Origin of the sequence: Solwaraspora sp. WMMD406 (assembly GCF_029626025.1) — a bacterium.
Lineage (GTDB): Bacteria > Actinomycetota > Actinomycetes > Mycobacteriales > Micromonosporaceae > Micromonospora_E.
Window position 1 is genome coordinate 1,148,020 of sequence record NZ_JARUBF010000001.1, and the last position, 57,671, is coordinate 1,205,690.

At 68.7% G+C, this 57,671-nt stretch carries 52 protein-coding genes, 2 pseudogenes and 1 riboswitch (2 of these 55 only partly in view); of the genes and pseudogenes, 40 read left to right on the top strand and 14 right to left on the bottom strand.

Annotated elements, in window-relative coordinates:
• The 3 genes from O7632_RS05140 to O7632_RS05150 all read right to left on the bottom strand — a co-directional run.
• A protein-coding gene (locus O7632_RS05140; RefSeq protein ID WP_278119847.1) for a nitroreductase family protein crosses the window boundary here: on the bottom strand, positions 1-74 show its 5' end (the start). 541 nt of this gene lie to the left of the window's left edge; 74 of the gene's 615 nt are visible here — the first part of the coding sequence; its start codon is at positions 72-74; its stop codon lies off the left edge, out of view.
• A gap of 127 nt (positions 75-201) precedes the next feature.
• The gene (locus O7632_RS05145) at positions 202-1,332 is read right to left on the bottom strand and encodes a glutamate--cysteine ligase (protein WP_278111844.1); all 1,131 of its coding nucleotides are present in this window, start codon (positions 1,330-1,332) and stop codon (positions 202-204) included.
• A 58-nt stretch (positions 1,333-1,390) separates the two neighbouring features.
• A complete protein-coding gene (locus tag O7632_RS05150) occupies positions 1,391-2,572 on the bottom strand; it encodes a M20 family metallopeptidase (RefSeq protein ID WP_278111846.1) in 1,182 nt (393 codons plus the stop codon).
• A 240-nt stretch (positions 2,573-2,812) separates the two neighbouring features.
• Here O7632_RS05150 and O7632_RS05155 point away from each other — a divergent pair, with 240 nt between their 5' ends.
• Positions 2,813-3,298, top strand: coding sequence for a hypothetical protein (locus O7632_RS05155; protein ID WP_278111848.1), 486 nt, complete (start codon positions 2,813-2,815; stop codon positions 3,296-3,298).
• On the opposite strand, the gene O7632_RS05160 is transcribed toward O7632_RS05155, so the two are convergent.
• Positions 3,278-4,147 carry an AraC family transcriptional regulator gene (locus O7632_RS05160; RefSeq protein WP_278111850.1) on the bottom strand — a complete coding sequence of 290 codons (870 nt, stop codon included), beginning with the start codon at positions 4,145-4,147 and terminating at the stop codon, positions 3,278-3,280. The genes O7632_RS05155 and O7632_RS05160 overlap by 21 nt on opposite strands.
• 226 nt (positions 4,148-4,373) lie before the next feature.
• On the opposite strand from O7632_RS05160, the gene rox reads away from it, so the two are divergent.
• Complete coding sequence (gene rox, locus O7632_RS05165) at positions 4,374-5,810, top strand: rifampin monooxygenase (RefSeq protein ID WP_278111852.1); 1,437 nt, start codon at positions 4,374-4,376, stop codon at positions 5,808-5,810.
• Here the strand turns inward: rox and O7632_RS05170 are convergent.
• Entirely contained in the window at positions 5,791-6,846 is a 1,056-nt protein-coding gene (locus O7632_RS05170) for a WYL domain-containing protein (protein ID WP_278111854.1), read from the bottom strand. The two genes, rox and O7632_RS05170, sit on opposite strands and share 20 nt — an antisense overlap.
• A gap of 135 nt (positions 6,847-6,981) precedes the next feature.
• Between O7632_RS05170 and O7632_RS05175 the strand changes: the two genes are divergently transcribed.
• Together O7632_RS05175 and O7632_RS05180 are read left to right on the top strand one after the other, a co-directional pair.
• Positions 6,982-7,404, top strand: coding sequence for a VOC family protein (locus O7632_RS05175; protein ID WP_278111856.1), 423 nt, complete (start codon positions 6,982-6,984; stop codon positions 7,402-7,404).
• 3 nt (positions 7,405-7,407) lie between these two features.
• Complete coding sequence (locus O7632_RS05180; protein WP_278111858.1) at positions 7,408-8,586, top strand: winged helix DNA-binding domain-containing protein; 1,179 nt, start codon at positions 7,408-7,410, stop codon at positions 8,584-8,586.
• 191 nt (positions 8,587-8,777) lie between these two features.
• Here the strand turns inward: O7632_RS05180 and O7632_RS05185 are convergent, their stop codons facing one another.
• The 3 genes from O7632_RS05185 to O7632_RS05195 form a co-directional block, all read right to left on the bottom strand.
• Complete coding sequence (locus O7632_RS05185) at positions 8,778-9,806, bottom strand: methyltransferase (protein WP_278111859.1); 1,029 nt, start codon at positions 9,804-9,806, stop codon at positions 8,778-8,780.
• Positions 9,807-9,889: 83 nt separating this feature from the next.
• Positions 9,890-10,735, bottom strand: coding sequence for a methyltransferase domain-containing protein (locus O7632_RS05190; protein WP_278111861.1), 846 nt, complete (start codon positions 10,733-10,735; stop codon positions 9,890-9,892).
• Between the two features lie 570 nt (positions 10,736-11,305).
• On the bottom strand, positions 11,306-11,620 hold the full coding sequence (locus O7632_RS05195; RefSeq protein ID WP_278110294.1) for a PH domain-containing protein: 315 nt from the start codon (positions 11,618-11,620) through the stop codon (positions 11,306-11,308).
• Between the two features lie 107 nt (positions 11,621-11,727).
• Here O7632_RS05195 and O7632_RS05200 point away from each other — a divergent pair, with 107 nt between their 5' ends.
• The 4 genes from O7632_RS05200 to O7632_RS05215 all read left to right on the top strand — a co-directional run bounded on the left by O7632_RS05200 (position 11,728) and on the right by O7632_RS05215 (position 18,751).
• The gene (locus O7632_RS05200; RefSeq protein ID WP_278110295.1) at positions 11,728-12,924 is read left to right on the top strand and encodes an IS630 family transposase; all 1,197 of its coding nucleotides are present in this window, start codon (positions 11,728-11,730) and stop codon (positions 12,922-12,924) included.
• A 329-nt stretch (positions 12,925-13,253) separates the two neighbouring features.
• On the top strand, positions 13,254-14,252 hold the full coding sequence (locus O7632_RS05205; RefSeq protein WP_278111862.1) for a methyltransferase: 999 nt from the start codon (positions 13,254-13,256) through the stop codon (positions 14,250-14,252).
• Between the two features lie 180 nt (positions 14,253-14,432).
• The gene (locus O7632_RS05210) at positions 14,433-15,875 is read left to right on the top strand and encodes an FAD-binding oxidoreductase (RefSeq protein ID WP_278111864.1); all 1,443 of its coding nucleotides are present in this window, start codon (positions 14,433-14,435) and stop codon (positions 15,873-15,875) included.
• Positions 15,876-15,949: 74 nt separating this feature from the next.
• Positions 15,950-18,751, top strand: coding sequence for a LuxR family transcriptional regulator (locus O7632_RS05215; protein WP_278111866.1), 2,802 nt, complete (start codon positions 15,950-15,952; stop codon positions 18,749-18,751).
• A 26-nt stretch (positions 18,752-18,777) separates the two neighbouring features.
• On the opposite strand, the gene O7632_RS05220 is transcribed toward O7632_RS05215, so the two are convergent.
• Positions 18,778-19,290: a MarR family transcriptional regulator gene (locus O7632_RS05220; protein ID WP_278111867.1), complete on the bottom strand. Its 513-nt coding sequence runs from the start codon at positions 19,288-19,290 to the stop codon at positions 18,778-18,780.
• Positions 19,291-19,391: 101 nt separating this feature from the next.
• Here O7632_RS05220 and O7632_RS05225 point away from each other — a divergent pair, with 101 nt between their 5' ends.
• The 24 genes and pseudogenes from O7632_RS05225 (at position 19,392) to O7632_RS05340 (ending at position 38,880) form a co-directional block, all read left to right on the top strand.
• A complete protein-coding gene (locus O7632_RS05225; RefSeq protein ID WP_278111869.1) occupies positions 19,392-20,057 on the top strand; it encodes an NAD(P)H-dependent oxidoreductase in 666 nt (221 codons plus the stop codon).
• A 79-nt stretch (positions 20,058-20,136) separates the two neighbouring features.
• A complete protein-coding gene (locus tag O7632_RS05230) occupies positions 20,137-20,916 on the top strand; it encodes an SDR family NAD(P)-dependent oxidoreductase (protein ID WP_278111870.1) in 780 nt (259 codons plus the stop codon).
• 237 nt (positions 20,917-21,153) lie between these two features.
• Positions 21,154-21,804, top strand: a complete 651-nt coding sequence (locus tag O7632_RS05235) for a flavodoxin family protein (RefSeq protein ID WP_278111872.1) — start codon at positions 21,154-21,156, stop codon at positions 21,802-21,804.
• 36 nt (positions 21,805-21,840) lie between these two features.
• Positions 21,841-22,200, top strand: a pseudogene (locus tag O7632_RS05240) (Gfo/Idh/MocA family oxidoreductase); the annotation flags it as partial.
• Entirely contained in the window at positions 22,183-22,962 is a 780-nt protein-coding gene (locus O7632_RS05245; protein WP_347403622.1) for a Gfo/Idh/MocA family oxidoreductase, read from the top strand. The pseudogene O7632_RS05240 and the gene O7632_RS05245, both read left to right, overlap by 18 nt.
• Positions 22,959-23,303, top strand: a complete 345-nt coding sequence (locus O7632_RS05250) for an antibiotic biosynthesis monooxygenase family protein (protein ID WP_278111873.1) — start codon at positions 22,959-22,961, stop codon at positions 23,301-23,303. Before O7632_RS05245 ends, O7632_RS05250 begins: the two co-directional genes overlap by 4 nt.
• The gene (locus tag O7632_RS05255) at positions 23,300-24,511 is read left to right on the top strand and encodes an FAD-dependent monooxygenase (RefSeq protein WP_278111875.1); all 1,212 of its coding nucleotides are present in this window, start codon (positions 23,300-23,302) and stop codon (positions 24,509-24,511) included. Before O7632_RS05250 ends, O7632_RS05255 begins: the two co-directional genes overlap by 4 nt.
• Positions 24,511-24,792 carry a SchA/CurD-like domain-containing protein gene (locus O7632_RS05260; RefSeq protein ID WP_278111876.1) on the top strand — a complete coding sequence of 94 codons (282 nt, stop codon included), beginning with the start codon at positions 24,511-24,513 and terminating at the stop codon, positions 24,790-24,792. The genes O7632_RS05255 and O7632_RS05260 overlap by 1 nt, the downstream gene beginning before the upstream one ends.
• 45 nt (positions 24,793-24,837) lie before the next feature.
• Positions 24,838-26,241, top strand: a complete 1,404-nt coding sequence (locus tag O7632_RS05265) for an IS66 family transposase (protein ID WP_278110308.1) — start codon at positions 24,838-24,840, stop codon at positions 26,239-26,241.
• A 14-nt stretch (positions 26,242-26,255) separates the two neighbouring features.
• Positions 26,256-26,507: a hypothetical protein gene (locus O7632_RS05270; protein ID WP_278111878.1), complete on the top strand. Its 252-nt coding sequence runs from the start codon at positions 26,256-26,258 to the stop codon at positions 26,505-26,507.
• Positions 26,501-26,770 (top strand): SchA/CurD-like domain-containing protein, encoded by a 270-nt coding sequence (locus O7632_RS05275; RefSeq protein WP_278111879.1) that lies wholly within the window; start codon positions 26,501-26,503, stop codon positions 26,768-26,770. The genes O7632_RS05270 and O7632_RS05275 overlap by 7 nt, the downstream gene beginning before the upstream one ends.
• Positions 26,767-27,645 carry an NAD(P)-dependent oxidoreductase gene (locus tag O7632_RS05280; protein WP_278111881.1) on the top strand — a complete coding sequence of 293 codons (879 nt, stop codon included), beginning with the start codon at positions 26,767-26,769 and terminating at the stop codon, positions 27,643-27,645. Before O7632_RS05275 ends, O7632_RS05280 begins: the two co-directional genes overlap by 4 nt.
• Positions 27,642-28,625: an amidohydrolase family protein gene (locus O7632_RS05285; protein ID WP_278111883.1), complete on the top strand. Its 984-nt coding sequence runs from the start codon at positions 27,642-27,644 to the stop codon at positions 28,623-28,625. The genes O7632_RS05280 and O7632_RS05285 overlap by 4 nt, the downstream gene beginning before the upstream one ends.
• A 42-nt stretch (positions 28,626-28,667) precedes the next feature.
• Positions 28,668-29,063 carry a cupin domain-containing protein gene (locus O7632_RS05290; RefSeq protein ID WP_278111885.1) on the top strand — a complete coding sequence of 132 codons (396 nt, stop codon included), beginning with the start codon at positions 28,668-28,670 and terminating at the stop codon, positions 29,061-29,063.
• Entirely contained in the window at positions 29,060-30,319 is a 1,260-nt protein-coding gene (locus O7632_RS05295; protein ID WP_278111887.1) for a beta-ketoacyl-[acyl-carrier-protein] synthase family protein, read from the top strand. The genes O7632_RS05290 and O7632_RS05295 overlap by 4 nt, the downstream gene beginning before the upstream one ends.
• The gene (locus tag O7632_RS05300; RefSeq protein WP_278111888.1) at positions 30,316-31,545 is read left to right on the top strand and encodes a beta-ketoacyl synthase N-terminal-like domain-containing protein; all 1,230 of its coding nucleotides are present in this window, start codon (positions 30,316-30,318) and stop codon (positions 31,543-31,545) included. Before O7632_RS05295 ends, O7632_RS05300 begins: the two co-directional genes overlap by 4 nt.
• Before the next feature lie 164 nt (positions 31,546-31,709).
• Positions 31,710-31,976 carry an acyl carrier protein gene (locus tag O7632_RS05305; protein ID WP_278111890.1) on the top strand — a complete coding sequence of 89 codons (267 nt, stop codon included), beginning with the start codon at positions 31,710-31,712 and terminating at the stop codon, positions 31,974-31,976.
• Positions 31,976-32,455, top strand: a pseudogene (locus O7632_RS05310) (SRPBCC family protein); the annotation flags it as partial. The gene O7632_RS05305 and the pseudogene O7632_RS05310, both read left to right, overlap by 1 nt.
• On the top strand, positions 32,452-33,657 hold the full coding sequence (locus O7632_RS05315; RefSeq protein ID WP_278111895.1) for an acyl-CoA dehydrogenase family protein: 1,206 nt from the start codon (positions 32,452-32,454) through the stop codon (positions 33,655-33,657). The pseudogene O7632_RS05310 and the gene O7632_RS05315, both read left to right, overlap by 4 nt.
• 46 nt (positions 33,658-33,703) lie before the next feature.
• Positions 33,704-34,834, top strand: a complete 1,131-nt coding sequence (locus tag O7632_RS05320) for an acyl-CoA dehydrogenase family protein (RefSeq protein WP_278111896.1) — start codon at positions 33,704-33,706, stop codon at positions 34,832-34,834.
• 43 nt (positions 34,835-34,877) lie between these two features.
• Positions 34,878-35,207 (top strand): TcmI family type II polyketide cyclase, encoded by a 330-nt coding sequence (locus tag O7632_RS05325; RefSeq protein WP_278111897.1) that lies wholly within the window; start codon positions 34,878-34,880, stop codon positions 35,205-35,207.
• Between the two features lie 203 nt (positions 35,208-35,410).
• On the top strand, positions 35,411-36,502 hold the full coding sequence (locus O7632_RS05330; protein ID WP_278111899.1) for a methyltransferase: 1,092 nt from the start codon (positions 35,411-35,413) through the stop codon (positions 36,500-36,502).
• Positions 36,499-37,743 (top strand): methionine adenosyltransferase, encoded by a 1,245-nt coding sequence (gene metK / locus O7632_RS05335; protein ID WP_278111900.1) that lies wholly within the window; start codon positions 36,499-36,501, stop codon positions 37,741-37,743. Before O7632_RS05330 ends, metK begins: the two co-directional genes overlap by 4 nt.
• A 153-nt stretch (positions 37,744-37,896) precedes the next feature.
• The gene (locus tag O7632_RS05340; protein ID WP_278111902.1) at positions 37,897-38,880 is read left to right on the top strand and encodes an alpha/beta fold hydrolase; all 984 of its coding nucleotides are present in this window, start codon (positions 37,897-37,899) and stop codon (positions 38,878-38,880) included.
• A 127-nt stretch (positions 38,881-39,007) separates the two neighbouring features.
• On the opposite strand, the gene O7632_RS05345 is transcribed toward O7632_RS05340, so the two are convergent.
• The 4 genes from O7632_RS05345 to O7632_RS05360 form a co-directional block, all read right to left on the bottom strand.
• Positions 39,008-40,867, bottom strand: coding sequence for a S8 family serine peptidase (locus O7632_RS05345; protein ID WP_278111904.1), 1,860 nt, complete (start codon positions 40,865-40,867; stop codon positions 39,008-39,010).
• Between the two features lie 184 nt (positions 40,868-41,051).
• The gene (locus O7632_RS05350) at positions 41,052-42,023 is read right to left on the bottom strand and encodes a sensor histidine kinase (RefSeq protein WP_278111905.1); all 972 of its coding nucleotides are present in this window, start codon (positions 42,021-42,023) and stop codon (positions 41,052-41,054) included.
• Positions 42,020-42,904, bottom strand: coding sequence for an MEDS domain-containing protein (locus O7632_RS05355; protein ID WP_278111906.1), 885 nt, complete (start codon positions 42,902-42,904; stop codon positions 42,020-42,022). Before O7632_RS05355 ends, O7632_RS05350 begins: the two co-directional genes overlap by 4 nt.
• A 191-nt stretch (positions 42,905-43,095) precedes the next feature.
• Positions 43,096-44,586 carry a hypothetical protein gene (locus tag O7632_RS05360; protein ID WP_278111908.1) on the bottom strand — a complete coding sequence of 497 codons (1,491 nt, stop codon included), beginning with the start codon at positions 44,584-44,586 and terminating at the stop codon, positions 43,096-43,098.
• A 121-nt stretch (positions 44,587-44,707) separates the two neighbouring features.
• Between O7632_RS05360 and O7632_RS05365 the strand changes: the two genes are divergently transcribed.
• The 4 genes from O7632_RS05365 (at position 44,708) to O7632_RS05380 (ending at position 51,298) form a co-directional block, all read left to right on the top strand.
• Entirely contained in the window at positions 44,708-46,588 is a 1,881-nt protein-coding gene (locus O7632_RS05365; RefSeq protein ID WP_278111909.1) for a glycosyltransferase, read from the top strand.
• Between the two features lie 127 nt (positions 46,589-46,715).
• Positions 46,716-48,035: an ABC transporter ATP-binding protein gene (locus tag O7632_RS05370; RefSeq protein WP_278111910.1), complete on the top strand. Its 1,320-nt coding sequence runs from the start codon at positions 46,716-46,718 to the stop codon at positions 48,033-48,035.
• 147 nt (positions 48,036-48,182) lie between these two features.
• Complete coding sequence (locus O7632_RS05375) at positions 48,183-48,932, top strand: beta-phosphoglucomutase family hydrolase (RefSeq protein ID WP_278111911.1); 750 nt, start codon at positions 48,183-48,185, stop codon at positions 48,930-48,932.
• Positions 48,929-51,298 (top strand): glycoside hydrolase family 65 protein, encoded by a 2,370-nt coding sequence (locus O7632_RS05380; protein WP_278111912.1) that lies wholly within the window; start codon positions 48,929-48,931, stop codon positions 51,296-51,298. Before O7632_RS05375 ends, O7632_RS05380 begins: the two co-directional genes overlap by 4 nt.
• Before the next feature lie 110 nt (positions 51,299-51,408).
• On the opposite strand, the gene O7632_RS05385 is transcribed toward O7632_RS05380, so the two are convergent.
• Positions 51,409-52,434, bottom strand: coding sequence for a hypothetical protein (locus tag O7632_RS05385; protein WP_278111913.1), 1,026 nt, complete (start codon positions 52,432-52,434; stop codon positions 51,409-51,411).
• A gap of 2 nt (positions 52,435-52,436) precedes the next feature.
• Positions 52,437-52,573, bottom strand: a riboswitch (cyclic di-AMP (ydaO/yuaA leader).
• 353 nt (positions 52,574-52,926) lie between these two features.
• Here O7632_RS05385 and O7632_RS05390 point away from each other — a divergent pair.
• The 4 genes from O7632_RS05390 to O7632_RS05405 form a co-directional block, all read left to right on the top strand.
• Positions 52,927-53,550, top strand: coding sequence for a TrkA family potassium uptake protein (locus O7632_RS05390; RefSeq protein WP_278119849.1), 624 nt, complete (start codon positions 52,927-52,929; stop codon positions 53,548-53,550).
• Positions 53,551-54,451: 901 nt separating this feature from the next.
• Entirely contained in the window at positions 54,452-55,549 is a 1,098-nt protein-coding gene (locus O7632_RS05395) for a cellulose binding domain-containing protein (protein WP_278111915.1), read from the top strand.
• A 48-nt stretch (positions 55,550-55,597) separates the two neighbouring features.
• Positions 55,598-56,266, top strand: a complete 669-nt coding sequence (locus O7632_RS05400) for a response regulator transcription factor (protein ID WP_278111917.1) — start codon at positions 55,598-55,600, stop codon at positions 56,264-56,266.
• A protein-coding gene (locus O7632_RS05405; protein ID WP_278111919.1) for a HAMP domain-containing sensor histidine kinase crosses the window boundary here: on the top strand, positions 56,263-57,671 show its 5' portion. The gene runs 31 nt beyond the window's last position; 1,409 of the gene's 1,440 nt are visible here — the first part of the coding sequence; the start codon lies at positions 56,263-56,265; the stop codon falls past the right edge of the window. The genes O7632_RS05400 and O7632_RS05405 overlap by 4 nt, the downstream gene beginning before the upstream one ends.

Here is a 57,671-nt window from a genome sequence, read left to right on the forward strand (position 1 = left end):
TCCCGCACCGACCGTCGGGTCGCCATCCGTTCGGCGAACCGGTGCGCGGTCCGAACCATCGCCGGTTCGGGCATCCGATCGTCCGGTACGGGGACAGTCGGCAGAGCTGTCGGCTTCGCGGCGACCTGCTCCATGGGGGACCATCCTCTCCCGGCCCGCACGGGCGCCCCTCCAGAGTCGCCCGCCGCCCCCCGGAACCTCTTACGCGTACGTGCTCATTGGCTGCTGTCGCTGCGTCTGCTCGACCAGATGGTCGACGATCCCGGCCAACCCGTCCGGCCCGGTGGCGGCCCGGCGTTGCCGGCTGGCACCGTCAGCGTCGACCGCCAGCCGCCGCAGCCAGCTCTCCACCCGTACCAGGTCATCGAGCTCGACCAGGGCGGGCCGGGCGATCCGCAGGAGTCGGTCGGCGAGGGTCGCCGCCGGCACGAGCCGACCGGTGGTGACGTCGATCCCGCTGCCGGCGAACCCGTCGCGGGCGGCCCGCCAGTAGGCGGCCCGCATCAGCTCCGCTGAGATCTCCGGCCCGGGGTCGCCCCGGTCGACCGCCCGGTCGGCGACGATCACCAGCGCGCGGACCAGTGCGGCGAAGGCGGCCGACTCGTCGGCTGTCATCGGCACGTCGGCCACCCGGACCTCCAGGGTCGGTTGGTGGGCGCAGAGCCGGATGTCCCAGAACAGGGTGCCCACGTCGACCAGTGTCCCGGCGTCGAGCAGCGTGGCGACGAGCTGGTCGTAGTGCGCCGCGTCGCGCATTCGCGGCGGAGGCCCGGCCACCGGCCACTGTCCCCAGGTGACCGTCCGCCAACTGGCGTAACCGGTGTCCCGTCCGTCCCAGTAGGGCGAGTTGGCGGTGAGTGCGATGAGGACCGGAAGGTGCGGTCGCAGGTGATTGCTGACCAGCACCGCGCGGTCCCGATCCGGAAGTTCGACATGTACGTGGACGGCGCAGATGCCCAGATCATCGTGCAGGCCGCGAAACGTCGCGGTGCCTTGGTCCTGGCGGGGACCGGTGGTGATCGGTGGGGGAAAGACCTGACCGAGCACCGGGGAGCCGGTGGCGACGATCCGCAGCCTTTCGGCCGTCGCCGCCGTGGCGAGCGCCGATCGACCCTGAACGAGCTGGGTGTGCAGCGCGGCCGTGGTGTGACAGGGGAGAGTCCTGGCTTCGACCTGCAGCTTGGTGATCTCACCGCCGACGCGGGCACCGAGTTCGTCGACGGCCCGGCTGATCACCGGCGCGGCGAGGGGGACAACCGCCCGGGTCACCGGATCGACGACGAGGAACTCCTCTTCGACGCCGAACCGTACGTCAGAACTGTCGTCCGCCATGCCGGCACCGTCCCGCAGTCGCGTTACGACGGCCGCCAACGCGCGGCGTCACCCCATGCTAGGCGATCGACCGGATGCTCGGCGATCGACTGACGCCGGAAGGTGCCGTCGATGGGGCCGCCGCCAGGATCCGGTCGACGAGCCTCGCCAGCAACGCCGCCCGATCCGGCATCTGACTGATGTCGACGTACTCGCTGCGGGCGTGCGACCCGCCACCGACACCGCCGAGGCCGTCGAGAGTAGGCACGCCGAGCGCGGCGGTGAGGTTGGCGTCCGACACGCCGGCGGCGCGGGCGCCGCCGGGCGGCGGCAGGCCGAGGTCACGCGCGGCGGCCCGGGCCTGCTGGAACAGGCCCATCGCCCGCTGCGGCGCCATCGGGTATCGGCCGACTTCCTGACGCACGCTGAGCGTGGCATCCGACAAGTGCGGTTGCAGAGTACGGATCGCCCGGTCGATCCGGTCCAGTTCGGCGTCGGTCCAGGCCCGTACGTCGACGGCCAGGCTGGCCGCCGCCGGCACCGTGTTGGTGGTGGTGCCGGCGCTGATCACCGTCGGTGTGACCGTGGTGCCGGCGGCCGGATCGTTCATCGCGCGCAGGACCAGCACCTGGTGTGCCGCCTCGACGGTGGCGTTCACGCCAAGGTGTGGCTCGACCCCGGCATGGGCGGCGCGGCCGTCGACGGTCAGCCGGTACAACGCGCCGCCCTTGCGGGCGATCTTGAGCCGGCCGTCGGGGGTGCTCGGCTCGCCGACCAGGACCGTGCCGGAACGCCGCGCCTGGTCGACGATCAGATCCCGCGACGTCGCCGAACCGGTCTCCTCGTCGCAGGTGAGCAGCATTCCGACTCGCGCCGTGCTGGCCATCAGCTTCAGCGCGGTGAACATCTGGACGATGCCTGCCTTCATGTCGCAGACCCCGGGCCCGGTGGCGATGGTGCCGTTGACGCTGAACGGCCAGTCCGCCGTCGTGCCCGCCGGCCACACCGTGTCGAAATGGCCGAGCAGCAGGATCTGCTGGTCGTCTGCCTCCCACAACAGGTGCGGCGATCCGTCGCGGACCACTCGACGGGCCGGCCGCCCGAGCACCTCTTCGCCCCAGCGGGACAGCAGGTCCGCGCAGCGGGTGAGATGACGCAGCGAGCCGGGCGGTGATTCGTGCCCGACCAGCTCGCCGAGCATCTCCACCATCCTGGTGGACTGGTCCCGCGCTGCGCGCATCGGCGGTGTGGGTCGTGGCATCGGTGCCTCCCGGGCTCGGCCGGCAGGGGCTTCCGGCGCGGACGCTTCCCTCACGGTCGCATCGCGTCAGGCCGATGTCTTCCGTCATCCTGCCGTCGCGTTCCGTACCGGCGACGGGGCCGGGCGTCGGGCTGGCCATCGACAGCTATCCTCGACGACATGTCGAGCCCGACGCCAGCTACGACGAGCCCGACGCCGGGAACGAGTTTGGACCGCCGACTGGAGTGGGCCTCGCCCGAGGTGAGAGCCGACATCGTCCGACAGGTCCGGCCGCTGCGGACCCGGCAACGCAGCCGGTCCGTCGCCGTACGGGCGGTGGTGCTGGCCTACGCCTTCACCTGGCTGCCGGCCTTCCTCGTGTTCGCGGTCGCGACCGTCGTCGCGCCGTCCCTGACCGACGGGGCCAGCGTCGCGGCGACCGCCTTGTGGGCCCTGCAGTTCGCCACCCTGATCGCGATCTCCGCGATCGTCACGGCGTTGCGCAGCCTCCGCGCGGCCGAGCCCGACGAGGTCGACGCGGACACGTCGACTCGCCGGACTCTGCTGCGCCTCGTGGGCGGCCTGGCGCTCAGCGGCCTGTTCGCCGGACTGGTGCTGGCGGTTCAGGGGCTGTCGGTCGGCCAGATCGCGGTGCTGGCGGGGGTGCTCGCCGCCGTACTGCATCTGCTGCCGTTGATCGCGGCCCGGCTGCTGGCCAGGGCCGCGTCACGCCGGCTCGACCGGTAGCCACAGCTCGCAGGTGGCGGTGCTGAAGTCGGCGGCGCGGTCGAGCACGGCGACCATCGACGGACCGGGCCGCAGCCGCCACGGATTGGACGGGAACCACTCGGTCGCGGTCGCGGCCCAGGCGGCCTGCAGCGTCTGCGGGTGCGGTCCGGCGGTGCGGAAGACCGCCCACCGGCCGGCCGCCACCTCGATGACGTCCAAGTCGGCGGGGACCGGGGTGTCCGCGCTGATCGCCACCCCGTGCAGGTAGGTCAGCTCGCTGCCCTCGGCGCTGTCGGGGTCGACGTCGTCGCTGACCTGGAGCAGACCGGCCGGTTCGGTGTCGGCGAGAGCCTTGAGCCGGTCGTGCTCCTGGGCCGGCAGCGCGGCGACGTGCTGCTGGATGTGCGGGTTGACACCGTGGTGGATCAGCGGAACCCGGGCCGCGTGTCCGATGAGCCGGAACGCGGGGCGGTCGACGATACGGGTGTCCATGGAAATGCTCCCTTCGACGGTCAGGCGGAACCTGAGCTGCGGTTGACTGCGAAGGGGGCCACCGTCTCGCCGTACGTCGCTCGGACCGGCGCCGTGGACCGAGCGGAAGGCGCGACCGAACGCCTCCGTCGAGCCGTACCCGTGCCGGACCGCGATGCTGAGCAGGTCGTCCTCGCCGCGCACCACGGCGGCGGCGGCGATGGTCATCCGGCGGCGGCGGACGTACTCCGACAGCGGCATCCCGGCCAAGGACGAGAACATCCGGCGCAGGTGGTACGCGGTCGTGCCGACCGTGGCGGCCAACGTCTCGACGTCGAGTTCCGCCGTGAGGCGCTCCTCGACGAGGTCGACCAGCTGATTGAGTGCCGAGATCATGTGGCTTCCCTTCTGCTGTCGACCAGCCTGGCAGGAAGCGGTCTGCTCGCACCCGACCTCAGCGGTCCGATCCGATCATCCTGATCGCGGCGGTGGGGCGAAGAATGGCGGGAGTCAGCACCGCCATTCTTAATGTATAGCCGACCCGGGGCCTTGTGGCAAGACCCGGTCCGCCCCGCAGAATGTCCCAGTCGAAATCGGCGTCACACTCGACTGGGGGATTTCTGTGTACGACGTGATCATTGTCGGTGCCGGGCCGACCGGCGTCATGCTCGCCGGTGAACTGCGGCTGCACGGCGTACGCGTGCTGGTGCTGGAGAAGGAGACCGAGCCGACCCGGCAGGTCCGGTCGCTGGGACTGCACGTCCGCAGCATCGAGATAATGGACCAACGTGGGCTGCTGGAACGATTCCTCGCGCACGGCCAGCGATATCCGTACAGCGGTTTCGCCGGAATCGACACACCCGCGCCCGCCAACCTCGACACCGCCCACGGATACGTACTCGGCATTCCGCAGCCCGTCACCGAGCGCCTGTTGACCGAGCACGCCGTACAGGTGGGTGCCGAGATCCGGCGCGGCAGCCGACTGGTCGGGCTGACCCAGGACGCCGACCATGTGACCGCCGAACTCGCCGACGGGACCCGGATACGGGCGCGCTATCTCGTCGGCTGTGACGGCGGGCGCAGCACCGTACGCACGCTGCTCGGGGTCGAGTTTCCCGGCGAGCCCAGCAGGGTCGAGACGCTGCTCGGCGAGATGGAGATCGGCGTACCGCCGGAGAGCGTCGCCGCCGTGGTGGCCGAGGTCCGGGTGACGGAAAAACGGTTCGGGGTCGGACCCGTCGGCGGCGGGGTGTACCGGGTCGTGGTGCCCGCCGCCGGCGTGGCCACCGACCGTAGCGTCGCCCCGACCATCGAGGAGTTCGCCCGGCAGCTGCGGGCGATCGCCGGTACGGACTTCGGCGTGCACTCACCGCGTTGGCTGTCCCGCTTCGGCGACGCCACCCGGCTGGCGCGACGCTACCGGGTCGGTCGAGTGCTGCTGGCCGGCGACGCCGCGCACGTCCACCCGCCGCTCGGCGGCCAGGGCCTCAACCTCGGCATCCAGGACGCGGTCAACCTCGGCTGGAAGCTGGCCGCCGAGCTCGCCGGCTGGGCACCGGACGGCCTGCTGGACAGCTACCACTCCGAACGGCATCCGGTCGCCGCCGACGTGCTGGACAACACCCGCGCGCAACAGGAACTGCTGTCCACCGAGCCCGGGCCACAGGCGGTACGCCGGCTGCTCGCCGAACTGATGGACATCGAGGAGGTCAACCGTCGCCTGCTCGAGAAGGTCACCGCTATCGGGGTCCGCTACGACCTCGGCGCCGGCCACGACCTGCTGGGCCGGCGGCTGCGGGACGTGCGGCTGACCCGGGGCCGCCTGTACGAGACGATGCGCGGCGGCCGTGGTCTGCTGCTCGACCAGACCGGTCGGCTGTCGGTGGCCGGCTGGGCGGACCGGGTGGACCACCTCGTCGACGTCAGCGGGGAGCTGGATGTGCCCGCCGTACTGCTGCGGCCGGACGGCCACATGGCGTGGGTCGGGGACGACCAGCGGGAGTTGTTGCGGCACCTGCCCCGATGGTTCGGCACCGCGGTCAGCCCGCCCGCCCGGTAGCGGCGCCGGCTCCGGCGTCGTCAGCTTGGCCTGCGTCGCCAGCCTGGCCGGCGGCGGCCGCGTAGCGGCGGGCCAGCAGCGCGAAAGCGGCGGCGAGCTCGGGCGGCCCGACGACCTCGACGTCGGCGTCGAACAGGCCGACGGCCGCCGCCAGACCCGGCCACGACCACGAGCCGAGGGTCAGCCGGCAGCGGTCCGGGCCGAGCTCCTCCACGATCCCGTCGCGGGCGAACGGCGACACCTGGGCGGCGGGAAGGTGGAGGATCACCTCGCCCCGGCACGGCCACTCACGGCCGCCACGGAATCGGTCGGTGATGAACGCGGTGACGCTTCGGCCAGGCAGCTCACGTGGGGCGAAGCGCGGCCCGGTCGGGGTGCGTGGACGGATCCGGTCGATGCGGAAGGTACGCCAGTCGGCGCGGTCGAGATCCCAGGCGACCAGGTACCACCGTCCCGCCCAGGTGACCAGATGGTGCGGCTCGACCCGGCGGGGCGCGGCCGGCGTACCGCTGTGGGGTGCCGGCGTACCGCTGTCGGGTGCCGGCGGCGACTCGGACCGGTAGTCGAACCGGACGATCTCCCGGGCGTGCGTGGCCGCGCTCAACGCCAGTAACACGTCCCGGTCGACCTGCGCCGCCGCCGGCCGCTCGACGGCGGTGACCGCCACGGTGTCGATCCGGTGCCGCAGCCGGGCCGGCATCACCTGCCGTACGGTGTGCAGCGCCCGAGCCGCCGCCTCGTCGAAGCCGGCACCGGCACCTCCCGTGGCAGCGATCCGCAACGCGACGGCGAGCGCGACCGCCTGATCGTCGTCGAACAGCAACGGCGGCAGGTGCGCGCCGGCACCGAGCCGGTACCCGCCGTCCGGGCCTTTGACAGCGGTGATCGGGTAGCCGAGTTCGCGCAGGCGGTCGACGTCGCGGCGCACCGTACGCGGGCTGACCCGTAGGCGTTGCGCCAGCAGCGAGCCCGGCCAGTCCCGGCGGCTCTGCAGCAGTGACAGCAGCGCCAGCAGCCGTCCTGACGTCGTCGACATGTCGCCATCCTGTCTGCCGTACGGAAATCCCATCCTGCCGTAGTAGCGGACAGATCCTGTCCGCTTGCCTTGCGAGGGTTGCCAGCGCGTCCGACGACCGCGTCGCGACGACCCGTACAAGCGCAAGGAGCGATCATGTCCGTGACCACCACCACCCACCTGAACTTCCGTGGCGACGCCGGTGCCGCGCTGGAGTTCTACCACTCGGTCTTCGGCGGTCACCGCGCCGTGATCACCTACGCCGACGCCGGCAACGTCCAGGACGAGGCCGAGGCCGACCAGGTGATGTGGGGCCAGGTGCTGGCCGACGGCGGCTTTCACGTCATGGCGTACGACGTGCCGGCGCGGCTGCCGTACGACCGGGGTGTCAACTCCTTCTTCGTCTCGTTGCGGGGCGAGACGGTCGAGGAGGTGACCGGCTACTGGGACAAGCTCGCCGAGGGAGCGACCGTCGTGGTCCCGATCGGCCCGGCCGGCTGGGCACCCGCGTACGGGATGCTGCGGGACCGCTTCGGCGTCGTCTGGGTCGTCGACGCCGCCGAGCCAGCGGCGGCCTGACCGGTGACGGTGCTGGACACCCGGGCGCTCAACCGGGCGACGCTGGCCCGGCAGTTGCTGCTCGACCGCGCGGACCTGCCGGTACGGGACGCCGTGGCGCAGCTGTGCGGGCTGCAGGCGCAGGAGCCGCAGGAGCCGTTCGTCGGGCTCTGGTCCCGGCTACGCGCCTTTCGTCCGGTGACGCTGTCGGAGCTGCTGACCGGGCGGCAGGTGGTACGGACCCACCTGATGCGCCGTACCGTCCACCTGCTCACCACCGACGACGTGCTGGCCTGGCGGGCGCGCCACGACGCGATGTTGCGTCAACGGGTGCTCGGCGTCTACCGCCGCGAACTCGCCGGAGTGGACCTCGACGAGCTCGCGGCGGCCGGTCAGGCGGTGCTGGCCGATGGCGAAGCTCGCTCGATGGGTGAGCTCGCGCGGGCGGTCGCCGCCCGCTGGCCGCGTTCCGAGCCCCGCGCGCTGGGCGAGATGCTGATAGGTGCGCTGATCCCGGTGGTGCAAGTGCCGCCGCGTGGCCTGTGGCGGACCGGAGGGGGCGCACGCTACCTGCCGCTGGCCGCCTGGGCCGGCCGGGACATCGCCCCGCCGGCACCGGCTCGCGGCGAACCGGGCGGCGGCGATCCGGGCGGGGCCGATCCGGCCGGGGCCGATCCGGGCGGGGCCGATCCGGGCGGCGCTGATCCGGTCGGCCAGGTGCTGCTCCGCCGATACCTGGCCGCGTTCGGCCCGGCGGCCACCGCCGACCTGCGCGCCTGGTGCGGCCTGGCCGGACTGCCCACAGCGGTGGCCGCCAGCCGGGAACAGCTCGTCGCCTTCCGCGACGAGCGTGGCCGCGAGCTGCTGGACCTGCCCGACGCGCCGCGCCCCGACCCCGACACCCCGGCCCCGGTGCGGTTCCTGCCCGCGTTCGACAACGCGGTTCTCGGATACCACGACCGCGGTCGGATCATCGACGACGCCCATCGTGGACTGTCGGTCACCGGGGCGCGGTTCGTCCTGGTCGACGGCCGGGTCGCCGCGACCTGGGCGGCCAAGGACAGCGTGGTGACCGTCACCCCGCTGCGTCCACTGTCTGCCACGGACCGGTCCGCCGTCGTCGAGGAGGGACGCGACGTCGCGGCCTTCCTCTCCGACGGCGAGCATCGACGGGTACGGCTGACCGAGGTCGCCGCCGGGTAGCCGCCGGTCGCCGCGTCGACACCGCGTTCCGCTCGTGGCGCGGTGTCACGCTGCACCCTGTATGGCGAAACGCTGTCCTGCGCGGCCGCGCGGCCTGCTCGCGGTAACCCCGGCCGTGGCCTGTACCGATGGACTGGAGACGTCGCCCCGGGCCAGGTAGCTGAGACAGCGGCAGGCGAGGATGTCAGGCGTCACCGAGGGACCGCCTCGATGACGCTGTGCCCTCGGGTCGTCGCCATCCCTGGATCGTCCCGCACCCGCCGGATCTTGAATCCCGCCGCAACGAGGAGCTCCGTCCACTCGTCCTCCGTCCGTTCCTTGCCACCGAGGACGACCAGCATGAGGAGATCTGCCAGCACACTGCGTATGTCGCCCTCGGCAGGCCGCAGAACGCTCTCGACCAGCACGAGCCGTGCGTGTGCAGACATGGCTGCCCGGACCGTTTCGAGGATCTTCAGCGCATTCTCGTCGTTCCAGTCGTGCAGGACCCGAGAGAGGATGTAAACGTCACCCCCGGAGGGAACCGAGTCGAAAAAGCTCTCTCCGATCAACGTGCAGCGGTCGGCTACGCCGGCCCGCGCCAGGTTATCTTTTGCCTGCTGTACGGTCTCAGGTAGATCCTGGAGCACCCCAGACATCCTCGGATATCGCGCGAGAATCGAGGCAATGAGTCTACCGTCACCACCGCCAACGTCGATGACAGCTGCTTCTTCCTCAAACTGGTAGCGCTGAATGGCGGCGATCGCTGCGGGCATGGTGGCGCCCATCGCCCGGTTGAAGAGGTGCGCTTCTTCAGGGTGACTTTCCAGGAATTCGAAATAATTCAACCCGTACGCTTTGTCGAATGCCGGACGTCCGGACTTCACTGTGTGTATCACGTCCGCCCATGCGCGGAAAACCGCACCGCTCTGTAGGAGCACTCCGTCGCGGAACCCGTCTCCGGAGTCGGTTGCGAGCGCCTTTCCGGCTTGGCCAAGGGTGAAGGATTTCCCGGAGTGCTCGGCTAGCACGCCGAGCGCGGTGAGGGCTCGGCAGAATCGGTACAACGCGTCTTCGTCGCTGTCGGTTGCTCTGGCGATGTCCTTGATCGCCATGGGCACATCCCCGAGCAGATCAGCAAGTCCCAGGTAAGCGGCTACGTAGATCGTCTGGCCGATCCATGGACCGGAGGAATGGTATATCTCGTGGAGGTTCTTTGCTGCTTCAGACTCGGTGGACATGCTCCTCCATCGGGTTTCAAGATCTGTGCCGGGTACTGGCGTTCTCGTCCTGGACCGGCCGGCCGGTCGTTCGTGAACCCGGGTCAGGTGCCGTCCGCCGGCAGTTCAGCCACGACGAGAAGGTAGCCGAGCTCCCATACCTCGATCAGGTCCGAAAGGCTAAGATCGTCGGCCATGTCAGAGCCCAGCGAGGCATCGATGGTCTTCCGGTCGTTGGCGATCCGTTGGGCGATTCCTTCGAGAGTCCGCCGCATTACCTGACCGCTGATATCCGAAAGTTCAACCAGCCGTAGTCCGGCCTCGCGAACCAGGCGCGGATAATCATCTATTGTTACCATCGGGCCGATCACCCAGTTACTGCGGAACTTGTTGACCACAGCGCGTTTTTGCTCCGGGATCGGGGCGCGTTCGAAGAAGTCGGTGAGTACGACGCGGCCACCCGGCCGGATCACTCGCGCGATTTCCCGTAGCACTTGGAGGCGGTCTGGCATGTGAATGATCGACTCGAGTGCCCAAACTGCGTCGAACGATGCCGGCTCGAAAGGTAGATCGGCCGCGTCCGCGTACCGGAAGGAGACCCGACCCGACAGTCCTTCAGCGTCGGCTCGGGCGGTGGCGCGTTTTACCTGTTCGTGGCTTACTGTGATTCCGACGACCTCACCGCCGACGGAGTTGGCGATGCGGATAGCCGGAGTGCCCATTCCGCAGCCGATGTCGAGCACGCGATCGTTCGGCCTGGCCTGGAGCTTTTCGAGCATCAGTTCGGTAAGTCGCTCCTCGGCGCGTTCCAGTGGCCAGGTATCGTTCGCGGTGTCCCAGTAGCCGAAGTGCATGTTGTGGTCGCCGCTGAAGTTGTCGGACTCGAATCCTGCCATCTGGTCATAGAGTTGGCCTACTCGACTGGTGGTGGTTTCCTCTGCCTGAGACATGGGTTCCTCCGTTTTGTCCGAGCTAGCCGAAGTGCATTTTCGTGACTATTCCGAAACCAAACGGGCGGCTGAGACGGCTGTGGCAGCTTTCGTTGGTTACCGGAGTGTGTCACACGATGCAATGTGTACCGCCGCGAACGTTAGCAACTCGTTCGTGGCTGGGGCAAGAAAATCTCGCGCGGCGACATTGTTCGGAGTTTGTATCGGTAGCCCACTGACGACAGTTTTCCAGCATGACTTACTGGTGTTTCAGGGGTCGGGAGGGGCGGGGTCGGGTTGTTCCGCGCATCACCGTGCCTAGGGGGTCGTTCGTTGGGTCTGATGCTGTGGCTGCTACTAGCTGTACCTTCCGGATGCCACCTGACCTGCTGTTAGTTGTAGTCCGTTGGTGGCGCGACCGAACGGGTGCGGGTGAGGTTGCGGCTAGGTCGACTCAAGTGGTCGCGCCGTCGGCTGCTCGTACAGGCTTGACGATATGAGGAGCTTTCGATATCGTCTGGGTTCAGACCTAAGTGGTTCAGGTCGTAAGTCCTTCGGGGGTTGACGGTCCGGACCTGGCGCGGTTGGTGATCAAGAGGTCCTGGGGCTGAGCTTGAGGTCGCAGACCAGGTCGAAGGCTTCCTCGGTGGTGCCGGTGAACCAGACCTGGTTCTCGTAGTCGTTCGTGCTGGCGGTGTGGATGGCGGTACCCCACCGGTGGGCGGAACCGCCGTAACGCAGTCGCATCAGGGGGAGCCGTTCACCGTCGGTCAGCTCGACGGTGACGTAGGCGAACTGGCCGTGGTACCGCACGTGCACGCCCGCCACCTGTGGCCAGTTCCGGCGGGCGTGCCCGCTCAGCCGCTGGATCAAGGACGCCTTGGTCGACGCGGGGATCGTGGGCATGGCCTCATCCTCCCCGTTCGCGGCGTGTCACGTGCCGCTGTCGAGCCGTCATCCGGCAAGGATCGTGATCCGCCACGGGGGCCGTCGATCGACCGTGGAGTCCTCCAGTGCCCGCCTGCCACGCCCGCCAGATCACCGTGTCCGCCGCCGACCGGCACCGGCTCGAAACCCTGGCCCGCTCACATGCCGCCGGCTACCAGCAGGTCATCCGCGCCCGGATCGTCCGCGACGCCGCCCGTGGCCACTCCAACGCGGCGATCGCCCGCCGGCATCAGGTCACCGTCGACACGGTACGACGCTGGCGCGGTCGGTACGCCGACGAGGGCATGGCCGGGCTGACAGACCGACCCCGCAGCGGACGACCGCCCCGTCTCACCCCGGTCCAGATCGCCGAGGTCAAAGCCCTGGCCTGTCAACTACCGGCCGAGACCGGCACACCGCTGTCGAAGTGGAACTGCCCCGACCTCGCCAGAGAGGTCGCCGCCCGGGGAATCGCCGAGACGATCTCACCGGCCACGATCCGCAGAATCCTGGCCGCCGACACGATCAAACCCTGGCGACACCAGTCGTGGATCTTCATCCGGGACCCGGACTTCGCCACCCGCGCCACCCGCGTCCTGAACCTCTACCAGCGCGTCTTCGACGGTCGGCCACTGGGCGACGACGAGTACGTCATCAGCGCCGACGAGAAGACCTCCATCCAGGCCCGCTGCCGCTGCCACCCCACACTGCCCCCCGGCACCGGCCGCGCCATGCGGGTCAACCACGAGTACGACCGCGGCGGCGCCCTCGCCTACCTCGCCGCCTACGACGTGCACCGCGCCCACGTCATCGGACTCTGCCACGACACCACCGGCATCACCCCGTTCACCGACCTCGTCGACGAGGTCATGACCCGGGAACCGTACGCCTCCGCCCGCCGCGTGTTCTGGATCGTCGACAACGGCTCCTCCCACCGGGGCCAGACCGCGATCGACCGCCTGCGCAGGCGCTACCCCAACGCCGTCATGATCCACACCCCGGTCCACGCCTCCTGGCTCAACCAAATCGAGATCTACTTCTCCATCGTGCAACGCAAAGTCGTCACCCCCAACGACTTCACCAGCCTCGACCAGGTGCAATACCGCCTCGCCGCCTTCGAACAGCGCTACAACGCGACCGCCCGGCCCTTCAGATGGAAGTTCACCCCGACCGACCTCACCGACCTACTGGCCCGGATCGAACGACACGAACGGAAAGACCCACACCCCGAGCAACACGCCGACTGCCAACACCAGCCCGCCGCACACGCCCAGGCCGCGTAACCCCGAAGGACTTACGACCTGAACCACTAAGGGGACAGATGATCATGTCCGATGCGTACGCGGCGATTCAATTTTGATCTTGTTTTCAGGGATTGGATCTCGGAAGAGAGTCGCTCCGGAGGTACCGGGCATCGGTCCTGACTCCGGTTCGCCAATACCGGCTTACCTCCAGGATGCCCGGTGTAGCTGGCATATTTCAATGCGGGCGTTCTCTGCCCGCATCTCGGCTGCCCGTCATGAGGTCCTGTCAAAAATCGGAGTCCCGCCCTGAATCCTGCCCAAAGGAGGAGACCGTGCCCGCCCCATCTCCATCTGCGACCCGCGACCTGATGCAGCTCTATCACATGGGGGGACCCTGGATCGGGCAGACGTTCTATGTCGCTGCCGAACTCGGCCTCGCCGACTACCTGGGTTCAGACCCTGTTTCGGTTGCGGAACTCGCTACCCGTACCGAGGCGAACGAAGAGGCCTTGTACCGATTCTGCCGAGTCCTCGCCGCTCTGGGCGTGCTGGAGGCCCACCCCGACCGGCACTTTTCGCTCACCGAGGCAGGATACGCCCTGCGCAGTGATGCTCCCGGAGGGTTCCGTTACGGCGTCATGCTGCAGAGCGGAGCCTGCTTCCGCGCGTGGACCGAAGTGATGCACACCGTGCGCACGGGCAAGCCCGCCTTCGACAAGGTGCACGGGGCCGCGTACTACGACTACCTCGACGCCAACCCGGCGGAGAACGAGCTGTTCAACCGGGCGATGGGCGTCACCTCCCTGGCACCGGCCATCGCCGCACTCGAACGCTACGACTTCACAGGCATCAAACGCGTCGTCGACGTGGGTGGTGGCGTCGGGACCCTGCTCGCGGCCGTGCTGCGGATGAACCCGGGGATGTCGGGCGTCGTCCAAGACCTTGCGACCGTCGCTGCCGAAGCTCCGGCTCATCTCGCGGAGCAGGGTGTCCAGGATCGGGTGGACGTCGTCACCGGTAGCTTCTTCGACTCGGTGGTGCCCGGTGCGGACGCGTACGTACTCTCCCGGGTGCTGCACAACTGGAACGACGACGACTGCCTGAAGATCCTGCGGCGTGTGCACCAGGCGATGCCGCCGCACGGCAAGCTCATCGTGATCGACAGCGTCGTGCCCGAGTCCGGCGGCTTGCACCCCAGCATGCTCGCGGACCTTTTCATGATGGTCATTCTCGGCGGCAAGGAACGTACCGAAGCTGACTGGCAGCGGTTGCTCTTCGAAGCAGGCTTCCGCATGACACGCGCGGTCCAGGCCGACAACGTCGGTGACACGCTCGTCCACGCCCTCGTCGAAGCTGTGCCTCGCTGACCACGGTGTTCTTCCGACGTGGCGATACGGCCGATGTCGCTGCGGTTCAGACACCACGCTCACATGTCCGTACTAACACATCGAAGCGAGGCACAGCTCATGCTTTCCCGAAGAGCGTTCATCCGGGCGGGAGCTACCGCAACCCTGGCATTGGCTGGCGCGACCAGCGCGCTACCCGCAGTGTTCGCCGCGACTGCCAACCAGCCGGACTGGGCGCAGCTCCAGCAGCGTATGAAGGGCACTCTCGTGCTGCCCTCGGACGCGATATACGCCACCGCCAAACAAATCTCATGGAAAGAGTTCGACGGTATGCAGCCGGCGGCTGTCGCCTACTGCGAATCGGTCCTGGACGTCCGAGCCTGCCTGAAGTTCGCCCAAGCCAACGGGATCGCCGCGACAGCTCGTAGCGGCGGACACAGCTTCATGGGCTTCTCCCTGACCAGCGGTCTGGTGATCGACGTATCCCGGCTCAACAGCGTCAGGACCGTCGGCACAACCGCCATCGTGGGCGGTGGAGCGCTGCAGATCGACATACTCAGCCGGCTGGCCGGCACCGGACTGGCATTGCCCGGCGGGCTCTTCCCGACCGTCGGATCGGGCGGTTTCGTTCAGGGCGGCGGACTGGGCTGGCAGACGCGGTTCCTCGGCATGGCGTCGGACACGCTCGAATCGGCGGTCGTGGTGCTCGCGGATGGCTCGGTGGTGGTTGCCTCCGAGAACTGGAACTCCGATCTCTACTGGGCGCTGCGCGGCGGGGGCGGCGGCAACTTCGGCATCGTCACTTCCTATCGGATGCAAGCTACCGCGGTGCCGACCATCTCGCGCTTCAACCTCGCATGGAGCTGGGAGCAGGCCGCCGATGTCCTGACCGCCTGGCAACAGTGGGCCATCGCGTCGCCGCGGCGGCTCAGTTCGGGACCGGTCATCGCCCTCTTCGACGCAGCTGCGGGCAATGTGCCCACGGTCGCGGTGGCCGGCGTCTGGATGGGCGATCCGGCCGAGCTCCCGCCGTTGCTGGACTCCCTGGTCTCCGAGTCCGGCCACCAGCCGGCCACCCGCGTCGTCAGCGACGACACCTACACCGACGGGATGTTGGCCTGGTACAACTGCGGCAACCGGACGGTGCCGCAATGTCACCTCGAGGGCACCACCGACGAGGGCCAGATCCCCCGCTTCGGATGGTCGTTCGACCGCAGCCGCCTTTTCAGTCAGGCCATTCCAGCCACAGGCGTCGACGCCCTGCTCGCGGCCTTCGACGCGAACCGGGTCGCCGGCCACTCTCGATTCATCCGGGCCATCGTTCTCGGCGGCCAGGCCAACGACTTCAGCCGTACAGAAACGGCCTATGTGCATCGCGACTCCGAGTTCATCATGAGTATTGCCACCGGTTTGCCCACCGGTACGCCAAGCTCCTCCGACATGGCCGCCGCCCAGAGCTGGTCTAGCAACGTGTTCGATGTCGTCAATCCCTATTCTAACGGTGAGAGTTACGTCAACTATCTGGACCGAGTGCTGCCCGACTGGGCCGACGCGTATTACAAGGAGAATCTAAGTCGACTGAGGATCGTAAAGAATCACTACGACCCGGAGAACTTCTTTAGCTTTTCGCAGAGTATCGCCTGATGTCAGTTGGTGGCCGGCCGACCTGGGCCGGCCACCAACTAAGCTTGAGGCAATGATTAGCGAGCGGGGGAGCTGTGCGCCAGATCTTGATCGAACGCTGGGCTGAATCACTGGTTCTCAACCGTACCGTTGAGAACCTGTGCCAGGGGATCGGCGATCTTGTCGTGATCGAGGGGGGGTGCGGAATCGGCCGTACGGCTCTGCTGCTTGAGTTGCAGCGGATGGCCGAAGCGCGCCAGTTGGTGGTATGCGTCGCGCACTGTAGCTCTTCGGAGGCCGAATTTCCGTATGGCGTGATTCATCAACTCCTGGAACCACATCTGTCCCGCCTGGCCGCCGGGCGTACCGAGGATTCCCCGACCGCCGCCGAACTGCTCCAGGTGATGGATCCGGTCGCGCCGCCCAGCAGTGATGTGAGTGATATTCACGTGCTGAACGGCATGCTCTGGGCCATTCGCGGTCTTGCCGCTCAGGCGCCGGTCGTTCTGGCCGTCGATGACCTGAATTTTGGCGACGCGCACTCCCTGCATGTCCTTGCCTACGTGGCCCGGCGCCTGAAGGGGCAGCCGGTCGCGATCGTGGTGACCCGTAGGCTCGGCGAGCCGGTGACCTCCCCACCCATGCTGGCCGCACTGCACGCGGCTGGCGAGTGGACAGTGTTGCGTCCCGCCTTGCTGACCGCCGCCGGCACCGGGGAACTGGCCGACGGCTTCCTCGGCCCGACGCCCGCCCCGGTCGTCGACGAACTGCACCAGCTCACCGCGGGTAACCCGATGCTGCTGAGTGCGATGCTGATGGCCGCCGGCCCTTACAACGAACCGACCGGGCCGGTCTTGCCCATGAGCGTGGTCGAAAGGTTCGTGGGTAGCACCATGCGGACCAGGCTGGCCCACCTGCCCGCAGGTGTGCCCGGGGTCGCCGAGACGATCGCCATCCTGGAAGGAGAGGCGGACGCGGCGCTCATCGCCGAGGCAGCTGGCATGACAGAGGCAGAGGCGGCCACCGGGCTGGCCGTTCTCGGCGGTATGGGCTTGCTGACAGACCAGCCGCTTTCGACCTATGTCCACCCAGTGGTCGGCAAGGCACTGCGGCGGCTGCCGGAGGTCATCGTTCCAGACACGGTGCACCGGCTGATGTCCGAGGCGTTGCACCGACGGCAGGCCGCCCCGGCCGATATCGCCCGACACTTGCTGCGGGCCGGACCAGTCGGTGCCGAGTGGGTTCCCGATGTACTCAGAGCGGCGGCCAACAAGGCGCTGGCGGAGCGCCGGATGGCGGACGCCAGCGCACTTCTGCGAAGGGCGTTCGACGAACCGTTGGCGGCTGAGTTGCGCGACGAGGTTCAGGCGGCGCTGGACTGCATCGAGTTGATCACGGATCCGCAGGCGATCCTCGTCAGGCTGCGCACGCGTCTGGCGGCGGCGCGGACACCGCAGGCTCATGTGAGCACTGTCCTCGGCTATGCACAGGCGCTCATCCGTACCAACCGGGTGGACGAGGTAGGCGAAGCGTTGCAGGGGTGCCGCGTCAGCCTCGCCGCAGTGCCGCCATCACGCCAGCGGGACAACCTCATCCGCCAGATCAACGACGCGGAGGCAATGTCGGCTCTGCTCGGCTGTAGCGCGGCGGCGGACATCGCTGATCTGCTCGCCAAGCTCACCGATCTCGGCGCCGACGACGTGCTCCACGAGCGATCACTATGGGCCCTGCAAGCGGCTGTCGAGGGGCGGACCTCGGCCGCAGAGGTGGTAGGCGGAATCCGCCGGGCCGTCGCGACGCAGGTGCCCAGGGCCAGGGAGCCGCAACTGATGCCGTACGTGGTCTTCACCTTGCTGTGGGCAGACGAACTGGAACTGGTCTATCAGTGGTGCGATGCGGTACTGACCGGTCAGTCGGGCGCGGGTCGGTTGTCGACTATCGTTGTCGCACTTGCCCTGCGAGCGAGCGCACAGCTGGAGGCAGGGCGTCTGCACTCGGCCGAACATGACGCGCGGCAGGCGCTTGATCTGCTCGGTGAGCAGGAGATCATTGATCCGGTCGTGTCGCTGGTGCTCACTCCGTTGGTGCACACTCTCATCGAGCTGGACCGGACCGACGAGGCCTTCGCCTTGCTGAATAGGTGTGGCGGTGCCGGGACACTGCCGAAACTCTGGCCGCAGACGATGCTCCTCGCGGCCCGTGGTCGGCTCAGAGGAGCGTGCGGTGACACCAAAGGAGCCTTGGACGACCTGTCGGAGAGTGGCAGGCGGATGGAGCGCTGGGGTACGACCAACCCGGCCATCTCGCGCTGGCGTTCGGAGGCCGCGTTCATGCGCAATCAGCTGGGGGACGTCACGGGTGCCCTTCGGCTGGTGGAGGAGGAGCTACACGCGGCGCGTCGGTGGGGTTCCACACGGGCGGTCGGGGTAGCCCTGCGGGCCAAGGGATTGATCCATGGCAGTGAGGAAGGGCTTGCGGCCTTGACTGAGGCGGTACGAGTTCTACGGTCCGGTCCTGCCTGTCTCGAGACCGCCTACGCCGAGGCAAGTCTCGGCATCGTCCAACGGCGGGAAAACAACAGACGCGCGGCCCGCGAGACGCTTAGGCGAGCGCTGGCACTCGCTCAGCAGCTCGGTGCGGTGCGGCTGGCCGGGCGGGTGCACGCTGAGCTCCTCACCGCCGGTGGGCTACCGCGACGCTGTGAGCATTTCGGTACGAAGGCTCTCACCGCAAGTGAGTACCGGGTAGCGCTGCTGGCTGCTGTCGGCCGGACGAACGGGGCGATCGCCCGGGAGTTGTTCGTCACCCAGCGGACTGTCGAAACCCATCTGACCCGGGCCTACCGCAAACTTGGTATCCAGGGACGATCCGAACTCGGACGCGTCTTGCAGGTGTGAGTCCGGACGTCGCACCGCTACGGCCGTCAGTGCCGAGGCGGCGCGCAAGCGTTGTCTGCCTGCCGCCCGTCCTCGATCCGCGCCACGGGGGCACCGACAAGCTGGCGGAGCAGTACGCGCAGGTTCTCCTTCGTGTCGGCGTCCAGATCGGCGAGTAGGCGATCTTCGATCGCTTCGACGTCAGCGCGAGCGGCGTCGAGAGCGAGTCGGCCGTCGGTGGTCGCCTCGACGATGCGGGCCCTGCGGTCGGCCGGATCGGGACGACGCCGGACAAGTCCGGCGGACTCCAACTCGTCGAGAACCAGGACGAGTTTGCTTTTGTCGACCGAGACGGCCTGGGCCAATGAGAGCTGGCTCCGTCTGGGAGCTTCAACGACGGCCATCAGCACTGTGTAGCCCCACAGGCTCATGCGGTGCTTACCCACGACCGCGGCCTCCGCCGTGGCGAGCCCTTGCTTGAGCCGGGCGAACAGCCAGTGCAGGTCGCTGTTGAGCCGGCCGGCCGGCACATGGTCGCTGGCAGGAGTGGTGAGGGACATGTCAGAAGGATAGCAACGACAGCCGAGATAGTCTTGACTTGAAACTATCTTAGTCTAGTCTTGTCTCAAGTCTGGATCATCTTGTCTGGAAGGGAACCCCTGTGGCGCATCTGCTGCATCTAGACGCCAGTGCCCGGAGTGACTCGTTCTCCAGGGAACTCGGCGCAGCCTTCGTCGAACATTGGAAGGCGGCCCATCCAGGAAGTGCGTACACCTATCGGGACCTGGTCGCGGAGCCGGTGGCACCGATCGACGAGGCCCGGGTGAAACTGGCCACCCAGTCCTCGCGCAACGGCGTGCGGGACATCGCCGCGATGGACGAGATCGCCGCCGCACCAGAATTGGCCGATGCCTGGGCGCAGACCCGCCCATTGATCGAGCAGCTCCTCGCGGCGGACGTCCTGCTCCTCGGCACACCCATGTACAACTTTTCCATTCCCGCAGCCCTGAAGGCCTGGATCGACCGGGTGACCCTTCCCTGGTTGCCGCTGGAGGGCAAGTCCGCCGTGATCCTCAGCGCCCGAGGCGGCGCCTACGGCCCCGGCAGCCCTCGGCAGCCCTTCGACTTCCAGGAGCCCTACCTGCGTGCCTACTTCTCGGCACTTCGCCTGGAGGACGTGGAGTTCGTACACACCGAGCTGACCCATGCTCCGGTGATGCCGTTCCTTGAGCAGTTCCGTGACGCCCACCAGACGTCCCGGGCTGCCGCTCTGGAAGCAGTTCGGGCCCTCGCCGTTCGGGTGCCGGCCACCGTCCCGGCGAGCTGACCGGTTTCGGAACGCGGCGGATCCGCCGCACAAAGTACCTGTACGCCATGAGAGAGGAAATCCCCACACAATGGATACTGTGCTCAAGGACCGCGTGGTCCTGGTCACCGGCGCTTCCACTGGTATCGGTGCCGCGACCGCCCGCGCCTTCGGACAGGAAGGCGCCCGGGTCGCCCTCACCTATCGCAACAACCCCGAACGGGCCGAGAAGGTCGTTTCTGAGATCGAAGCCGTCGGCGGCCAGGCGTTCGCCGTCCGGCTGGACCTGGAGGATCTGTCGACCGTCGAGGTGGCTGTCAACACGGTCGTCGAGCGCTGGGGCGGGGTGGACGTGCTCGTCGCCAACGCCGTTCGCTGGGGCGGAGACGGCCCGCCGGACCCGAGCATCCGTTTCGAACACGTTCCGCTCGACGAGTGGCAGGCCATGATCAGCGCCAATCTGATCGGTGCCGCCGCTCAGGTTCGCGCGGTGCTGCCGGGTATGCGCTCTCGCGGGTGGGGGAGGATCGTGCTCATCTCCTCGAGCGTCGCCGAGGAGGGGGTTCCTGGCCCTGGGCCGTACGGAACGGCCAAATCCGGACTGTACGGTCTCGCCCGTAGTCTTGCCTGGGAGGCCGGCCGCGACGGGATCCTTGTCAACGTGGTGGCCCCGGGATTCACCCTGACGGACAGTCGTCCACCCATCCCCAAGGTCATCACCGACGCGCTCGCTGCCGGCACCCCGACCCGCCGTCTGTCCGACGCTGACGACGTCGCCAAGCTCATCGTCTTCCTCGGCTCGGGAGCCAATTGCAACCTTACCGGGGAAGTCGTCCGGGACGGTTCGTCCGCCGCCCGCGCCCCGCACGTAGGACCCTGACGCGGTCCGTCCCGGCCACGGCCCTGTCCGAATCGATCGGACGGGGCCGTGGTTTTTTGTGTCCAGACCCTGCGCTTTGCTTCTGCGTGGCGACCGTACGTGACGGAGATTGTCGGGGTGCTGCACTGACGCCCCGGAAGGGTGCCGCGCCGGACGATTACTCGTGTCATCGGCGGCAGAGGTGTCCCGACAGGGAAGCGCTGAGCTGTCCCGGCGGGGGAGAGAGGACAGCGGAACATGCCACCCCGAATCGCCATCGTCTACTACAGCTCGAGCGGAGTGATCTCCCAGGTTGCTGAGCACCTGGCCGAAGGGGCGGCGGCGCAACTGGCGGAGGTTCGCATACGAGCACTGAGCGGTACAGGCGGGACCATCACTCCAGGTGCCGACGAACCGATCGAGCCGACGCTCGACGATCTCGACTGGGCCGAAGGCATGCTGATCGGGACACCCAGTTGGTTCGGCAACATCGCGGCCCCGCTCAAGGCGTTCCTGGACACCTCCAGCCCGCTGGCGCTGCACGGGCAGCTGGCGGACAAGCCGGTCACCGGATTCACCAGCGCCTCGCTGCCCAACGGAGGGCAGGAAGCCACACTGCTGGCGCTCTACCACACCATGTTCCATTGGGGTTCGTTGATCGTCCCCACCGGATACACCCATCCGGTGCTGCGCAGGATCGGTGGCAACCCCTACGGCCTGTCGCTGACCGCTCCCACCTCGGGGGTGTTGACGGCCGAACAGATCGAGGCGGCACGCTTCGTCGGCGGTCGGCTGACGCGGATCACCCGGCAGCAGGGCTTCGCCGGCATCCGGCAGCTACGCGACTTCTGGCCAGCCGATGCGCCTCCCCGACCGCAGAAACACTCGCCGCCGCGGATTCCCGGCTGACGCGAGCAAGGCTTTGCTTCCCTCACCAGGCGAAAGGCTCCGATGAACGCGAGAACACGAGTTGCCGTAGTCGGCGCGGGCTGGGCCGGCGGCCTGCACCTGGAAGGCTTCCGGCGAGCGGGTGCCGAGCTGGTCGGCATCTACAGTCGCACCCGGAGTCGGGCCGAGACCCTGGCCGCCCGGTTCGGGGTCCCCGCCGTCGCAGACAGCCTCGACGAACTCCTGAGCCGGACACGGCCCGACGTGGTGTCCATCGCGTCACCGCCGCCGGCTCATCGAGCACAGGTTCTGGAGGTGGTAGACGCCGGCTGCCACGTCCTGTGTGACAAGCCATTGGCCATGACGGCCGCTGAGGCCGAGGAAATGCTCACAGCGGTGGTGAAGAAGGGAGTTCAGCACGCCACGGGCTTCATCTGGCGCGGTGATCCAGGGCTGGCCCGGATGCGCGACCTTCTGCGGGACGGATGCGTCGGCCGGATCCGGGAGGTCCACAGCACCTGCGCTCTCGGCGGGCCGCTGATGGCGATGAACTGGATCTACGACGAGTCGGCAGGCGGTGGCGGGCTCATGCAGCACGGCACCCACGTCATCGACCGGGTGCGGTGGCTCCTCGGCACCGAGTTCACCGCGCTGTGTGGGCGGCTGTCCCGCGACGTGCACACCGCGCCGATCGGCCCCGAGTTCCACAACACCCTCGATGCCTTCGCCTGGGCCCGCGACAACCGTGGTGGAGACCTGAGCTCCCTGCCCCAGGCCGAGGTCACCGCCGATGTCGGCTACGACATCCTCGCCGAACTCGGCAGCGGTGTACGGGCCCGGCTCTGGGAGTCCACCCACCTCACCGGCCCGGCAGAGGAGGAAGTCACCGTCCTCGGCGACGAGGGTGCCCTGACCTGGAGCGGATCGGAAGGGCTGACGTTGCGCAGGCCCGGCGGTCCCGCGCAATCCCTGACGGTGGACGGCCAAGCCGGCTCCGGAGCCAACACCCGCCGCGAAGTGGGGCTTCAACGGTGGGAACGGCTGACCGCCGCATTCCTCGCTGCCGTCCGTACCGGCGCCACCGGAGACCATCCGACTCTCGAGGACGGCTGGCACCTGGCGCGCATCGTCGACGCCGTCAAGCGTAGTCACCTGAGCCGACGCTGGGAGGAAGTGTGAAGGAGACCGCCGCCACGGTCGCCAGCGACCACCTGCGAGTGATGTTTTTCCTGACCGTTGAAGCGGAGGCACAGGCCCGCTTTCTCGCCGCCTACGACCGAATCTGCGCCGATGTGGCGGATGTGCCGGGCCACCTCATGGACCAGGTGTGCCAGTCGGTCGACGATCCCCGTGAATGGGTGATCACGAGCGAGTGGCGCAGCGCCGAGGACTTTGCCGCCTGGGAGTCCGGCGAGGGGCACCGCGAACTGGCGATGCCGCTCGTCGCGGAGACCACGAACCGTCGCTCGGTTCGTTTCCTGGTGCGGAGGGAAACCCGTCAGAAGGCCGAAACCCGATGAAGAGTCGAAACCGCGTCCTCATCGCCGGTGCCGGCATCGCGGGCCTCGCTACCGCCATCGCCCTGCGCGCCGCCGGATTCGAGGTGATCGTTTATGAACGGACCGACGACGCCGACACCGGGGGATCGGCACTGGGGCTGCACCCGGTTGCCGTACGCGCTCTGCGCTTGTTGGGGCTTGACGCCGAGGTGATCGCCGGCGGCATCGAGGTGCAGCGCTGGGAGCTGCTCAGCTGGAGCGGCGAACACATCGGAGGCTGGCCACAGACCAAGGTCTCGGAGGCGTTCGGGGCGCCGAGCATCACTGTGCCACGCGCCTGCCTCCACGAAGCTCTGCGCAGAGCCTTGCCGGACGGCGTGGTGCGTCATGGGTCTGCCGTGGCTGGATTTCACGAGACCGACGCCGGGGTCGAGGTCCTACTCGCAGACGGCACCCGCGAGCCCGGTCACCTCCTTGTCGGCGCGGACGGACTGCGCTCGGCCGTCCGGCGTCAGATGCGTGGCGATACCCCGCCGCGCTCGGCCCACTTCACGGCGTGGCGGGCGGTCAGCGATGAGCGACTCGAAACTCCCGGCATTGCGACCGCGCGGCAGGTCATCGGTGCCGGGGCTACGTTCGGGTGGTGGCCGCTGCCTGGAGGGCGGACCTACTGGGTCGCGACGCTCAGTGACGAGCAGCAGGAAACCGCCGGACTGCTTCGCCGGACCGGCTCCCATGTCCACAGTTCGTGGGACCACGCCAGGCTCGCGGACTCGTTCCGCAAGGCACCGATGCGGGCCGCCGAGCTGATCGAGGCGACCACTTCCGCGCAGGTCATCCGTACCCCGATTTTCGACCGTCCTCCTGACGCCGGCTGGTCGACCGCTCGCACCCTGCTCATCGGCGACGCCGCCCACCCGATGGTCCCCACCACCGGACAGGGCGGCGGACAGGCACTCCTGGACGCGGTGGCGGTGGCCGACGTGTTGCGCAGCGCTCAGCTGGGCGATCCGCACGACCTGGCCGCACGCCTACGGAACTTCGAAGAGCAGCGATTTCCGGTGACCAGCAGAGTCGCGCAGGCCGCATGGCACCTGGGACGGCTGCACCACGAGCGGGATCCCGATCAGGTCGCCAGCCGCGACCGTCGCTTCCAGGACACCACCGAGGCCGAATGGCTCAGCCGTATGGGCCTTCCGGTGCCCACCGCCCCACCCAGGAGCTTCTGATGAACCGGTACGCGCTCACCTTCACCATCAAACCAGGATGTGAGCCCGAGGTCTCCCGTGTCCTGTCCAGTTACGGACGTCCCGACGCGGGACGTGGCCCAGGCGGTCCCCCACTGCTTCGCCGCACATCGGTGTTCATGACCGGCAACAGAGTGATCCGAGTAATGGACATCGACGGCACGATTGGCGAAGCAATGCTGCATATCGCGAAGCAGCCCCAGGTCAAAGCGGTCGAAGAAGCCCTTGATCGCTACCTCGACGGTGACTGGATAGGTTCCTGATCCCGGTGGTGCTGTCTGCTGTGGAGGCTGGTAGGTTGACCAGCCATGCCCGCCGATCCGCCGCCGTCGTATGACGAGCTGCTGGCGTTGAACGCCGGGCTGGCAGCACGGCTGGAGCAGGCGCTGACGCGGATCGCTGAGCTTGAGGCCCGGTTGAAGCAGTCGTCTGCCAACTCGTCGAAACCGCCGTCGAGCGACGGGCTGGCCAAACCGGCGCCGAAGTCGCTGCGGGGCCGTTCGGGTCGCCGGCCGGGCCGTCCCACCGGCGGCGAGGGCACCACCCTGTCCCAGGTGGCGGATCCGGACGTGATCGTCCGGCATGTGCCGGACACCTGTGGCGGCTGCGGAGGCGGCCTGACCGACCCGGCCGAGGTGACGGTCACCCGCCGGCAGGTGTTCGACATCCCCCAGCCTCGGGTCGTGGTGACCGAGCACCAGATCGTCACCGTCGCCTGCCGGTGCGGGCACCACACCACCGCCGCGACACCCGTCGGGGCCACCGCGCCCGCCGTCTACGGACCACGGATCGCCGCGATCGGCGTCTACCTGCTCCACGGACAGTTCCTGTCCATCGGCCGCACCGCCGACGCGATCCGTGACCTGTTCGGCCTGCCCGTCGCGGCGGCCACCATCACCGCCTGGGTCACCCGCACCGCCCTCGGCGTCATCGACACGGTGCTCCCCGTCATCCGTGACCGCGTCCGACACGCCCCGGTCGCGCACTTCGACGAGACCGGCATGCGCGTCGACGGCCGCCTCGCCTGGCTGCACTCCGCCTCCACACCCACCGACGTGCTCCTCACCGTGCACCGCCGGCGCGGCACCGCCGGAATGGACGACGCCGGCGTGCTGCCCGCCTTCACCGGCACCGCCGTGCACGACGCGTGGGCCCCGTACGACACCTACACCGACGCGGTCCACGCCCTGTGCAACGCCCACGTGCTGCGGGAACTGGTCTACGTGGTCGACACCGCCACCGGACAGGTCGCCGACCTCGCCGGCCAGGCCGCCGCGGCCCTGCGGCAACTGAACCACCTGACGGTCACGGCCCGCGCCGACGGCGGTGAACCCGACCCGGCCGACCTCGCCGAACAGACCCACCTGCTGCGCTCGGCCGTCGTACTCGGCGCCGAGGCCACCGCCGACCGCACCGACAAGCTGCACCGCAAGTACCACGCCCTGTTCGTGCGGCTACGGGACCGACGCGCCGACTACCTGCGGTTCCTCACCGACCCGGCCGTCCCGTTCGACAACAACCCGGCCGAGCGGACCATCCGCATGCCGAAACTCCGGATCAAGGTCTCCGGCAGTATGCGCACCATGACCGGAGCCGAACACTTCGCCGCGATCCGCAGCTACACCGCCACCGCCACCCGACACGGCATCAACATGCTCGACGCACTCACCCGAGCCGCCGCCGGCAGCCCCTGGATTCCCACAACCACCTGACCCACCTCGCGCGCTTGCGGTATTCCAAGGTCCCACGCACCTATCCAGTCACCCTCGACGAGCCCCGCGACCTGTCCTGTCCAGACGGTATCAGCGCCTTCTTGGACCGAGCGCTGCTTCCGATCGTCGATGACCGGCACACCCCCGACCAGTTGCTACCTGCGGATCCCGCCGCCCGGCAGGGCAACCGGGTCGCCCTGCTCTATCCGGCGCGGGTGGGAAGCGGAGGTGAACTCGCCAATTCCTGGCGGCCACCCGGGTGCTGAGCCCGGACCGCCCGACCACGCTCGCCCGCACCACGGTCTTCCGGCGCGGTGATTTGGTCCTGCGATTGGCTGAAGTGCACGGTGATCCGGACGAGGCGTTGGACCGGGTGGCTGCGGCAGCCGTACGCGGGGGCGGTGCGGACACGTTGGCCGAGCTGGTCACGGCCGACGAAAACCTTCGGGACGCCGGCGGTTTTCGGGCCTTTCTCGAGCGGATTTCGGTGCCGGTGCTGACGGACCGGCGGATCGGAGGACCGCGATGATCAGCGTGTCGGTTCTCGGCTTGGGCGTGATGGGTGGCGGTATCGCCCGCCGTCTTCTCGATCGGGATGTACCGCTGACGGTCTGGAACCGATCCGCCGGGCCCGCCCGGGCACTCGCCGAACTGGGTGCGACGGTGGCGCGGACGCCGGCGCAGGCCGCCCGCCATGCCGACGTCATCCTCGTTTCCCTCGCCGATGGTGCTGCCACCGAGCAGGTGTTGCTCGGTCCCGACGGAGTCCTTGCCGACGGCCCTGCCGACGGTGTCCTCGCCTCGGCGAGCACGATCTCGCCCGACCTGTTGCGCGTTCTGCGTCGGCGTACGCCCAGCGTCATCGATCTGGGCCTACTCGGCAACGGCACCCACGCGAGGAACGGCGAACTGCGCGTCTACGTCGGTGGCGGGCGAGAGGACCTGGCACGGGCCCGGCCCGTCGTCGACATCATCGCCAAGCAGGTCCTGTACGTCGGCGGCCTTGGCGACGGTATGCGCCTCAAGCTGCTGATGAATTCACTGATGGGGATTCAGGTGCAGGCCATGGCCGAGGCCGCGGCACTCGGTGAGTCAGTCGGGCTCGATCGTCGTGTCGTCCTCGATGCCATCACCGCCAGCGGGTTCGCGACCCCTGTCATGGGCTTCAAGGCACGCAGACTGGCCGTCGATCACTACGAGCAGCCGGACTTTCGGCTCCGGCTCATGGCCAAGGATCTCGGCCTCGCCGCCGCCGAGGCCGACCGGAGCGGCCTGCGGCTGCCCCTCGTCCGGACCGCACTGGCGACACATCAGGAGTCCGTGCGACACGGCGACGGTGATCTCGACTGCGCCGCCGTCGCGCGTGTCGCTTCCTCGCGAGGTGCGAAAGGTGGGCGGCCATGACCATCGACGTGCACGGGCACCTTAGCCCGCCGGAGTCGATGCGGCGGTTTCCCATGCCGCGGTCGCTCGGCGACGCCGAGACGATGATCGAGACGAAACTCGCCGCCGGAGTCGACCTCACCATCATCGGCAGCCCGGTCGGAGCCGGAGCCATGGTGCCGCTACCCGGTGTGGACAACTACGCGCAGACGGAGGAGGAACTGGCCCGATTCCACGACTGGCTCGGCGAGCTCGTCGCCCGCTATCCGCGCCACCTGCGGGCGTACGTCTACGCCAACCCGTTCGGCGGGGACTCCCACCTCGAGGCTGTCCGGGAGCGGCTGGCGCAAGACGAGTTTGTCGGGCTCATCGCCAACTCCAGCGTCGCGGACCGGTATCTCGACCAGCCTGAAGCTGCCGACTTCTTCGCCCTCGCGGCCGAGATCGACGTACCGGTCCTGCTGCACGCCCCTGCCGCACCGGCGGCCGGCACCGGGCTCGCCGACCTGATGACCGTCGAACAGCTTGGCCGGTTCGCTGATGTCACGATCGGCCTCGCCTGCTGCATTCTCGGCGGTTGGCTGGAGCGCTACCCGGGCCTGCGGCTCATCGGCCAGGGCGCGGGCGGCGCGCTCGCCCTACTCACCGAGAAACTCGACCGGGCGTGGTCGCCAGAGCATTGGCAGGTCGGTGCCGACCGCCGGCCCTTGTCGACAAATCCCTCGCTGCCCAGACCACCCAGCAGCTACCTCAATGGCATCTGGGTGGATACCGCAACGCCGAGTACCGCTGCCGTGGAGCTCGCGGTACGCGTTTTCGGCCCGGACAAGATCCTCTATGGCAGTGATTCCCCGCCCCTGCCTGGCTCATCGGTCGACGAAGGGCTCCGGCTCGTCGAGCACCTCGACATTTCAGACACCGACCGGCAGGCCATACGTGAGACGAACGCTCGCGTTTTGTTCAAGTCCGCCCTACCGGACGCCGTTCCGACTGGCGCGTGACTGCCGACCGTACGCCAGCCCTCAGCCAGCTTGGAGCATTCTGTGACCACTAGCAAGCCGGTAATCAGGATCGTCGGTATCGACGATGTTCCCGCCAACCGTAAGCGTGGAGGTGACCTGCGCACCGTACTCAGTCCTGGCACGGTCGGTGCTACATCGGGTTTCATGGGGTTGGCGATTTTGCAACCTGGCGAGTACGTGGTGGAGCATTACCATCCGTACTCGGAGGAGTTTCTATATGTGATCGCCGGTACGGTAAACGTTGACCTGGACGGTAATCCGCATACCGCGCAGAGCGGGCAAGGGCTCCTCGTACCCATAGGTGTTCGCCATCGGGTGTGCAACACGGGAACTGAGGAAGCGCGCATCGTGTTCCATCTCAGCCCGCTCGCGCCTCGGCCCGAACTGGGCCATGTCGACACAGAGGTGCTGTCGTGACTCGACGTGCGGTCGTCACCGGGGTGGGCGTGATCGCCCCGGGTGGCGTGGGCACCAAAGCGTTCTGGGACCTGCTTTCCGCCGGCCGTACCGCGACCCGTGGTATCACGCTGTTCGATCCTGCCGGATTCCGCTCCCGGATCGCCGCCGAATGTGACTTCGAGGCGGAATCCATGCTGGCTCCGGAACAGATCGCGCGGATGGACCGCTACGTTCAGTTCGGTGTGGCGGCCGCCCGTGAGGCGCTCGTCGATGCCGGTCTGGCGGTCAACGAGGAGCAGTCCTGGCGTACCGCAGTGTCGATGGGCAGCGCGGTCGGTGGCACCACCCAACTGGAGGCCGAGTACGTCGTTGCCAGTGGGCGAGGCGCCTCGTGGACGATCGATCACCGCAAGGTGAGCCGTGACCTGTTCCGGGTGTTCTCCCCGGCGCCGCTCGCCGGGGAGGTCGCCGAGGTGGTGGGTGCCCGAGGCCCCGTCCACACCGTGTCCACCGGCTGCACCTCCGGGCTCGACGCGATTGGCTACGGGCTGCGACTCATCGAGGAAGGTACGTCTGATGTCGTGATTGCCGGTGCTGCGGACTCTCCTATCTCACCCATCACCGTTGCCTGCTTCGACGCTATCCGGGCCACCTCCACTCGCAACGACGACCCTGCCCGGGCGGCACGCCCGTTCGACCGCACTCGAGACGGGTTCGTACTGGGCGAAGGCGCGGCGGTGCTGGTCATCGAGGAGGCCGGCCACGCGGCGCGGCGCGGGGCGCGGGCCCGCTGCCAGGTCAGTGGCTTCGCCACCCGAGGCAACGCGTACCACATGACCGGCTTGACCCGAGAAGGACTTGAGATGGCCGAAGCCATCAGCCAGGCGATCGATCAGGCCCGCATCGACCCCTCCGACGTCGACTACGTCAACGCCCACGGCTCCGGAACCCAGCAGAACGACCGCCACGAGACCGCAGCGGTCAAACGAGCTCTCGGCGCGCACGCCTACGAGACACTCGTCAGCTCCATCAAATCCATGGTCGGACACTCGCTCGGTGCCATCGGCTCCATCGAACTCGCCGCCTGCGTGCTGGCCATGGACCATCAGACCGTTCCACCGACCGCCAACCTTGAAGTGCCAGACCCTGACTGCGATCTCGACTACGTACCGATCCAGGCACGCGCGGCACGCCTGCGACACGTCCTGTCGGTCGGCAGCGGGTTTGGTGGCTTTCAGTCCGCGGTCGTCCTCACCACGGCGAGGGATAGATGACACTGCGGCAATCCGTCATCACGGGTATGGGGGTGATCGCCCCCTCCGGTGTGGGGGTCGACGACTTCTGGCGCTCGGCACTGGAGAACAGGGGGGTTCTTGGTCGGCTCACCCGGTATCCCACCCAGGGGTACCCGCTGTCGGTCGCGGGCGAAGTACGTGACTACGACCCGGCCGAGGCGGTCGATTCCCGTATCAGAGTACAGACCGATCGATTCACCCAGTTCGCGCTGGCAGCCGCCGGTCTTGCCTTGGATCAGGCACAACTTCGGCCCGAGACCCTCCCGCCCTACTCCTTCGGCGCGGTCACCGCGAGTGCCGCAGGTGGAGTGGAGTTCGGTCAACGGGAAATCGAACGACTTTGGAGCAGAGGGCCTGGGCATGTCGGCCCGTACCAGTCCATTGCCTGGTTCTATGCCGCGAGCACGGGACAACTGTCGATCCGCTACGGCCTCAAAGGGCCCTGTGGGGTGCTGGTGGCGGACGAATCCGGCGGGCTGGACGCGATCGCTCACGCGGCCCGCGACATCCGCTACGGTGCCACCGCCATGCTCGCCGGTGGGGCCGAGGCACCGTTCGCTCCCTTCTCCATGGCCTGCCAGTACGGCCATGGCATGCTCAGCGAGGCGCACCATCCGGATGCCGCCTACCTGCCCTTCAGCCCACATGCCTGCGGGTTTGTCCCCGCAGAGGGCGGTGCCATGCTTGTCTTGGAGGAGGAGCGAGCAGCTCGGGCCCGGGCGGCCGAGCCACTGGTCCGCGTCGCCGGCCACGGTACGACGTACAGCGGGGTACTGCGCCACGGGCGGAGCGCCGACGGACTTGCCAGGGCCATCCTTGGCGCACTAGACGACGCAGAATGTTCGCCGCGTGACATTAGCGCGATCTTCGCTGACGGACTCGCTGTCCCTGCGGCAGACCGCGCTGAAGTGGCAGCCTTGCGGCAGGTATTCGGAGCTGCTCTCGACTCAACACCGGTGACCGTTCCCAAGACCGGTTTCGGCCGGGCTTACGCGGGTGCCGCCGCTCTGGATGTCGTGCTTGCGGCACTCGCGCTGCGCGACGGCGTTGTTCCGCCAACCCCTTACGTCACCGCAACCGTTCTGGACATCGACCTCGTGACCGGTTCCCCCCGCCCTATCGAAAAGGGTGCCGTACTCGTGCTCGCCCGCGGTATCTCGGGCGGAAACTCGGCGTTGATTCTGCGTACCGTACCGAGGTCCTGAACGGCTTTGGTTCGTGGCCGCCAAGCGGGTCGGCGGCCTCGCTGACTATTCACCACGCTACCGTTGTCGACTCTGCGTCGGTGGACGGTCCGGATCGGTGATTGTCCGATCAACAGAGGTGTGATCTCTCTCGGGTGGAGGGATCTCAGAAAGGAGAGAAAGGAATGTCCATCCCGACAGTCCTCAGCCATGAGGAACTGGCCGACGTGATCACTCGATGTGCTGGAGCCCGCACTGACGCGGCTGCGTTGCGGGACAGCCGGATCACCTTTGCTGATATCGAGGTTGACTCGCTCGGCGTGCTCGGCATTCTATCGGAACTGGAGCAAACGTTCGGTATCCGGTTCGGCTCGGAGGCCGAGAAGTGCGCGTCTCCGGCTGAACTCCTCGGGATCGCCAACTCCCTACTCCGATCGGCGGACCAGTCATGAGCGGAAGTACCAGCAATTCAGTTTTCATCGCAGCACCCCTCGATCTCGTGTGGGAAATGACTAACGACGTGGCGAACTGGCCTCAGTTGTTCAGTGAGTACGCGTCCGTCGAGATCTTGGAACGAGAGGGCGACCGTGTGGTATTCCGGCTGACCATGCATCCGGACGAGCAAGGTCAGGTGTGGAGCTGGGTGTCGGAACGTGTTGCCGATCCTGAGAAGCGGACCGTCAAGGCGCACCGCATCGAAACCGGTCCTTTCTCCTACATGAATATCAGCTGGGCCTACTCGGAAGTTCCTGGCGGCGTCCAGATGATCTGGAAGCAGGATTTCGCAATGAAGCCCGAAGCGCCGGTAGATGACGCATGGATGACCGACAACATCAATCGCAACAGCGTCGTGCAGATGGATCTGATTCGCCGTCGCGTCGAGGAACGCGTCCAGGAGCGCCTCACCGAATCGAAGGAGACACGATCATGACGCGCGGGACCGCGACCACGCCGGCCGCAGTAGTGACGGACCGGACGCTGCTGGAGTCGGCGCGCCGGATATCAGTTGGGCTGCCGCATCGTTCGCTCGACATCGAGCGATCCGGCACCCTTCCCGCCGACCTGGTGGAGGACTTTACCAGGCACGATCTGTTTCGACTGGCGATGCCAAAGGCGTTGGGCGGCACGGGAGCCGCGCCCCGCACCATCGTCGAAATCGTCGAGGAGGTGTCCCGAGGCGATGGCGCGACCGGCTGGTCACTGCTGATCGGAAACATCGGCAACGCCTTCCTCGCCTGGCTCGAACCCGAGGTAGCCCAGCGGATCCTGGCCGAGAATCCGCGGATGATCGTCGCGGGCGGCCAAGCACCGCTTGGTCAGGCCGAGCCAAAGCCCGACGGCGGGGGGTACACCCTCACCGGACGGTGGCCCTTCGGTAGCGGCAGCCTGCATGCGCACTGGTTCATGGGCGGCTTCATCGTCATGGAGAACGGCAGGCCCAAGACGAACGAGTGGGGGGCCCCGGTCATGGGCGTCGCCTACTTTCCGGCCGAGCAGGCCAGGATCGATGACACCTGGCACGTCGCCGGGCTCCAGGGCACTGGAAGCCATGACATTGTCGCCGAAGGCATCGACCTGCCGCTGGCCCATACGTCTGTGCCCTATTTCACCCGGGCTACGTATGACGATCCGCTGTACCGCCTCACCGCCTACAACCTCCTGCTCACGGTGATGGCCGGGTTTCCGCTCGGCGTTGCCCGTCGTGCCCTCGACGAGGCTCGGGTCCAGTTCGCTGGGCGCCGGCTGACGAGCGACGGTACGGCGTACCTGGCCGACCCGGCCGTCCAGGTGACGATGCTCAAGCACGAAACAGCCCTGGACGCCGCTCGTCGGCACCTGCTGGGCACGTTGGACGAGCTCCTCGACACGCTTGCTCGCGAACAGGTCGACTACGCGGGACGGGCCCGGCTGGCCGCCGCCATCATCCATGTCTACGACGTCGGCCGGGAGCTGGTGCAGGCGCTGTTCCGGCTTGCCGGAACGGCCGCCGTCCACGACACCAACCCGTTGCAGCGCTGCCTGCGCGACCTGGTCGCCGGATCCCAGCACGTGGCCTTTTCCTTCGACTCCCGCAAGCGCATCGCCAACGCTCGTCTCGGACTGCAGACCGCGCCCGCCTTCTTCGGTGTGTGACAGGCCACCCGTCGAGTGCGCCAACGAGAACAGTGAGGTAGAGAGCATGTCCGTCCCCACACTGGAAAGCTCCCCGATCGAAGAGGCAGCCCGCGTGGCCGCGACCCTGCCGAACCGGGCGTTGGAGGTTGAGGCCGGTCGGACCGTCCCGGCCGATCTGGTCGCCGAGCTGCGCGCCGCCGGGCTGTTCGGCCTGATGATGCCGGCATCGCTCGGCGGCTTGGAAGCCGATCCACTGACGATCGTCAAAGTCGTGGAGGTGCTGAGCCACGGAGACGCCGCCACCGGGTGGACCGTCCTGATCGGCCAGGGTGCCGGCTACCTGGCCTGGCTGGACCCGAACGCGGCCGCAGAGATCCTTCATAATGCCCCGGTGCCGTTGGTCACCGGCTCGATGGCACCGCTGGGCACCGCGGTCGACGCCGGGGCGGGGGCGGTACGGTTGACCGGCCGTTGGCCGTACGCCAGCGGCTGCCAACTCGCCGATTATCTGGTGGTCGGGTACCGCAGCGGTGAGGGCCCACCCCGTTTCGCATTGCTGCCCCGAGCTGCAGTGACGGTCGACGACACCTGGCAGGTGGCCGGAATGCGGGGCACGGGCAGCCACGATATCGAGTTCAGCGGGGTGCGCGTTCCGCACCGGTTCACCTTCGACCCGTACGGCCCGGCCCGGGTGGACGCGCCCTTGTATCGGTTGCCGTACATGAGCTACCTGCTCGTCGCCATGGCCGGCTTTCCACTTGGTGCCGCCCAGCGCATCGTGGACGAGTATCGCCAGATCGTCCTCGTCAAGCGAAACACCGAGCGGACCCTGCTCGCCGAGACCCCCATCGTTCAAGCCGAGATCGCCCGTTGCGAGACGGCGGTTGGCGCCGCCCGCGCCTTCGTGTACGAAGCGGTCAGCCAGGTGTGGGCGGAGACCCAGCACCGTGTCGCCAGCCGGCAGGCCCGGGCCCGGCTGACCGGTTCGGTCCAGCACGCCATGCGAGTCGCCCTCGATGTGGCCGACTCGGCGATGCGGGCATGCGGTGCGAGTCAGCTCTACAACCGGGCACCGCTTCAGCGCTATTTCCGGGACGTTCAGACCGCCGCGCAGCACATTGCCTTCGGTCTCGAGACGCAACGTCGAGTCGGATCAGTCCTGCTCGGCCAGGACGTCGCCGATTTCCTCGTCTGACCCCGCCGGGCCGACCGCTACCGCCCCCAGCCAGGAGAAACACATGTATCGAAGCCTGATCGTCGCCCGCATGCTGCCCGACGTAGCACCCCAGATCGCGGACATCTTCGGGCGATCGGACCAGACATCCAACCTTCCCCAGACCATCGGCGTCCGCGCCCGCAGTCTCTTCCAGTTCGGTGAGGTCTACCTGCACTTGGTGGAGGGCGACGAGCCGGTGGAGGCGGCTGTCACCCGATCCCGCAAGCACCCGGAGTTCCGGCGAATCAGTGACGAACTGAGGCCGTTCGTTTCGGCGTACGACCCGACCACATGGCGAGAGCCCAAAGACGCCATGGCCCGTGAATTCTACCGCTGGGAACGTGATGCTTGAGCGCACTCGTCCGGAGGCCGGAGGGCTGGAAAGGTACTCGCGGTGGGCCCCGTTCGACTACGGATACCGTGTGCCTCTGGATGCTTCTAAGTCGTACCGGATTTGGTGCGCCGTCGCGCAGGGCCTGAGACATCTGGGTTGGTGGTACGACGTGTCCCAGCTGTACTTCTGGTCCCTGCCAGCCGCGCACAGGAAGGCGAGAAATGAGCAACCCGACACGGCACGTCGATCTGTCGGCGTCGGCCGCACCGGACTTGGTCCCAGACGTGACCGCACTCAACAATCTGGTCGTCACCACCGCACCTTGGGCCTTCCAGAGCCTGTACGTAGCCGCGAAACTCGGGCTTGCGGACGCCCTCCGGCTGGGTTCCCGGTCCAGCGACGACCTCGCTGAGGAGGTGGGGGCACATCCGGGTGCGCTCTACCGGTTCTGCCGGGCACTCGCGGCGCTTGGCATCCTGTATGAGCATCCTGACCGGATCTTCAGTACGACCGCGATGGGCGCTGCCCTGCGTTCTGATGCCCCCCGAGGACTGCGGCACTTCATCATCGTCAATGGCGAGGAGAGCTTCCGTGCGTGGGCCGAAGTGATGCACTCGGTCCGGACGGGAAAGGCGGCCTTCGACCACGTCTACGGGATGTCTCACTTCGCTTATCTGGCACTGGAGGCGGAGGCCAGCACCGCCTTCAATGCCATGGCAAAATCTGGTGCACCTACCGAAGCGGTCGATAGCTGCGACTTCTCCGAGGACCGGGTTGTGGTGGATGTCGGGGGAGGTTCCGGTGGCCTATTAGCCCATATTCTTCAGCGGAATCCGGAACTGATCGGGATTTTGTCGGATACGCCTGCGGGTGTGGAGCAGGCGGCGGAATTGTTCGCAGCCCACCACGTGCTCGACCGCGCGGTGATCATGGGAGGGAGTTTCTTCGAATCCGTCCCCAATGGTGGGGACAGCTATATTCTCTCCCGTGTCATCCACGACTGGAACGACGAGGATGCTCTGCGAATCCTACGTACGGTGCATCGGGCGATGTCGCCCGGTTCTCGACTCATTCTCATCGACAAAGTGATTCCCGATACAGCCGGTTTCCATCCGGGCAAGTTCTCCGACCTGCAGATGCTGGTCGTGCTGGGCGGGCAGGAACGAACCCTGAGTGAGTTGACGGTATTGCTGGACCACGCCGGTTTTCGACTGACCGACGTGCGGATGCCCGAGTTCGGCCCGGATTCGCCGTGGGCAGAGGCCCTGATCCAGGCGATGCCGGTCGATTCCGGGGAGAGGAAGATGTCATGATACGAGCACAGGGAAGCGGTGGGCTCCGGCTCTTCACCTCGGAATCGGTGACCGAGGGCCATCCAGACAAGATTGCCGATCAGATCAGCGACACTATCCTGGATGCATTACTGGATCAAGATCCAACGTCCCGTGTAGCCATCGAGACACTCATCACGACCGGAATGGTCCAGGTGGCTGGCGAGGTTTCGGCGAAGGCGAACATACCGATCGCGCAACTCGTGCGGAACAAAGTGGTCGACATCGGATATGATTCGTCTCACAAGGGTTTCGATGGCGCGTCGTGCGGCGTCACAGTGACAATCAGCTCTCAGTCGCCGGACATCGCCCAGGGCGTCGACGCGGCGTACGAGGCACGGGTCGACCGCGCGGTCGCCGGCGGCGAGACCGACGAGCTGGGCCGCCAAGGCGCCGGGGACCAGGGACTGATGTTCGGGTACGCGTGCGATGAGACGCCCGAGTTCATGCCGCTGCCGATCCACCTCGCACACCGCCTCTCTCGACGGCTGGCAGATGTGCGCCGGAACGGGACAGTCCCGTATCTGCGACCTGATGGCAAGACCCAAGTCACCATCGAGTACGACGGAGATAGACCGATTCGCCTGGACACCGTCGTGGTTTCCACGCAACACGCCGCAGGAATCGATCTGGAATCGCTTCTTGTCCCTGACATACGCGAGTTCGTCGTCGGACCTGAACTGGAGGCGCTCAGAACCGACGGCCTCAAGGTGGAAACCGACGGATACCGTCTGTTCGTGAATCCCACCGGCCGTTTTGAGATCGGAGGCCCGATGGGTGACACCGGATTGACCGGACGAAAAATCATCATGGACACCTATGGTGGCTATGCCCGGCACGGCGGTGGTGCGTTCTCTGGCAAAGACCCGTCGAAGGTGGATCGGTCCGCAGCATACGCGGTACGCTGGGTCGCCAAGAACGTTGTCGCCGCCGGCCTTGCCGCCCGCTGCGAAATCCAAGTTGCCTATGCGATCGGAAAGGCTGAGCCCGTCGGTCTCTTTGTCGAAACCTTCGGCACTCACCACGTTGATGTGCACAGGATCGAAAAGGCAATCCGCGAGGTCTTCGATCTGCGTCCTGCTGCGATCATCCGTGATCTCGACCTGCTACGGCCCATCTACACGCAGACTGCCGCGTACGGCCATTTCGGGCGGCAACTTCCGGGTTTCACCTGGGAGCAGACCGATCGGGTGGCAGCCCTGCGAGATGCCGCTGGAGCCTGACATGTGCATGGCGTCACTGGTTCCATCGCGCCAACGAATACGAGTCGGTACCGCTCCAGGAACGTGGGGGCTGGACCGAGCGGCAGGTCCTCGGCCGAGTCGGCAGATGGATCTAGACTCAGGGCGGCTCCGGCGTGGTCATCGAGACGGACCGTGCTCGCGACCAGCCTGTTTCCGCCTGAGGTGGGCCGCGCGCCTCGCGGACAGCCGGGTCATCGGCCCTTTCCCCTGCCTGATCGGATCGAGCGGAAATTGAGGCCGCTGATGGCGACCAGACCCGACATCTCCCCAGGAGTTCGAAGGATCATTCTGGATCTCGCAGGTCTGCCGTTGTCCGGGCTGCTCGCCGAACCCGAGAACAAGCCAGTGCGCGCCGCCGTGGTGGCACTGCACGGGGTCGGAATGAATGCCGGCTATTTCGACGCCCAGTCCAGCCCTGATCTGTCACTATTGAGGCTTGGGCCGAGCCTCGGCTATACCGTACTCTCCCTCGATCGCCCCGGCTACGGTCGGTCGGCGAAACAACTGCCGCAGGGGCAGCGCCTGGTCGACCAGATCGCCGCCGTGGGCCAGGCGCTGGAGGCATTTTCCTCGCGGTTCGCAATCGGTACGGGGGTGCTGCTCCTGGCACACTCCTTCGGGGGGAAAGTGGCGATCGGCGCAGCCGCCTCCGACGCCACTGGAATCCTGGCAGGCCTAGACCTGTCTGGAATTGGGCATAGGCAGGAGATGGCGCGATGTGGCGGAGCAGCCGAACAGCGCGGCGGATGGGAATGTAACTGGGGACCCTTGCGCCTCTATCCGTCAAGCACATTCTGCCCGGCCGGGGCTCCAGTAGAACCAACGCCCCCACTCGACATCGTGGACGCCAGCCGTTGGCCGGCTCACTTTGATGAGCTGGCACCAGACGTCCGTGTGCCCGTACGGTTGACCTTCGCTGAGCACGAGTCCTGGTGGCGCCACGATCCGGATACAGTGGCCGAGCTGATCGCGGTGTTCCGGGCGGCTCCACGCGTTGCTGTCGAGCACCTGCGCGACGCAGGCCACAACATCAGCTTGGGTTGGGCAGCCCGCTCCTATCATCTGCGGGCTCTGGCCTTTCTGGAGGAATGCCTGACACTGCGAAAGCTCACGTGACCCGCGCCTGTCGTCGGACCCGCCGCGAAAGCGGGGCCGGGGGTGCGCGTGGTTCGCGACACCCCCGGCCACAGCGGGAGATGGTTACGTTCCCACCGGGGTCTCCACCACCCCGACGAGGGACGAGCTACAGATCCAGCGTCCAGGTGTTGATGTAGCCGGTGTCTCCGCTGAAGACGTCCCGGACCCGCAGCTGCCAGGTGCCGTTGGCCGTCTCCGAGGAGAGGTTCACCGTGTACGTCTCGATCACGTTGTCCGCCCCGTCGAAGAACGCCCAGCTCTTCAACCGGTAGGACGACCCGTCGGGGGCGATCAGGTCGACGATCAGGTCACCCCGGTAGGTGTGCTGGATGTTGACGTCCACCGTCGACGACGTCGACGGGGTGCTGGCACAGCCGCTGATCACGATGCTGCTGCTCACCCAGGCGCCGGTGTCGGGGATGGCGACGTCGGAGCCGTTGGTGCCGGTGCAGCCGCCGCCCGGTCCGGTCACGGTCAGGGTGAAGCTCGCCGTACGGGTGGCCGACGTGCCGGTGCCGGTGATCGTGATCGGGTAGGTCCCCGGTGAGGTGCCCGCCGAGGTGGCGATGGTCAGCGCCGAGCTGCCGCCGGAGGTGACGGTGGCCGGGCTGAAGCTGGCGGTCGCCCCGCTGGGCAGCCCGCTCGCGGTCAGCGCGACCGACTGGGCCGAACCGGAGGTGGTGCTGGTCGCGACCGTGGCCGAGACCGAGCCGCCCGGCGCCGTCGAGCCCGACGTCGGGGAGACCGACACCGAGAAGTCGTTCGTCGGCGGAGTGCCGTCGTTGACCACGTACAGCAGACGGTTGGGCGAGCCGGAGCCCGGGTTGCCGACCGCGCCCACCGTGGCGTTGTCGTACAGGTAGTCGCGGACCTGCTGCGGCGACCAGCTCGGGTTGACCGAGGCGACCAGAGCCGCGGCGCCGGCGACGTGCGGGGCGGCCATCGAGGTGCCGCTGATGGTGTTGGTCGCGCTGTCGCCGGTGTGCCAGGCCGAGGTGATCGACGACCCGGGCGCGAAGACGTCCAGGCAGGTGCCGAAGTTGGAGAAGCTGGACCGGGCGTCGGTGTTGGTGGTCGAGCCGACGGTGATGGCTTCGGTGACCCGCGCCGGGGAGGTGTTGCAGGCGTTCGCGGAGCTGTTGCCCGCCGCCAGGCTGTAGGTGACGCCAGCGGCGATCGAGTTGCGGACCGCGGTGTCCAGCGAGGTGTTGGCGCCGCCGCCGAGGCTCATGTTGGCCACGGCCGGCAGTACGGCGTTGGCGGTCACCCAGTCGACGCCGGCGATGACGCCGGCGGTGGTGCCGCTGCCGGAGCAGTTGAGCACCCGTACGCCGACCAGGGTCGTGCCCTTGGCGACGCCGTACGCGGTGCCGCCGACGGTGCCGGCGACGTGCGTACCGTGGCCGTTGCAGTCGTCGGCCGATCCGCCGTCGACGGCGTCGAAGCCGCTGACCGCCCTGCCGCCGAAGTCGCTGTGGCTGAACCGGATGCCGGTGTCGATGATGTACGAGTGCACGTTCGACGCCGTGTTCGGGTAGGTGTACGAGTTGTCCAGCGGCAGGTTGCGCTGGTCGATCCGGTCCAGCCCCCACGACGGCGGGTTCGGCTGGGTGTCGGCGATGTGCACCGTGTGGTTCTGCTCGACGTATTCGACGGCGGGGTGGGCAGCGATCCGGGCCGCCTGTCGTGCGGTGGCCGTGATCTCGAAGCCACGTAGCGCTGCGGTGTAGGTGCGGGCAACCGTACGTCCCTGCCGGCTGGCCAGGGTGCGGGCCGTGGCGGCGACCTGGTCCCGGCTGACCGTGTTCTTGTTGAACACCACGATGTAGCTGTCCGGTATGGCGGTGGCTCCACCGGCGTGCAGGATCGTACCTTCCGGCTCGGCCGCGATGGCCGGTACGGCGGCTGCCGCCACCATGGCCAGCGCGGTGGCGCCGACGATGATGACCTTACGAGGGAGATTCATCTCCCGTCCTCCCATCCCATCGGCAGATGGCCGTCCACTGACGGTGACAGTGGATCAGTAAGTGCCGATCTAGCTGAGAGTAGTCTGAGTTGATACTGAAAGAGACATGTCGTCTTTCCCATACCACCGGTGCGATGGAACCGGCGGATGCGACAAGCGGCCGAGCCGGCAGAGGTAGCCGTGGTCAGCGGTAGACGTACACCCGGATGGTGGTCCGACCGGGTCGAGTGTAGATCCTGACCAGATCGGACAGGTCGTTGACCAGCAGCAGACCTCGGCCACCCGGCTGATCCGGACCGGGCGGGATCCGCCCGGCCAGTGGGTCGGCGAGGTGACCGGTGTCCTCGACCTGGCAGATCATCGCGTCCGGTTCGGACCAGACGTACACCTGACCGTCCGAACCGGAATGCCGCACGCTGTTGGTCGCCAGTTCGTTGACCGCCAACGCCAGATCGTCGGTCCGGTCCTGGTCCAGGCCGGCCGCGGCTGCGGCGACCGAGACGAACCGGCGGATCTCGGCCAGTGCGAGAACGTCGCCGAACGGCATCCGGCCGGCGTCGGGCGGGGGCGGTGGCAGCGGCTGGTTCAGCGCCGCCAGCGCGCTCTCGGGCCGGCGGTAGTCCCTGCTGGCCGTGCGATCGCCGGTCGGCATCATCATGATCGGATGGGACCGGTGCGCGTCCAGCACCGACTCCGGGTCGAGCCGGCGGGCGTCGTACGGGCAGAGCACGACCGCCGGACGGCTGGCGAACACCAGGTTGATCAGGATTTCATGCGCGATTTCATGCGCGACGCAGGCCGGGTACTCGTCGGCACTGCGACCGGGCCAGATCGGCTCACCGACGATGCAGACCGGCCGTCCCGAGTTGCGCTGCGCGAATGCGAGCAGCACGCCGGGAATGATCCGGCCGGGGTTGCGCCCGGCCGCGGACATGTCGACGAAGGTGACCGTGGAGTCGTCCCCGAGCACCTCGCGAAGCGGTTCGAGATTGCCGGTCGGGACGGCGACCAGGACCGGCGTACCGGCGGCCAGCGCGGTCTTGGCGAAGCCGGTGACGGCGGTGACGTACTCCGACCGGTCGTGATACAGCAGCCCGACGTGCTCGAACGGGCGGGTCCGTTCGAGGGGGTCCAACGTGTCAGTGGCGGTACTCATGGGTGACCCTTCGACGCGACCTGTGGCCGGTAACGGCCGGCGACGAGATCCAACAACCGCGCCACCTGCGGCGAGCAGCCCACCAGGCGTATCCGGTCCGGAGCTGATCCGATGAAGTCGGCCAACAGCCGTCCTGCGGTGACATCGGCGAAGCGGAGGCCGGTGAGGTCGAGGGTGGCACGATGGTCATTGTCGGTGCCGCTGTCCATGCGATGCCGTAGGTCACGCAGAGTGGCGTCCAGGGCGTCCCGGTTGGACGCGTCGGCCTCGCCCCGCAGCCGCAGCTCGACCGGATCCGTGTTCAGCCGGATGCGCAGCAGCGGCCGCCAGTCACCCCCGGAGTCGTCCTGGGCGGTCGCGGGATGGGCGGAGTACACGCGGTGCAAGTCGTCGCTGCCGAAGATCCGGCGGTCGTAGAGGCACAGCGCGCTGCCGTAGCCAGCGCTGAAGACCTTGTTGACCGTCGCCTCGTACCAGGCGAGATGTTCACCGCCGGGGACGCACGTCGCGGCCCACGCCATGTCGCCGATGGCGCGCAGCGCCGACCAGCCACCGGCCCGGGCGACGGCCAGCTCGCCATCCCAGGCATCGACCATCGCTTCCGGGTCGAACACGCCGGCGGCGAGGTATGTGTCGGCCACCGAGGTGATGACGAGCTGCCCGGCCGCGACGGCCGGTTCCACCGGTACGCCCTGTTCGGCGAGCTCGATGTTCAGCTCCTCGGGTGACCGGCTCGCGGTGAAATAGCAAACCTTCTCCCGACGGGCCAATCCGAGACGGATGTACCGGGCGAGCTCGGCGACCTGCTGGTCGTCGCTGTCGAACGCCCAGCAGACGTGGTCGCCGGGCCGTACCCGGTCGAAGGTTCCCACGCCTGCCACGACGGACACATCCCTTCGAGCCGTGGAGCCGCCGATGGTCGGGCGGCCTGACTCTTCACGGTAGCCGGGCGCGCTCGGTGCTGCTACCGGAGCGTCCCGCGCACCGGTCAGCGCGGGCGGGCCGGCCCTCGGCAGGTCAGGGCGGGACGAGTCTGCGGCCGGTCAGCGCGGGCGGGCCGGCCCTCGGCAGGTCAGCGCGGGACGAGTCTGCGGCGGACGTCCCGGGCGTAGCGCCGGGCCACGAAGACGGTGGCCCGGCCCAGCGACCGCGCCCCGCCGACAGCGACGGTCTGCCGAACCTGGCGTCCACCCTGGCCGGGTATGCCGGGTGCCGCGGCACCACCGACGAGACCGGCGGCACCGGCTCCCACTCCGGTCGCGGCCCCGGCCGCGACCACGTCGGCGACGTCGAACTCACTGCCGGTCTCCCACCGCTGGCCGTGGCTGGCCGCGACCGCGTCCGCCAGGGCGCCGTCCGGTACGCCGGCACGTTGGGCCCGGCTGCGGGCCGCGGTCGACCACAGCTCGACCGCGTGGGCGGCGGAACCGGCTCCCGCCGGCAACACTCGCAGCAGCCCGCACCGCCATCGCTCGGCGGCGGCGATCATCGCGCCGACCGTACCGGCTCCGACCCGCAACCGGGCCGGCACGCGCAGCAGGTACGGCGCGGGATAGGCGCTCGCCGGCGCGGCGGACACCATCCGGACCCGGGGCTCGAAGCGGTACTCGGTGGCCAGCAGCCGCAGGTCGGTGCCGCCGTCGGCGCGTCCCCAACCGCTGGCGTCCCAGTCGCCGACCAGGGCCACGTGCAGGTCACGTTCGTCGCTGGCGAGCAGATGATCCACACAGGTCCGCACGACCTCGTACGGCTGGTCCACCGCGACGATCGCGGTGACCAGCGGCACCTGCCAGATCCGGCCCGGCCGGTGGCGGCGTTCCCGGGGGTAGGGCACCAGATCGGTCAGTTCGGCGGCGGCCCGGCGTCGCGTCGCCGCCGGACCGGTGTCGGCGGGCATCCACAGCACGGCCGCCGATTCGGGTACGAAGAGCGCGCCGGCCTGCGCCAGCCGGTAGGCGACCTCGACGTCGGCGCCCTGACAGGGGTCGGCGCCGGCCTGGTAGCGGTCTCGGCGGAAGGCGTAGCCGGTGTCGGCCGTGACGAGGAAGCCGAGGTGGTCGACGGTGCGCAGCTGATGGGTCGCGGCGAGCCGCTCGACGAGTCCCGGCCGGGCGACGGCACCGGGGAAGATCTGACCGAGCGTGTCGGCGGCGGCGTGCGCCGCGATCACGTCCGGGTCGGCGGGGGTCCCCGACCACACCATCGGTACGGCGAAGCTGACCGCGTCCGGGCTGGCCTGCTGCCAGCGGGTGAGCGCCGCGACGAAGCCGGGCGCGGGGATCGCCCCGGCCGGGATCCGCAGGACGATCTCACCGGTGGCTTCGGCGACCTCGTCGGGGAACGTGTGGTCGCCGGCGCAGCTGACGACCTCCACCAGCCCGTCGGGGTAGCGCTGCTGGCGGAGCGCGGCCCTGGTGCGGGCGGTGTCGGTCGGGTCGCCGTTGCCCACCAGCACCACGCTGACGGTGGCGGTGGGCGTCCAACCGCCGAGGTCTGGCGGTTCCAGGCCACTCCAGTCGTTGTGCGGCGGTGCTGCGGAGGAAACGGCGCCGGGCGTGGACACGCACGCAGCGTACCGGAACGACGGACGGTAACCTCGTGCCTGACGCAGGTCGGGGCGGGTCGCGTGTCGATCGGGTGCGGATCAGAGCCGGGGCGGGTGGCGCAACGTGGCGGAGAAATCGGTGAGCGGGGCGTCCCGCCCGGCGGTGGTCGACCTCGCCGGGCGGTGGCGGTGGCGGATCCGGGTCGACGGTCGACGCGCCCACGCCCACGAACCGCTGCCGGGTCGCGGTGGCCCGGTGCGGTTGGTGGAGGTCGACGCCGACTCGGTGGCCACCCTGCGCCGCCTGTTGGCCGAGCCGGCCGCCGTCACCCCGGCGCGTCGGCTGCGTCTGCGGGTCCGCCGGTGGAGTCCGCCGGCTCCGGGTTGGTCCGGTCGGCTCGGGCCGCTGCCCCAGCTGCGTCGGCACCGGATCCGGCTGCCGGGGCGCGGCGGCGTGCTGCCGGTGGGTGCGTCACGAGCCGGTGTCGCCCGGGTCGAGGTCGAGGTGGGCCGGGCGGTCCCGCTGTACGACCTGCTCGGTGCGGCGCTCGCGGTGCTCGCCCCGGTGCGACCGTTGCCTCGTCCGGCGAGCGCGGACGTGACCGGTCTCGGGGCCGCGCCGGCCTGGTTGCCGCCGGCCGCCAATCACACCGTGGGCGCCGGCCCGCTGGTGGCCAACCCGGAGATCCGGGCGTACGACGTGGTGCTGGCCGCCGACGCGGCGGCGCTGCCGGCACCGGCCGACCTGGTCGGTGTCGCGGTGACCGCCGGCGACACCGGGGCGCGGGTGACCAACCGGCAGCCGATCGTGCTGATCGACTCGGCGGTGGCCAACCCGATCGGCCGGGGTCGGCGGTACGGTCCGCAGGAGCCGATCGCCTGGCTGGACTTCCCGCCGGGCGAGCCGGTGCCGCGCTGGCGGTTGCGCACGGGTGCCGAGCCTGACGGTCCGACGGTCGTGTCGGGGCGGCTGGACCAGGTTCCGCTCGACGGGGCCCGGTTGGCCGCCGTACGCGGGTTCGGCAACGTGTGGTGCGGCGAGGTGCCGGCGAGTGATCCGGCGGCGACCGCGACCCTGTTGGCCCAGCTCGCCGCGACCGGGGTGGTGCTGCGGGTGCCGACGTTGCCGCCGGCGGTGGCGGACCGGCTCGCCGAACCGCTGCTGCGGGTGCTGGCGAGCGAGCCGCCGGCGGTCACGGCCGACGGCCTGGAGTGGGAGATTCGCAGTGTCCGGCAGCGGTCGGCGGCGCTGCGTGGGCACGCGGCGGCGTTCGCGTCGGGTGCGGTGACGGTGGGTACGTTGCCGGCGTTGGCCGCGCCGCCGTCGGTGAGCGCGGTGCTGGTCACCCGACGTCCGGAGTACCTGCCCGACGTGGTCGGTCATCTGGCCCGGCAGACGTACCCCGAGTTGGAGATCGTGCTGTGCCTGCACGGCATCGAGTTGGCCGCTGACCTGCGGTCCCGATTGGTGGACTGTGGTCGGCCGATCCAGGTGTTCACCGCGCCTGCGGGGTTGAGCTTCGGTGAGGTGATGGGCGCGGCGACGGCGCGGGCCCGGGGCAGCCTGATCACCAAGGTCGACGACGACGACGTGTACGGCCCGGAGCACGTCTGGGATCTGGTGCTGGCCCGGGAGTACTCCGGGGCCACGCTGGTGGGCAAGGCGGCCGAGTTCGTGGTGCTGCAGACCCTCGGCGTGACGGTGCGCCGGGCGGCGGTGCCGCCGGAGGCGTACGGCGCACCGGTGGCCGGTGGCACGATGTTGCTGGCCCGGGGGGATCTGGAGGCGGTCGGCGGCTGGCGGCCGGTGCCCCGGTCGGTGGATCGCGGCCTGATGGACCGGGTGCTGCGGTCCGGCGGCCTGATCTACCGAACCCATCCGCTGGGGTACCTCTACGAGCGTCGGTCGAGCGGGCACACCTGGGACGCCGGGTTGGACTATTTCCTGCGCCGGGCAGGTCAGCAGTGGGACCGGGTGCCCCGGCACCGCGAGTTCGGCACCGAGGTGACCGTCGGGTAACGCTCGCACGCTGGGCGGTAATCGGATTGTCACAACGTGAACATGGCACGTTTACCCGATGTGCTAGAGCCATGGCGCTCGTCACAGTCATTCGGGGGTCGGCAATCGATGCTGCGGGGAGGTGACGGTGACCACCGTCGCGCTCAAGGACGTGACCAAGGTCTTTCCGGACGGGACGATCGCCGTCGACAACGTCAATCTCGACGTCAACGACGGCGAGTTCATGGTGCTGCTCGGCCCGTCCGGCTGCGGCAAGTCGACCGTTTTGCGGATGATCGCCGGGCTTGAGGATCCCTCGAGCGGTGCGGTGCTGCTTGACGGTGAGCTGGCCAACGACATCCCGCCTCGGGATCGCCGGGTGGCGATGGTCTTCCAGGATTTCGCGCTTTATCCGCACATGACGGTCGGCGACAATATCGCCTTCCCGCTGCGGTTGGCCGGCGTCGATACCGAGTCACGCTCCGAACGGGTCACCGACGTGGCCAGCGCTCTCGGCATCGGTGACGTACTGGCCCGTCGGCCGAGCCAGCTCTCCGGTGGTCAGCGGCAGCGGGTCGCGATGGGCCGGGCGATCGTCCGACGTCCCGGCCTGTTCCTCATGGACGAACCCTTGTCCAACCTGGACAGCGGGTTGCGGGCCGAGCTGCGAGCGGAGATCTCCGGGCTGGTCCGCGAACTCGGCGTCAGCACCGTGTACGTCACCCACGATCAGGCCGAGGCGCTGACCATGGCCGACCGGGTGGCGATCATGCGCAAGGGCGTGTTGCAGGACGTCGGCACCCCGACCGAGGTGTACGGCCGACCGGCCACCCTCTACGTCGCGGCGTTCCTGGGCAGCCCGCGGATGAACCTGCTCGAAGCCTCGGTCTACGTACACCTCGACCGGTATGTCGCGCTCAACCTCGGGGACCAGGCGCTCTACCTGCCGTGGAGCGACATCCGGGCCCGAGCGGTCTCGCACTACCACGGCGAGCGGATCGTGGTCGGCATGCGCGCCGAGGCGCTCACCCCGGTCGCCCCGGACGCCGGGGGAGACGTGCTGCAGGGCCGGATCCGGTTCCTGGAACACCACGGCCACGAGTCGCTGGCCTACCTCGACATCGGGGCGACCGCGATCATGGTCGACGACCTGGGCGGGACGCCACCCGAGCCGGTCAACGGCACCAGTCGGCTGCGTCGCCTCGGCAACGTGATGCAGCGGCTCACCGGACGGACCGCCGAGGCCCGTGAGGCCGGTGAGGCCCAGGCGACCGCCGGCCGGCGGGGCAGCCGGGAGAGCGTACTCAGCGACCCCGGGCGGCACCACCGTCGCCCCGCCGAGCTGGCCGTACGGCTGGCGCCGTACCCGGCGGTCACGCCGGGCCACCCGCTGTCGGTGGCGGTCCGGATGGACGCCCTGCACTTCTTCGACGAACGGGGTGACCGGATCGACGTGGGCTGGCGCTGACCGGGGACCGTCGCGGGTCGACCTGCCTGGCTGGCGTTGCCCGGTATCGGCGTAGACTGGCGCTCAACGGGGCAGATCGGACACTCCGGCGTCGGCGCGCGGGCAGAAACCGAGCCCGGCCGCAGGAGATCAGGTTAGATTGGCAGCGTGCTCGGTCTACCCGCTCATCTGACCGCCTGCCTATTCGATCTTGATGGGGTGCTGACCCAGACCGCGAAGGTCCACAACGCGGCGTGGGAGGAGACCTTCAACAACTTCCTCCGGGGCCGCGCCGTCGCCACCGGCGAGCCCTTCCTGCCGTTCGATCCCGCCGCCGACTACAGCCTGTACGTGGATGGTCGCCCACGTGCCGACGGGGTGCGTTCCTTCCTCGCCTCACGGGGCGTTGTGCTAGCCGAGGGGTCGGCGGACGACCCCCCGGAGGCCGACACCGTCAACGGCATCGGCACCCGGAAAAACGAGATCCTGCTGCGACGCATCGCCCAGGACGGCGTGCAGGTCTACGACGGATCGCTGGCCTATCTGCACGCCGCCCGCTGGGTCGGTCTGCAGCGGGCCGTCGTCTCGGCCAGCGCCAACTGCCGGGACGTACTCGTCGCGGCGGGGATTGAGGAGTTGGTCGAGGTGCGGGTAGACGGGGTGATCGCGCGCGAGAAGGGCCTGCGCGGCAAGCCGGAGCCGGACACGTTCCTGGCCGCCGCCCAGCAGTTGGGCGTCGAGCCGGCCAACGCGGCGGTCTTCGAGGACGCGCTGGCCGGCGTCGCGGCGGCGCGGGCCGGGGAGTTCGGTTGTGTGATCGGGGTGGACCGGGTCGGCATCGGCGACGAGCTGCTGGCCGCCGGCGCGGACATCGTGGTGGGTGATCTGGGGGACTTGTTGGTCGGAGCCGCGCGGTGATCCGCGAGCGGGCCTATCCCGTCGAGCCGTGGCACGTACGGGAGACTCGGCTGGACTTCGACATCCTGGCCCAGTCGGAGTCGGTGTTCGCGCTGGCGAACGGACACATCGGGTTGCGCGGCAACCTCGACGAGGGCGAGCCGCACGGCCTGCCCGGGACCTACCTGAATTCGTTCTACGAGCTGCGACCGCTGCCGTACGCCGAAGCCGGCTACGGCTTTCCGGAATCCGGGCAGACCCTGGTCAACGTCACCAACGGCAAGCCGGTCCGGTTGCTGGTCGACGACGAGCCGTTCGACGTGCGGTACGGCGACCTGATCTCCCACGAGCGGGTGCTCGACCTGCGGGCCGGGCTGCTCGACCGGCGGTTGGAGTGGCGCTCCCCGTCCGGGAAGAGCACCCGGGTACGCAGCACCCGCCTGGTGTCGTTCACCCAGCGGGCCGTCGCGGCGGTCTGCTACGAGGTCGAGGCGGTGGACGAGCCGCTGCGGATCATCGTCCAGTCCGAACTGGTCGCCAACGAGGAGTTGCCGGCACAGAGCAAGGATCCCCGGGTGGCGGCCGTGCTGGACCAGCCGTTGCAGGCCGAGGAGCGGCTGGTGCAGCCCGACGGGGGACTGCTGATCCACCGGACCAAGGCCAGCGGCCTGCGGATGGCGGTGGCGATGGGGCACGAGATCGACGGCCCGGACGACACCAAGGTCTCCACCGAGGGTTTCGACGACTGGGTCCGTACCACGGTCTCCTGCGTGCTTCAGCCCGGGCAGCGGCTGCGGGTGGTCAAGCTGCTGACGTACGGCTGGTCCAGTCAGCGCTCGTTGCCGGCGCTGCGCGACCAGGTCGGGGCGGCGTTGGCCGGCGCCCGGATCTCCGGCTGGGACGGGCTCTGCGCCGAGCAACGCAAGTACCTCGACGACTTCTGGGACCACTCCGACGTACGGGTCGACGGGGACCCGGAGATCCAGCAGGCGGTCCGCTTCGGCCTGTTCCACGTGCTGCAGGCCGGGGCCCGCGCCGAGCAGCGGCCGATCGCGGCCAAGGGTCTGACCGGTCCCGGGTACGACGGGCACGCGTTCTGGGACACCGAGATGTTCGTGCTGCCGGTGCTGACCTACACCCAGCCGGCGGCGGTCGCCTCGGTGCTGCGCTGGCGGCACTCGACCCTGGACCAGGCGCGGGAACGGGCCCGGATGCTCGGGCTCAACGGGGCGGCCTTCCCGTGGCGCACCATCCGGGGGCAGGAGTGTTCGGCGTACTGGCCGGCCGGCACCGCCGCCTTCCACGTCGCGGCGGACATCGCCGACGCGGTCCGGCGCTACGTGCAGGCAACCGGAGACGCCGAGTTCGAACGCGAGATCGGTCTCGAACTGCTGGTCGAGACGGCCCGGCTGTGGCGTTCGCTCGGGCACCACGACCGGCACGGGCGGTTCCACATCGACGGGGTGACCGGGCCGGACGAGTACACCGCGGTCGTGGACGACAACATCTACACCAATCTGATGGCGCAGCGGAACCTGCTGTCGGCGGCCGACTGCGCACTGCGGTACGCCGACCGGGCCTGGGTGCTCGGCGTCGACGACGAGGAGACTGCCGCCTGGCGGGACGCGGCGCTGTCGATGCACATTCCGTACGACGACGAACTCGGGGTGCATCCGCAGTCGGCCGGGTTCACCCGGCATCAGGAGTGGGATTTCCAGGGCACCCCGCAGGACCACTATCCGCTGCTGCTGCACTATCCGTACTTCGATCTCTACCGCAAGCAGGTGGTCAAGCAGGCCGACCTGGCGTTGGCGATGCACTGGCGGGGGGACGCCTTCACCGACGAGGAGAAGGTCCGCAACTTCGCCTACTACGAGCGCCGTACGGTTCGTGACTCGTCGCTGTCGGCGTGCACCCAGTCGGTGATCGCCGCCGAGACGGGACATCTCGAACTCGCCCACGACTACATGGGCGAGGCGGCGTTGATGGACCTGCACGACATCAACCGCAACACCCGGGACGGCATCCACGTCGCGGCGCTCGCCGGGGCGTGGATCGCCTTGGTGGCCGGGTTCGGCGGGATGCGGGACCACACCGGTGAACTCTCCTTCGCACCCCGGTTGCCGCAACGGATCAACCGGCTGGAGTTCGCCATGATGTGGCGGGGGATGCGGTTGCGGGTGTCCGTCCAGCGCGACGAGGTCACGTACTCGTTGCGCGACGGCGACCCGAACGCCAGCATCGACCTGACCCACCACGGCGAGCCGATCACCGTCGCCGCCGACAAGCCGGTGACCAAGACGATCCCGACCGCTGGTCCGTCCGGGCCGCCGCCGCAGCAGCCGGCGGGCCGGTCCCCGGTGCGTCGTTCGGCCCGCACGGACTGACCGGCTGGCGGCACCGTCCTACCCTCCACGCCTGTTCGAGGTGCCGCCGTCCACGCCTGTTCGAGGTGCCGCGCCGGTCGGGTCGTCCAGACCGGCCGGCGCGGCACCCGTCACAGCAGAGACAGATGTACGTGGTTGGTGTGGTCGCTGCTCGGGTCGCCCCCGGCGCCGCTGTAGGAACTCCAGCCGGTGGTCGGGGACCAGAACTGGCGGTACCAGATGACGTAGAGGATGCCGAGCTTGTCGGCGTTGCGGACCAGGAACGCGGTCAGGTTGTTGCCGTAGAGCCGGGCGTCGCCGGTCGCGTCTCCGCCGAAGCCACTGGACTGCATCGAGAAGTCGCAGGCCCGGCCCTTCGGGTGTTCGAACGGGCCACCTGGCCGGAAGCAGGAGACGAAGCGGGTGAACCCGGCCTTCTTGGCTTCGTTGAGCGCGTGCATCGTGCGTGGGGTGATGCAACCGTTCGTGGTGGGGTCGTCCAGGCTGCACGACTGCGAGGGCCAGGAGCCGTCCGAGTTGCGTGGCGCCTGGGCGGCCACCGGTGAGGTCGCCGAGACGAAACCGTTGGTGGCCACCGCTCCGACCAGCTGCAGCGCCTTCTCGGCCTCCCGCTTCTGCCGGGCCATCACTTCGAGTTGCTGCTCCTCGCGGGCCACCTCGGCGTCGATCGCGGCCTTGGCCCGCTCGGCCTGCTCCCGAGCCTCGTTGAGTTCCCGTACCCGCTTGTTGTCGTGCATGGCGATCATGTCCAGGCCTTCGGCCCGGTCCAGCAGATCGTCCGGGCTGGCGCTGTTGAGTAGCACCATGACCGGGGTGATCCGACCCAGCCGGTAGGAGTTGGAGGCGACCTGCCCGATTTGCGGAGTTAGCGCCGCCAGGCGGTCCTCGACCTTCTCCAGTTCGAGGCTGAGCTGCAGCTGTCGCTTGCGGGACTCCTCGACGGCAGCCTTGGCTTCGACGAATCCGCGACCGGTGGAGTCCAGCACTTCACTCAGCAGCGGGGGCGCGCCTTCGCCCTCCGGCGTGGACGGCGCGGCGGCGGCGGAAGACGGGGCGACGAGGCCGCCGGCGAGCAGGGCGGTGACGGCGACGAGCGCCGAGGCCAGCGTGAACCGCCGGCGGAGGGGTGCGGTCATCCTGTTCCTTTCCTTGGCCGCCGACCGAGTTAGCTGACGGGTTCGGGACGGAACGATCCCTACCGCGTGATCGCGGATTCACCCCAGTGGAACCTGGTTCCCCGGCTCACCCCGGAGGGTGATTGGGCGGCGGTCACCGCCGGCACCGGGGGGCGCCACCGGGCGGAGACCGCCGGCAAGCTTACCGGATCGGTGAGCGGCTTCGACACCTCGATGGGCGTCACTGAGCAGCAAAATCACGTTAACGGACAACGCTTTCGGTAACGTCCACTGTCTGCATTCGAGGGTGCACCGGGGGTTGCCGGATGGGTGATGCCATCCCACTCCACGATCACGCTTTGAAGGGATAAGGTCTCATAAAGGCGTTTTGTTTATCAGTCCGGTCCATCGACGGCAGGGTGGGGGCGTGGCGTGCCGGAACAGAGTTCCTCCGACCCCGGGGCACCGGGTTCCTCCGATCCTGAGGCACCGACCGATGATCCGGTCGTGGTCATCGGTCTCGGCCGGTTCGGCGGACAGGTCGCCGGTTCGCTGCGGCGGCTCGGTCACGAGGTCCTCGGCATCGACGACCATCCCAAGCGGGTGCAGCACTGGGCGGACCGGCTGCCCCGGGCGGTCGAAGCCGACGCCACCGACGAGGCGGTGCTGCGGCAACTGGGCGTGGGTGGATACCGCCGGGCTGTTGTCGGCATCGGTTCGGACATCGAGGCGAGCATCCTCACCGTGGTGGCGCTGACCGAGGTCGGTGTGGCGGAGATCTGGGCGAAGGCGATCACCGCCAAGCACGGGCGCATCCTGGCGTCCGTCGGCGCGGATCACGTGATTTTCCCCGAGGCGGCCATGGGCGACCGGGTGGCGCACCTGCTGGCCAGCAAGATGATCGACTTCATCGAGTTCGACGACGGGTTCGCGATCGCCAAGGTCTGTGCCCCGCCGCAGGCGGCCGGCCAGACGCTGGCCCGGTCACGGCTGCGCCAGCAGTACGGCATCACCGTGGTCGGAATCAAGGAGCGGGACGCGGACTTCCGCTACGCCGGCCCGGAGACGGTGATCCCGCCGGACGCGTTGCTGATCGTCGCCGGTGCGACCGCCCAGGTCGAGAAGTTCGGTCGCTGACTCGTCCGTCCTGCGGGCGTCCCGGCCTGGTCCGGCGGGCCAACGGTCGATGTCGGAAGGGTTTCCGGTGATCGTCCGCCTCTGATCCAGGTCGTAACCGTCTCGTCACGCCTTCATTTCGTGAGCTGATCAGGCTTTGGACTTTCGCAAACTCGTGACTCAGGCTACAGTCCTCCCATGGGAGCGCTTCCATTGATGGATGTGCACCCCGAACGGTGAACTACGTATGGCGCGACGAGGCCTTGCCTCATCCGCGCCGACCGCTCAGCCGTACGGCTGGCGGCGGGCCAGCCCGGACTCCGCCGCCAGCCACGCACCACCTGTCGAGAGGAGGTGGAACCAGAGCCACTCGCGTGGCCCGGCTCCCGCGCGTCACGCACGACCTGGACGCCATTCCACTCGTGCGTGTGAGTAACTGATGGTGGGGACGGGGGTTGCCCTCCCCGTCCCCACGCTAGTCCCCGATTGTTACGACGTGGAATCGCCGACAAGTCAGGACCGCGACGCCGGTTCGACCGACAGCCTCACCCAGCCCGCCGATGTATCGGCGGGCTTGATTGTGTATAGGTCCCGGACGAGATCGATCACCGTGGCCCTCGTCGGACGGGGCGAGGTGCTGGTGGTGAAGATCGTTCCCGCAGCTCGCGGTCGGTTCCGTCGGGTGGCGACCGGTGTCGGGGTGGCGCCGCAGATGGTGGGCCGGCGACGTTCGGGCGCTCGCGGCGGGCGGCCGCGCGGCGCGGGCGAGACGGGCTCAGGGCCGGTGTGGCATCGCCCGGCGCGTCTCGAGCCACGAATCGCTAGTGATCTATATCATAGATGCCCGAGCTCATGCATCGTCAATCATGAATGAATGGGTGCCCTGCCGTCCTGCCGCGCCCGACAACGGAATCGAGGGCCAATGCCGGAACTCCACTCGTCCCACCCCAGCCGTCGTACCGCACCTCCGCAGGAACCCGGCGTACCCGCCAGCCGGCGGCGACCGTTCCGCTCGGCCTCCCTGACGGCCCTGGCGGTCGGTGTGACCGCGATCCTGCTGCTGCCGGCGGTACCGGCGGCAGCAGCCACGACCACGGCGGACACCACGCCACCGACGACCCCCGGGCCGATCACCGTCGTCGACATCAGCGAGACCGACGTCACCCTCACCTGGGCGGCGTCCACCGACGACGTCGGAGTGGCCGGGTACGAAGTCGCCCAACTCCAGTCCGACTACATCCTCATCAAGCGAACTCCGACCAACGAGATCACCATCGACGGGCTGTACCCCTCGGTCACCTACCAGTTCTGGGCGTACGCCTACGACGCGGCCGGCAACCGGTCGACCTCCAACCCCAGCCTGCGGCTCACCATGCCGCCCGGCGACGCCCAGCCGCCCAGCACCCCCACCGGACTGACGGCCACCACGATCGGCACCGACTCGGTGACCCTGCTCTGGACCCGGTCCACCGACAACGTCTACGTCGCCTGGTACGAAGTGCTGCGCATCCATCCGGACGGGACCACCACCCCGGTGGCGACCGCCCCGCAGCATCCACCGACCGGTCCCACCGCCCGGGTCGGCGGTCTGCAGCCCGGCACCAGCTACACCTTCGCCGTACGGGCCCACGACGACGCCGGCAACGCCTCGGCCGTGTCCACCCCGCTGACCGTCGTCACCACCCCGAACACCGCCAGCTGCGCGGTCAACTACCAGGTGACCAACCAGTGGCCCGGGGCGTTCCAGGCCCAGCTGACGATCCGCAACCTCGGCCCGACCACGATCGACGGCTGGACGCTGAGCTGGACCCACTCGGGTGACGAGCGGATCGGCCAGCTCTGGGGAGCAGAACCCGTCGACCTGGTCGGCCCGGACGTCACCGTCCGCAACACCAGTTGGAACAGCCGGATCAGCGCCGGCGGCAGTACGCAGCTCGGCTTCCTCGGCTTCGCCAACGGTGGCAGCCCCGCACCGACCGGCTTCCGGCTCAACGGCGGCACGTGCGCGATCGCCGGCTGATCGCCGGGAGACATGCCGTGGTGACGACGGCTTGCTAGCCTCGCCCGCATGCGGGTGCTGGTGGTCGAGGACGACCCCGAGGTACGCAGCGCCGTCGTCACCGCGCTGCGTACCGGCGGATTCGCCGTGGATCAGGCAGCCGACTGGAGTCAGGCCGACCTGAGCATGAGCATCAACGACTACGACTGCCTCGTGCTCGACCGGATCCTGCCGGAAGGGGACTCGCTGCACCAGCTCGGACATCGTCGCCGGGCCGGGCTCACCGTACCCGCCCTGGTGCTCACCGCGCTGGACAGCGCCGGGGACCGGATCGCCGGATTCCAGGCCGGCGTCGACGACTACGTCGTGAAGCCGTTCGTCACGGCCGAACTGGTGCTGCGGGTGCGGGCGCTGTGCCGGCGACGGGGAGCGACCACCCCGCCGCTGCAGCGCGTCGCCGACCTGGAGGTCGACGCCGCCCGGCGCGAGGTACGCCGGGCCGGGATCCTGCTCACCCTGACCCGCAAGGAGTTCGCCGTACTGGAGATGCTCCTGGTCCGCCGGCCGGCCGTGGTCAGCCGCAGTGACCTGTTCGAGCACTGCTGGGACGAGTACGCCGACCCGACCTCGAACGTCGTCGACGCGGTGGTCGCCCAGCTCCGCCGCAAACTCGGCGAGCCGCAGCTCATTCACACCGTACGGGGAGTCGGTTACAAGATCGCCGCGGTCCCGCCGTGAGCGGCGACAGCAGCGGCGACCCGGACCGGCGGCGTACGGCGTACCAGCGGACGACCGCCCGGTGGGCGCGACGGCGCGCGTCGCTGGCCGCCCGCCTGCCCGCCTGGCGGGCGCTCGGCGAGCGACGCGGGCAACGTCCCCAGGCCGGCCAGCAGCTGCAGACCGCCGACCGGTTGCGCGGCCTGCGGATCCGGCTCGCCGCCCTGGTCATGGCGATCAACGTGGTCGGGCTCGCCGGAATGGGCGCGGTCGCGCTGCTCGTCGACGAACGGCAACGCGACGAGGTGGTGGCGGCCGAGCTGCGCCGGACCGCCAGTACGGCAGCCGCCCTGCTCTACTACGACTCCGCCTCGCTGCGGCTGGACAAGCTGTTCGACAACGCGGTGGCCAGCGGCCCGACCGCCGTCTACGTCTACGAGGCGGGTCGCGCCGGCGTCACCCTGGTCTTCGCCTATCCGGCCCGGCTGCCGGTGATCCCACCGGCCGGTCTGCTCGGACCGGCCCGGGCCGTCTGGGCCAGCGGCACCGAGCTCACCGGTCCGGTGCTGGACGGCGCCGGTACGCCGGCCCCGCTGCTCGCCGTACCGTTCGAACACGCCGTCACCGGTACGACCGCTGGCGCGGTCGTCGTGGTCGGCGACTCCGGGCCGGCCGAAGCGGCCAACCGCCGGCTGGCCCTGGCGTTGGTGGTCGGCGGCCTGTCGTTCACCATCCTGGCCTGCGCCGGAGGCTATCTGCTCGCCCGACGGGGCACCGAGCCGATCGCCGAAGCACTCAACCAGCAGGAGCGGTTCGTCGCCGACGCGGCACACGAGCTGCGCACCCCGCTGACGGTGATCCGGGCGGTGTCCGACACCGCCCTGGCGGAACCGCAACGGCGTCCCGCCGCCCTGCGCCAGGTGGTCCGCTCGGCCGACCGGCTGGCCGATTCGGTCTCCGTCCTGCTCACCCGGGCGCAGCTCGTCGCCGGTCTGCGGGACCTGCGCCGGGAACCGTTCCGGCTCGACCAGTTGGCCGAGGAGGTCCTGGCGGACACGGTCGTGCCGCCGCACACCGGGGAGCCGATCACCGAGCCGGTGGTGGCCGTCGGCGACCCGGCCCTGATCCGGATCGCGTTGCGCAACCTGATCCAGAACGCCGTACAGCACGGTCGGGTCGCCGACCTGCCGGCCGAGGTGTGCCTACGGGTCAGCGCGAACCCGCCGACGGTCCGGGTCCGCGACCGTGGCAGCGGGCTCGACGAGGCGGTGGCCGCCGCACCCGGTCAGCGGTTCCGCACCAGCGCCGAGGACGGCACCGGACTGGGCCTCGCCATCGCCAGCTGGGTGGCCGAACTGCACGGCGGGCACCTGCGGCTGAGCAACGCCGACGGCGGAGGCACCGAGGCCCGGCTCCGGCTGCCCGA

Excerpts from the sequence above, each read along its gene's own strand:
- O7632_RS05145 (WP_278111844.1), bottom strand. The coding sequence starts at position 1,332 with ATGGCGGACGACAGTTCTGACGTACGGTTCGGCGTCGAAGAGGAGTTC.
- O7632_RS05150 (WP_278111846.1), bottom strand. The coding sequence starts at position 2,572 with ATGCCACGACCCACACCGCCGATGCGCGCAGCGCGGGACCAGTCCACC.
- O7632_RS05160 (WP_278111850.1), bottom strand. The coding sequence starts at position 4,147 with ATGATCTCGGCACTCAATCAGCTGGTCGACCTCGTCGAGGAGCGCCTC.
- O7632_RS05170 (WP_278111854.1), bottom strand. The coding sequence starts at position 6,846 with ATGTCGACGACGTCAGGACGGCTGCTGGCGCTGCTGTCACTGCTGCAG.
- O7632_RS05175 (WP_278111856.1), top strand. The coding sequence starts at position 6,982 with ATGTCCGTGACCACCACCACCCACCTGAACTTCCGTGGCGACGCCGGT.
- O7632_RS05185 (WP_278111859.1), bottom strand. The coding sequence starts at position 9,806 with ATGTCCACCGAGTCTGAAGCAGCAAAGAACCTCCACGAGATATACCAT.
- O7632_RS05190 (WP_278111861.1), bottom strand. The coding sequence starts at position 10,735 with ATGTCTCAGGCAGAGGAAACCACCACCAGTCGAGTAGGCCAACTCTAT.
- O7632_RS05195 (WP_278110294.1), bottom strand. The coding sequence starts at position 11,620 with ATGCCCACGATCCCCGCGTCGACCAAGGCGTCCTTGATCCAGCGGCTG.
- O7632_RS05205 (WP_278111862.1), top strand. The coding sequence starts at position 13,254 with ATGCAGCTCTATCACATGGGGGGACCCTGGATCGGGCAGACGTTCTAT.
- O7632_RS05220 (WP_278111867.1), bottom strand. The coding sequence starts at position 19,290 with ATGTCCCTCACCACTCCTGCCAGCGACCATGTGCCGGCCGGCCGGCTC.
- O7632_RS05235 (WP_278111872.1), top strand. The coding sequence starts at position 21,154 with ATGCCACCCCGAATCGCCATCGTCTACTACAGCTCGAGCGGAGTGATC.
- O7632_RS05255 (WP_278111875.1), top strand. The coding sequence starts at position 23,300 with ATGAAGAGTCGAAACCGCGTCCTCATCGCCGGTGCCGGCATCGCGGGC.
- O7632_RS05260 (WP_278111876.1), top strand. The coding sequence starts at position 24,511 with ATGAACCGGTACGCGCTCACCTTCACCATCAAACCAGGATGTGAGCCC.
- O7632_RS05265 (WP_278110308.1), top strand. The coding sequence starts at position 24,838 with ATGCCCGCCGATCCGCCGCCGTCGTATGACGAGCTGCTGGCGTTGAAC.
- O7632_RS05280 (WP_278111881.1), top strand. The coding sequence starts at position 26,767 with ATGATCAGCGTGTCGGTTCTCGGCTTGGGCGTGATGGGTGGCGGTATC.
- O7632_RS05285 (WP_278111883.1), top strand. The coding sequence starts at position 27,642 with ATGACCATCGACGTGCACGGGCACCTTAGCCCGCCGGAGTCGATGCGG.
- O7632_RS05300 (WP_278111888.1), top strand. The coding sequence starts at position 30,316 with ATGACACTGCGGCAATCCGTCATCACGGGTATGGGGGTGATCGCCCCC.
- O7632_RS05305 (WP_278111890.1), top strand. The coding sequence starts at position 31,710 with ATGTCCATCCCGACAGTCCTCAGCCATGAGGAACTGGCCGACGTGATC.
- O7632_RS05315 (WP_278111895.1), top strand. The coding sequence starts at position 32,452 with ATGACGCGCGGGACCGCGACCACGCCGGCCGCAGTAGTGACGGACCGG.
- O7632_RS05320 (WP_278111896.1), top strand. The coding sequence starts at position 33,704 with ATGTCCGTCCCCACACTGGAAAGCTCCCCGATCGAAGAGGCAGCCCGC.
- O7632_RS05325 (WP_278111897.1), top strand. The coding sequence starts at position 34,878 with ATGTATCGAAGCCTGATCGTCGCCCGCATGCTGCCCGACGTAGCACCC.
- O7632_RS05330 (WP_278111899.1), top strand. The coding sequence starts at position 35,411 with ATGAGCAACCCGACACGGCACGTCGATCTGTCGGCGTCGGCCGCACCG.
- metK (WP_278111900.1), top strand. The coding sequence starts at position 36,499 with ATGATACGAGCACAGGGAAGCGGTGGGCTCCGGCTCTTCACCTCGGAA.
- O7632_RS05345 (WP_278111904.1), bottom strand. The coding sequence starts at position 40,867 with ATGAATCTCCCTCGTAAGGTCATCATCGTCGGCGCCACCGCGCTGGCC.
- O7632_RS05350 (WP_278111905.1), bottom strand. The coding sequence starts at position 42,023 with ATGAGTACCGCCACTGACACGTTGGACCCCCTCGAACGGACCCGCCCG.
- O7632_RS05385 (WP_278111913.1), bottom strand. The coding sequence starts at position 52,434 with ATGACCGCACCCCTCCGCCGGCGGTTCACGCTGGCCTCGGCGCTCGTC.
- O7632_RS05395 (WP_278111915.1), top strand. The coding sequence starts at position 54,452 with ATGCCGGAACTCCACTCGTCCCACCCCAGCCGTCGTACCGCACCTCCG.
- O7632_RS05400 (WP_278111917.1), top strand. The coding sequence starts at position 55,598 with ATGCGGGTGCTGGTGGTCGAGGACGACCCCGAGGTACGCAGCGCCGTC.